The sequence below is a fragment of the Salinispora sp. CH2A1_6 genome, from assembly GCF_056820975.1.
Map to the genome: position 1 here is coordinate 346,030 of NZ_JBXEDG010000010.1, position 56,180 is coordinate 402,209.

The window sequence follows — 56,180 nt, forward strand, 5'->3', positions numbered from 1 at the left end:
GAGGAGAACCGCTTCCTCGAGGTCACCTACGCCAACGGCGACAAGGATGTCCTCTACTTCAAGGACTTCAACTCCGGCGCGATGATCCAGAACATCGTGGACCGGGGTAAGAAGATGGCCATCAAGGAGTTTCTCACCTCTGCCCGCAAGGGCCTGCGGCTGCAACACCTCCTCGACGCCTGCGTTGACGAGTTCCGGGAGAACGAGGACCTACCCAACACCACCAACCCCGACGACTGGGCGCGCATCTCCGGCAAGAAGGGCGAGCGGATCGTCTACATCCGCACGCTCGTCTCCGGCGGCAAGGGCGCCGATGCGGGCCGGTCCATCGAGACCGCCAGTAACACCGGCCAGTATCTCTGACGACGAAGGTCATGGGCCCGGGTCGGGTTTGGACCCGGGCCCATGACCTTCGCTGAGTAATTGCTTCGCACCGCCGCGTCACGTTCGGGTGCGGTGCCGACTACTCTCGACGAAGGGATCGGTCGGGGCGAGTGAAGCGGGTAGGTTTATGAGCGTTAGACGGATCATGGGTACCGAGGTCGAGTACGGCATCTCCGTGCCCAGCCAGGCCGGGGCGAACCCAATGGTCACCTCCTCGCAGGTGGTCAACGCCTACGGGGCGCGTCCCGAGCTCAACCGCGGGGGGCGCGCTCGCTGGGACTACGAGGAGGAGTCGCCGCTGCGCGACGCCCGTGGCTTCACCTATTCCGGCGCCGCGTACGACCCGGCGGAGGCCCTCGCCGACGAGGATCTCGGCCTGGCCAACGTGATTCTCACCAACGGCGCCCGGCTCTACGTGGACCATGCCCACCCGGAGTACTCCACTCCGGAGGTGACCACTCCGTGGGACCTGGTGCGCTGGGACAAGGCGGGGGAGCGGGTGATGGCAGAGGCGGCCCGACGTGCCGCCACCATCCCCGGTAGCCACCCCATACATCTGTACAAGAACAACACCGACAACAAGGGCGCGAGTTACGGCTCCCACGAGAACTACCTGATGCGGCGACAGACCCCCTTCGCCGACATCGTCACGTTTCTGACTCCGTTCTTTGTCACCCGACAGATCGTCGCTGGGGCCGGGCGGGTCGGCCTCGGCCAGGACGGTGGGCAGGCGGGCTTCCAGATCTCCCAGCGCGCCGACTTCTTCGAGGTTGAGGTGGGGCTGGAGACCACGCTCAAGCGGCCCATCATCAACACGCGCGACGAACCACACGCCGATGCCGACAAGTACCGCCGGCTGCACGTCATCATCGGCGATGCCAACCTGTCGGAGATCTCCACGTATCTCAAGGTCGGCACGACCGCGCTGATCCTCACCATGATCGAGGAGAAGGCGCTCGTCCCGGATCTCGGCATCGCGGACCCGGTCAGTGAGCTGCGTGCGGTCAGCCACGACCCCTCCCTCGGCCACCTCATGCGGCTGCGGGACGGGCGGCGGCTCACGGCGTTGGACGTCCAGTGGGCCTACTACGAGCGGGTGCGCTCGTTCGTGGACGACCGGTACGGCAGCGACGTTGACGAGCAGACCGCCGACGTGTTGGAACGGTGGGAGGGCGTGCTGGACCGGCTGGGCCGGGACGTCTTCCTCTGCGCTGACGAGCTCGACTGGGTGGCGAAGCTGCGGCTGCTGGAGGGCTACCGGGAGCGGGAGAAGCTCGGCTGGGGGTCATCCAAACTGCAACTGGTTGACCTGCAGTACTCCGATGTTCGGCCGGATAAGGGGCTCTACCACCGGTTGGTGTCGCGGGGCGCGATGCGGACACTGCTGCCGGCGGAGGCGGCCCAGGTCGCGATGACCGAGCCGCCGGAGGACACCCGGGCCTACTTCCGGGGCCGCTGCCTCGCCCAGTTCGCCTCCGAGGTGGTTGCGGCGAGTTGGGATTCGGTCATCTTCGACGTGGGCCGGGAGTCGCTGGTGCGGGTGCCGATGATGGAGCCGGAGCGGGGCACCCGCGCGCACGTCGGTGCCCTCTTCGACCGCTGTGAGAGCGCCAAGGATCTGCTGGAGACGCTCACCGGTGGTTGAGCCCTTCCACGTGGTGTCCCAGGAGCACGTGACTGGCGCGCGACGGGCCATTTCGTCGTCCGCGCGAGGTAAGTTCGTCGCAGACGATCGTGGAGGAGGCAGCCATGGCGAGCCGTGACAGCGGTGGGCAGTCGCAGACCGGCCGGTCCCCGCAGAACGAGGAGATCGAGGACGTCACGACGGAGGCGAGCGCGGAAGCCGCCGAGCGACACGCCGAGATCACCGAGGACGTGGACGACCTGCTCGACGAGATCGACTCCGTCCTTGAGGAGAACGCCGAGGAGTTCGTCCGGGGCTACGTGCAGAAGGGTGGGGAGTAGGAGTCGGGGCGGGATTCGCCACCACCTGGACACGATCACCGCGCCGGAAGGGTGCGGGATACCCTGCTTTAACCAACGGTGGTCCTGGCTGGTTCCGGAGAGGTCCGGGCAGACCGACCAGGACGATCACGTACCTGAGAGGAACCACGTGGCAGCGGCTTTCGACCCATCCGGGCGTCTTCCGGATCTGTTCACCAGCACGGGGACGTCCTCCTTCTCCGCGTTCCTGAGTAAGGCGGCGCCGGAGTTGCTGCCCGGACGACGGCCGCTGCCGCCCGGGATGGCCACGGACCTGACGCCGCACGCCACCACCATCGTCGCCATCGCCGCTGCCGGTGGGGTCGTGCTGGCGGGCGACCGTCGCGCCACCATGGGCAACCTGATCGCCCAGCGGGACATCGAGAAGGTGTATCCGGCGGATGCACACTCGCTGGTGGGCATGGCGGGTGCCGCCGGAATCGGGGTCGAGTTGATCCGACTCTTCCGGGTCGAGCTGGAGCACTACGAGAAGATCGAGGGTGCGATGCTCTCGCTCGACGGTAAGGCGAACCGGTTGGCCGCGATGGTTCGGGGCAATCTCGGCGCGGCGATGCAGGGGCTCGCGGTGGTCCCGCTCTTCGCCGGCTTCGACCTGGCCGCAACGGATCCGGCGAAGGCCGGTCGGATCTTCAGCTTCGACGTGACCGGCGGTCCCTACGAGGAGACCGGTTACGACGCGGTCGGCTCCGGCTCCTTGTTCGCCAAGGCGGCGCTGAAGAAGCGGTTCCGGGTCGGGCTCTCCGTTGACGACGCGGTGCGCCTGGCCGTGGAGGCCCTCTACGACGCGGCTGACGACGACACCGCGACCGGCGGACCGGACCTCACCCGGCGGATCTATCCGGTGGTGATGTCCGCTACGGCGGAGGGCACGTACCGCCTCACCGAGGCAGAGACGGCGGCGATCGCCGAAAGTGTGGTCGCCGGCCGGATGGAGAATCCCGGCGGCTGAGCCTCCCCCACCCGACCCAGTGACCAGCACAGCGCCGTAAGGAGAACTTCTGTCGTGGCCATGCAGTTCTACGCCTCGCCCGAGCAGATCATGCGCGACCGCTCCGAGCTGGCCCGCAAGGGCATTGCCCGGGGGCGCAGCGCGGTGGTCCTGAGCTACGCCGGCGGGGTGCTCTTCGTCGCGGAGAATCTCTCCAGCGCCCTGCACAAGGTTGGTGAGATCTACGACCGGATCGGCTTCGCCGCCGTGGGCCGATACAACGAGTTCGAGAACCTGCGACGTGCGGGTGTGCGGATGGCGGACCTGAACGGTCTGAGCTACGACCGGCGGGACGTGACCGGGCGGGCGCTCGCCAACGCGTTCGCGCAGACGCTCGGTGCGATCTTCACCGAGCAGTCCAAGCCGTTCGAGGTGGAGATCTGCGTCGCCCAGGTCGGCGCGACCGCGGCGGACGACGAGCTGTACCGGTTGACCTATGACGGGTCGGTCAACGATGAACCCGGCCGAATGGCGATGGGTGGTCAGGCCGAGGCGATCGCGGGAGTGCTGAAGTCGCACCACCGTCCGGACATGTCGCTGGGCGACGCGGTCAAGGTGGCGGTGCAGGCCCTGGGCAGCGTTGGCGGTGAGGGCGGGGCCGCTCGCACGATCGCAGCCGACCAGTTGGAGGTCGCCATCCTGGACCGTGGCCGGGTCGGCCGGACCTTCCGGCGGGTTACCGGCGCGGCGTTGGCCGCACTGCTCGACGATGGCGAGGCCACGGCAGCATCAGCGGAAGCCTCGACCGCGGCGGCCGACTCGACCGAGGCGGCGGAACGCCCCGACTCCTAGGCCCGGCAGGGCCACTGAAATTCAGGCCGGTCACGCCTTGATCAGCGGCTCCCACCAGGCCCGGTTCTCCCGGTACCAGGTGATGGTGGCGGCCAGACCCTGATCGAAGTCGACGGTGGGTTCCCAGCCGAGATCGCGCTTTGTTGCGGTGATGTCGAGGGCGTACCGGCGGTCGTGGCCCTTTCGGTCGGTTACCGGTGTCACCCGGTCCCAACCGACGTTGAACGCGGCGAGCAGCGCGCTGGTCAGTTCCCGGTTGGTCAGGGCAGTGCCCCCGCCGAGGTGGTACACCATCCCGGCCTGGCCGTCCCGCTGTGCCAGTGCGATGCCGCGGCAGTGGTCGTCCACGTGTAGCCAGTCCCGGATGTCACCGCCGTCACCGTACAGCGGCAGGGTGTGTCCATCGATAAGGTTGGTGGCGAAGCGCGGGATCAGCTTCTCGGGGTGCTGGTAGGGACCGTAGTTGTTGGCGCCTCGGGTGATGATCACGTCGAGCCCGTGGGTGCGGTGGTAGGAGAGGGCGAGCAGGTCGGCGGCGGCTTTACTGGCCGAGTACGGGGAGCTGGGGCTCAGTGGCGCAGAGGGGAGCCACGAGCCCTGGTCGATGGAGCCGTACACCTCGTCGGTGGAGACGTGGAGGAACCGTCCGGTGCGGTGCCGTAAGGCGGCGTCGAGCAGGACACCGGTGCCGCCCACGTTGGTGCTGATGAACGGGGCGGCGCTGTCGATCGAGCGGTCCACATGGGATTCGGCGGCGAAGTGGACGATGACATCGTGTCCCGCGACGGTGCTGTCCACCAGCTTCACGTCGCGTACGTCGCCGCGGACGACGTGCAGGCGGGGGTCGTCCCGGACGGGGGCGAGGCTGCCGCTGGTGCCGGCGTAGGTGAACGAGTCGAGCACGGTTACCCGGTCTGGCCGTGGAACCGGCTCGGTGCCGTGGAGTAGGCGGCGCACATAGGCCGAACCGATGAAGCCGGCCCCACCGGTGACGAGGATCCTCACGGCTTGCACCGTACCCGGGGCCGGTGCGGCGCGGGCCGCAGTCGGCCACGAGCCAGCTGGGACGGGTGTGGTGAGCACTGCCCAGATGTCGCCTTGTGCGGCTAGTGTCTCATCATGGAGCGGCGAATCTTCGGCCTCGAGACCGAGTACGGCGTCACCTGTACCTATCGTGGGCAGCGCCGGCTGTCCCCCGACGAGGTCGCGCGGTACCTGTTCCGGCGGGTGGTGTCGTGGGGCCGATCGAGCAATGTCTTCCTGCGCAACGGCGCCCGCCTATACCTGGATGTCGGCTCGCACCCGGAGTACGCGACGCCGGAGTGTGACTCGGTGGCCGATCTGGTGGCGCACGATCGCGCCGGCGAGCGGATTCTGGAGGGACTGCTCGTCGATGCGGAGAAGCGGCTGCACGACGAGGGCATCGCGGGTGAGATCTACCTGTTCAAGAACAACACCGATTCGGCCGGGAACTCGTACGGGTGCCACGAGAACTTTCTCGTCTCCCGGCACGGCGAGTTTGGCCGGTTGGCGGATGTGTTGATCCCGTTCCTGGTCACCCGGCAGTTGATCTGTGGCGCGGGGAAGGTGCTCCAGACGCCGCGGGGGGCTGTCTACTGCCTGTCGCAGCGGGCCGAGCACATCTGGGAGGGGGTCTCGTCGGCGACCACCCGGAGTCGGCCGATCATCAACACCCGGGACGAGCCGCATGCGGACGCGGAGCGGTACCGCCGACTGCACGTGATCGTCGGCGACTCGAACATGAACGAGGTCACCACCATGTTGAAGGTGGGCGCCGCGGACATTGTGCTCCGGATGATCGAGTCCGGGGTGGTGATGCGGGACCTGACGCTGGAGAACCCGATCCGCGCGATCCGAGAGGTGTCGCACGACATCACCGGACGGCGGAAGGTGCGGTTGGCTTCCGGAAAGGAGATCAGCGCGCTGGAGGTCCAGCAGGAGTATCTGGCGAAGGCCACGGAGTTCGTCGAGCGGCGCGGCGGCGATCAGACGGCGAAGCGGGTGGTGGAGCTCTGGGGTCGGGTGTTGCGGGCGGTGGAGACGGGTGATCTGGAGCCGGTGGCCCGGGAGATCGACTGGGTGACCAAGCTGCGTTTGATCGAGCGTTATCAACGCAAGCACGAGTTGCCGCTGTCGCATCCGCGGGTGGCGCAGATGGATCTCGCCTATCACGACCTCCGGCGCGGCCGGGGCCTGTATGGCTTGCTGGAGCGGCGGGGCCAGGTGGACCGGGCGGCGACCGACCCGGAGATCTTCGAGGCGAAGGAGACGCCGCCGCAGACCACTCGGGCGCGGCTGCGGGGCGAGTTCATCCGGCATGCCCAGGAGAAGCGGCGGGACTTCACCGTCGACTGGGTGCACTTGAAGCTCAACGACCAGGCGCAGCGCACCGTGTTGTGCAAGGACCCCTTCCGGGCGTACGACGAGCGGGTGGAGCGGCTGATCGCCAGCATGTGAGCGCGATGGGCGCGGGTCAGCCTCTCCGGCGGCCGCCGGGTAGGCTGATCACGCCATGATGTCAAGCCAACCGGGCGGTTCCGGCTCCGAGAAGCAGAGCTGGACCGAGCGCCGCCGCCAGAAGATTCGTGCCGAGATCGAGCGAAACCGCCGCGGCGAGTACACGGTGCCCACCTGGGTGCTGGCGCTCGCCCTGGCCGCGATCGTGTTGGGTTGGGCCGCACTGGTGATCTTGGCCTGAGCGGCGGTCAGCGGGCGAGCCGCGCGGCGTGCCGCCCCGCCGCCGCGGCGGCGAGGAAGTAGGCGTGGTCCGCATCCAGACCGCGACCCATCGTTGACAGCGGCACCGGGCTGGCCCGCAGTGCGGCGTCGAGGCCGGTTACCGGCACCCGGCGCACCTGGTGCCGGGCGGTGAGTGGGGCCAACGCCGTCTCAACCGCGGTGGCCAGCGCCGGGTCGAGGTGGTCCGGGACGACCAACTCGGCGGGGGCCAGGGCTACCCGGCCGTACGCGGTCAGGCTGTGGTGGGAGACGCCGTGGTGTCGGGGGCGGGGGTCCGCGGCAGAGATGCGTAGGGACCCGACCGGCCGCCCGCCCAGGGCGGCGATCGCGTTGACCGCCTCGCCGACCGCCACCCCGGAGAAGCCCCAGCGGGTGCCGGTACCGAGGTTGCCGGGCCCCTGGGCGACGACAGCCAGGTCGGCGTGGAGCACGTGCCGTGCGGCGAGCAGGCCGGAGTGCAGGGTGCTCGCCTCCAGGTCGCCGCCGAACGCCTGCCCCACGCTGATCGTGCCGGCGAGGTGTCCGTGGAGCCCGGCGAGGGTGCGGGAGAACCAGGCGGGCAGCGCGCCCCCATCGGTGAGCAGGTACGCCACCCGTGCGTCGGGTGCGTCAGCGCGGATCCCGGCGAGTACCGCCGGGAGCGCGGAGTGCAGGTCGGCGGTGACCACGGGCAGGCCGTCCAGGTCGTCGGCGTCGGCCAGGGCCGCCCGGTGCGGGGACGCCTCCTCGTCAACGCCGAGCAGGATCGGCTGCAACGGGGTGTAGCGGGCTTTGACCAGGTGGCCTCCGGCCCGATCGTCCGCCGGTGCGGGCGGATCCGGTGGCAGCCGGTCCGGCAGGGCCACGACCAGGGCGTAGCCGCCGGTGCCGAGGCCCATCAGCAGGGCGCCGACGTTGAGCAGTACCCGGTCGCCGACGCGTGGGTGACCCACCAACTCGGGGTAGGCGAGCGCGCGCATCGTCGAGTCGTCGGCGAGCGTGACGGCCAACTCGACCGCGCCGCTCCACTCCCGCCGGACCGCTGTTACCGTTCCCGACCGCCATCGCACCATGCGCGCGACGCTAGCGGTCGAGTCGGTTGGGGCCGGCGTCCGGGGTGCTGATGAGCGGCGCCGGGTCCGGCCGGACCGAGTCCCGGTGAAAGACCGGACCGAGACGCGCGGCGGGAGAGGTACATGTGTTCGTAGCGTCGGCTGCTAGCGTCGTACCGTGTCGCGGACCCGTACCGAACGCCTGGTCAACCTGGTGATCTGTCTCCTGTCCACGCGACGGTTCCTGACCGCCGTGCAGATCGCCGCGACCGTGCCCGGCTACGAGCATGATCCGCACGACGTGCGGGACCACGAGGCGTTCCAACGTAAGTTTGAGCGGGACAAGGCCGAGCTGCGCGAGCTCGGCGTCCCGCTGGAGACCGGGACGGCCAGCGCCTTCGACGTCGAGCCGGGCTATCGAATCGCCCGCCGGCAGTATGCGCTTCCCGAGATCCCGCTCGAGCCGGACGAGGCCGCGGCGGTTGGCATCGCCGCCCGGCTGTGGCAGCACGCGGGTCTGGCCGCCGCCGCGTCGTCCGGGTTGGCGAAGCTGCGCGCGGCCGGCGTTGACGTGGACCCACAGGCCACGCTCGGGCTGGAGCCGATGGTGACCGTCGATCCGGCCTTTGCGCCGCTGACCGCCGCGGCCCGGGACCGCCGCGAGGTGGCCTTCGACTACCGGGTCCCGGACCGGGACGCGCCCTCTGCCCGCCGACTGCAGCCGTGGGGGGTGGTCTGCTGGCGGGGCCGGTGGTATGTGGTCGGGCACGACCTGGATCGGGCCGCGGCCCGCTGCTTCCGCCTCTCCCGGGTGGTGGGGGCGGTTCGGACGGTGGGCCCGTCGGGGGCGTACGAGCCGCCGGCCGAGGTGGACCTGATCAGCTATGTCGCTCGCGCGTCCGGTCCGGTGGAGCCCGCCGGCCGTGCCCGGGTGCTCGTCGCGCCCAACCGGGCTGCCGGGCTGCGCCGGTGGGCGGTGGAGACGACCTGCGGCTCCACCGGGGACCAACTCGTTCTGCCGTACGCGGATCCGGAGGCGCTCGCCGGTCAGCTCGTCGGATACGGCCCGGACGTGCGGGTGCTCGACCCGCCGGAGGTACGGGAGGCGGTCATCCAGCGACTCAAGGAGACCGTCGCCCGTCATGACCTCGGTACCGGGGGTGCCCGGTGACGCGTGCTGTGCGGCCCGGGTCCCGTACCTCCGCGGACCGGTTGGCCCGGCTGCTCAACCTGGTCCCCTTCCTGTTGGCCCGGCCTGGTATCGAGATCGCCGAGGCGGCGGGTGACCTGGGGGTGACCGAGCGGCAGCTGCGGGAGGATCTGGAGCTGCTCTGGGTGTGCGGGCTGCCGGGCTACGGCCCGGGGGATCTGATCGACATGGCCTTTGACGGCGACCGCGTGACGATCACCTACGACGCCGGCATCGATCGGCCGCTGCGACTCACTCCCGACGAGGCCCTCGCGCTGGTCGTGGCGCTGCGCATGCTGGCGGAGACGCCGGGAGTGGCCAACCGGGAAGCGGTGGAGCGGGCCCTGGTCAAGATTGAAAATGCCGCGGGTGACCGGTGGGGTACGCCGGTCGCGGTGCGGCTGCCGGCGGACAACCATCGGGTGGCGGAGCTGCGGGCGGCGGTGGAGAGCGGCCGGGCGTTGCGGATCACCTACTACTCGGTGGCCCGGGACGAGACGATCGAGCGGACCGTTGACCCCCTGCGAATGCTCGTCATCGGCGGCCGGGCGTACGTGGAGGCCTGGTGCCGCCGGGCGGAGGGGATGCGGATGTTCCGGGTCGACCGGATCGACGCGGTGACCCGGTTGGCCGAGCCGGCGCGGGTGCCGGCGCAGGCGGTGCCGCACGACCTCACCGGCGGTGCGTTCCGGCCCACGACCGATCTGCCACTGGTCACCCTGCGCATCGGTCGGAGCGAACGGTGGATCACCGAGTACTACCCGTGTGAGCGGGTCGAACCAGGCGATGGCGAGTGGTTGGTCTCGCTCCGGGTTACCGACCTGGGCTGGGCCCGCCGCTTCGTGTTGGGCCTGGGCCCGGAGGTCACCGTCGTGGCGCCGGCGGAGCTCGCCGCGCAGGTGCAGGCCGCGGCGACCGCGGCCCTTGAGGCGTACGCCACGCCGCTGGCGGGCGTGGCGGGCGGGCCCGGCAGCGGCAACGCGGGGCCAGTAGGCTGACCGCCGTGGTGGGGTGGATCGTGGTCGCGCTGGTGGTGCTCCCGTTCGTGTTGTTCGGGCTGGCTGTGCGGCCGGTGCTGACCCGGCTGCGTCGGCTGCGGCGGGCGGCGGTGGCGTTGCAACGGCACGCGGATGAGGCCGCGGCGCTCCAGACCACCGCGGTGGCGCTGCAGGCGCGGGCCGAAGGGTTGCAGCAACAGCTGGCGACCGCCCAGCAGCAGATCGCCGCGGTGCGGCCCCGCCGCGGCGGGTAGCAATCGCCCCCGGGCGTCCCAATTCGGACGAAGCGGCCTGCCGGGGACATCCCCGGTTGGCCTAGACTTCACCCAGGCGGCATCGTCCCGTAGTGCCCAGCGGGTGGCAACGCCGCCGGACGCACGTACGATGGCTGCGACACCACCTGCCCGACACCGAGAGACCGGAGCTTCCCATGGGTGCCCTAAGGCCGTGGCACATCGCCGTACTCGTGGTCGTGCTGATTTTGCTCTTCGGCGCGAAGCGGCTCCCCGACGCGGCCCGCTCGCTGGGCCGTTCGCTGCGGATCATCAAGGCCGAGACGAAGAGCCTGCACGACGACGACCGTGACCTGGCCGGGAAGGCCGACGCCCAGGCTGGTCACCAGCCGCTGCCGCCGCAGGTGCAGCAGGGGCAGCCGTACCCCCAGCAGCCGTCCTACCCGGCCCCGCCGCAGCAGCAGCCGGTCGTGGACCCGGTGCAGCGCACCCGCGACAACTGATCGAGGGGCCCGACCACCGTGGCCTTCGCCCTGCGTAAACGCGGACCGAGTAGCTTCCAGCGGGCCTCGGAAGGCTCGATGACCCTGGTCGAGCACGTCCGCGAGCTACGTAACCGGCTGTTCAAGGCGTCGCTGGCGATCCTGATCGGCTTCGGTATCGGCCTCTGGCTCGCCGGGCCGGTGCGCGGCATCTTGCAGCGGCCCTACTGCGAGCTTCCCCAGGCGCAGACCACCGACGGCGCCTGCGACTTCGTGCAGCTCGGTCCTGCTGACCTGTTCCTGCTCAACCTCAAGATCGGTCTGTGGGTGGGGCTGATCCTCGCCGCGCCGGTGTGGCTGTACCAGCTGTGGGCCTTCATCGCCCCCGGCCTGCACAAGCACGAGCGGCGCTACGCCTACGTCTTTACCGCACTCGCCGCGCCGCTGTTCGCCGCCGGCGCGGTGCTGGCGTACTTCGTGACCTCCAAGGGCCTGGAGTTCCTGCTGCAGGTCTCTGGCCCCGAGATCAACACCACTCTCGATATCACCCGGTACATCTCGTTCGTCACCAACCTGATCCTGCTGTTCGGGGTGGCGTTCGAGTTCCCGCTGATCGTGTTGATGCTCAACTTCGTCGGCGTTGCCAGCGCGAAGCGGTTGCTGGGCTGGTGGCGGGTGGCGGTGTTCGTGTTCTTCGCCTTCGCGGCGGTGGTCACGCCGACGCCCGACCCGTTCGGTATGACCGCGCTGGCGCTGTGCCTGTGTGCCCTCTACTTCGCGGCCGTCGGTGTCGCGTTCCTCAACGACAAGCGTCGGGGCCGCGGTAAGGAGATCTACACCGGCCTCGCCGACGACGAGGCGTCGCCGCTGGCGGAGGGGAGTGACCCGATCGAGGCGAGCGACCCGGTGGGGGCGCCGGAGTCGATCGCGGAACCGGAGCCGGTCGCCAAGCCCGCGCCGGTCGAGCGCCGCTACGACGACATGACCTGACGCTGGTGCCCCTGCCCGGCGGGTCGGGTGGGGGTGCGCCCCCCGTCTCGTCCCGGTACGGTGCACGCCGTGACCGCAGTCGATTTTGCCGGTACCGGTCGTCCGGTCGCCGTCCTGGCCAACCCGAGCGCCGGCCGGGGGCGCCACCGCGCGCTGCTGCCCACTGTGGTGCACCGACTGGCGGCCGGCGGTCATCCGGTGCGGGTGCTTGCGGCGGGGACTCCGGCGCAGGCCGAGGCGGCCTGTCGCGCGGCGGTGGCCGACGGCGCGGCGGCGCTGGTCGCGGTCGGTGGTGACGGCACCGCGCACCTGGCGCTACAGGCGGTGGCGGACACTCCAGTGCCATTCGCGGTGGTGCCGGCGGGGACGGGGAACGACTTCGCCGGTGACACCGGCTTCCCGGCCGACCCCCTCGCCGCGGCCGACGTGATCGCCGCCGCGTTGTGGCACGGCCGCTCCCATCCGATCGACCTGGCCCGTACCACCGCGGCCGACGGCACCCAGCGGTGGTACGGGGCGGTGCTCGCCGCTGGCATCGACGCGATCATCAACGAGCGGGCCAACCGGTTGCGGTGGCCCCGTGGCCCGCGCCGCTACGACCTGGCGATTCTGGTGGAGCTGGCCCGGCTGCGGCCCCGCCGCTACACGTTGCGCCTGGATGGGGTGACCCACGAGCTGGACGCCGTCCTGGTGGCGGTCGGCAACTGCGCCCGCTACGGCGGTGGGATGCGGATCTGCCCCGCCGCCGACCCAACCGATGGGCTGCTCGACGTCGTGGTCGGCGGGCGGTTCAACCGGCGTACGCTGCTGCGGATAAAACGCCACATCTATCCGGGGACGCATGTTGACCACCCGCTGGTACGCAGCTTCCGGGCGCGGACGGTGGAGGTGGCCGCCGCGGGCATCACCGGTTACGCCGATGGGGAGCCGGTTGCCGAGCTGCCGGTGACGATCACCGCGGCCCCGGCGGCGGTGCGACTGCTGCGCTAACGCCGGTCAGCACGGCCAGGGCCAGCGCCGCGCCCGGTCAGCCCGGTACGGCCAGGTCCAGCACCGCGCCGAGCCCGTTCGGCCGGCCAGCCTCATTGGGCGGGAGCACCAACACCGCGCAGCCGGCCGCCACCGCGCCCGCGTCGGCGGGGGTGTCCCCGACCATGAGCACACGTTCCGGGTCAACGGCCAGCGTCGCGCAGGCGCGCAGGAAGATGCCCGGATCGGGCTTGCAGCGCCCCACCTCGTACGACAGCACGTACCCGTCCACCAGGTCGGTGAGCCCCCAGGCGGCGAAGAGCGGCCGGATGTCGAAGCCGATGTTGCTGACCACGCCCACCCGCACCCCGGCGGTACGCAGCGCGGCCAGGGTGGGGGCGGTATCCGGGTAGGGCACCCACCCCTCGGGCACCAGCAACCGCTCGTAGAGCGCGTCGGCGAGTCCATCGATCCCGGCGTCGATCGTCGCCGCGAGTCCGGTGTACGCGCCGCGATGCGCATGTGGGTACAGGTCCCGGTCGGCCCAGAGTTCGGCCAGCGCGGGCGGAACCCGTTGGGGCAGCGGCCCCCCGGCCCGTCCGGCGGTGAGCAGCCGGTCGGCGAGGGCGGTGGCGCGGATCCGGTCCAGCGTGGTTCCACAGGCGGCGGCCGCCGCGGTCACCCAGGCGGTGGCCTCCTCCACCTGCGCGAGCGTGCCGTGGAAGTCGAAGAGCACCGCTTCCACGGGCCGGCGGGATGCCGTCGGGGTAGCGGCGTGGCCCGGGGCGGTTGTCTGGGCGGGTTCGGTACTGTCCGGCACGCCGTGCACCCTACCGACCGCCCCGGGCGGCTGCGGCAGGGACGGCCTCGTGGGGCGTGCCGGCGCGGTACGCACTAATCTTGGTCCCATGTCGAGCCCCGCCGAGCGGTACGCCGCGGCACGCCGCCGGGCCGCACAGGCCCACCTGTCCCCGGCGTTGGACGAGTTCGCCCTCGACCTCGGCGTCGACCTCGACGATTTCCAGCGGGAGGCGTGCCAGGCGTTGGAGCGCGGCAGCGGGGTCCTGGTCTGCGCCCCCACCGGCGCCGGCAAGACGGTCGTCGGTGAGTTCGCCGTTCACCTGGCGCTGCGGGGTGGGACCTCGGCCGACGCGGGGCGCCGCAAGTGCTTCTACACCACCCCGATCAAGGCGTTGTCAAACCAGAAGTACCACGATCTCGTTGACCGGCACGGCGCCGACCAGGTCGGGCTACTCACCGGTGACAACGCCATCAACGGTGATGCGCCGGTGGTGGTGATGACCACCGAGGTACTGCGCAACATGCTCTACGCCGGCTCGGCGACGCTGCAGGGGCTGGCGTACGTGGTGATGGACGAGGTGCACTACCTCGCCGACCGGTTCCGCGGTGGTGTGTGGGAGGAGGTGATCATCCACCTGCCCGCCTCGGTCACGCTGGTGTCGCTGTCGGCGACGGTGTCCAACGCGGAGGAGTTCGCCGACTGGCTGATCACCGTGCGGGGGGAGACCGAGGTGGTGGTCAGCGAGCACCGGCCGGTGCCGTTGTGGCAACACATGCTGGTGGGCCGGCGGATGTTTGACCTGTTCCACGACGCCGACGCCGCGCGTAAGCACGATGTGCATCCGGAGTTGCTGCGCTACACCCGGGATACGCTGCGCCGCCTTGAGCTGGGGGAGGGGCGCGGTGGCGGCCCCGGAGGTCGGCGTGGGCCGCGCTGGCGGGGGCCGATGCGCCCGGACATCGTTGACCGGCTCGACCGGGAGGGGTTGCTGCCGGCGATCCTGTTCATCTTCAGCCGCGCCGGCTGCGACGCGGCGGTGCAGCAGTGTCTCGCCGCCGGGCTGCGGCTGACCGGTCCGGAGGAGCGGGCCGAGATCCGTCGGGTGGTGGAGAGCCGGATCACCACGATCCCTGGCGAGGACCTGTCGGTGCTCGGCTACTGGGACTGGCTGGACGGGTTGGAGCGGGGCCTCGCCGCACACCACGCCGGCATGCTGCCGGCGTTCAAGGAGGTCGTCGAGGAGCTGTTCGTCCGCGGGCTGGTGAAGGCGGTGTTCGCCACCGAGACCCTCGCGCTGGGCATCAACATGCCGGCCCGCTGCGTGGTGTTGGAACGCCTGGTCAAGTACAACGGCGAGGCGCACGTGGACCTGACGCCCGGCGAGTACACGCAGCTCACCGGCCGAGCTGGCCGACGCGGTATCGACGTGGAGGGGCACGCCGTGGTGGTCTGGTCCCCGGAGACCGACCCGCGGCACGTGGCCGGCCTGGCATCCACCCGTACGTACCCCCTGCGGTCGAGCTTCCGGCCGTCGTACAACATGGCCGTCAACCTGGTCGGCAGCGTGGGCGCGGAGCCGGCCCGGGCGTTGCTGGAATCCTCGTTCGCGCAGTTCCAGGCGGACCGGTCGGTGGTCGGGCTGGCGCGGCAGGTCCAGCGCAACACCGAGACCGTCCAGGCGTACGGCGTGGAGGCGGCCTGCCAGCACGGTGACTTCGACGCCTACTTCGGGATCCGGGTAGCGATCGCCGACCGGGAGCGGGAGCTGGCCCGGCAGGGGCAGAGCCAGCGAAAGGCAGCGGCGATCGTCTCGCTGGAGCGGCTGCGGGTCGGCGACGTGATCCGGGTGCCGTCCGGCCGGCGAGCCGGCCTTGCGGTGGTGCTGGACCCGGCGGCCGCCGGCTTCGGAGAGCCCCGTCCCTTGGTGCTGACCCAGGACCGCTGGGCGGGCCGGGTGGGACCGGGTGACTTCACCACTCCGGCGGAGGTGCTCACCCGGATTCGGGTGCCCAAACACTTCAACCACCGCTCCCCGGCCGCGCGCCGGGACCTGGCCGCCGCGGTCAGCGGCACCGGGCTGAACCGGCACGGCAGCCGGCGGGGAGGCCGGTCGCGGCGCGGTGGTGGGGAGGACGATCGGCTCGTGCAGCTCCGCGCCGAGCTGCGCCGTCACCCGTGCCACGCCTGCCCGCAACGGGAGGAGCATGCCCGCTGGGCGGAGCGCCGCCGCCGGCTGGAGAAGGACACCGAGGAGCTGCGGCAGCGGGTGACTGGCCGGACCGGTTCCCTGGCCCGCACCTTCGACCGGATCGTGGCGCTGTTGACAGCCCGCGGCTACCTGGCCGCCGACGGGGGCGTCACCGACGCCGGTCGGATGTTGAGCCGGATCTGGACGGAGGCGGACCTGCTGGTCGCCGAGTGCCTGCGTCGTGGCGTGTGGAATGGGCTCAGCCCGGCCGAGTTGGCGGCGGCGGTGTCGGTGGTGGTCTTCGAGGCCCGCCGGGACGTCGACGAGCGCGCGTCGCTGCCGCGGGGTGCGGTGGCGACGGCGGTTGACGAGACGTTGAAGCTGTGGGGGGAGATCGAGGCCGACGAGGCGGCGCAGGGGCTGACCGTGACCCGGGAGCCGGATCTCGGCTTTGCCTGGCCCGTCTACCGCTGGGCCCGCGGGGAGCCACTCGCGAAGGTCCTCGTCAGCGGCCACATCGACGGCGAGATGCCGGCCGGTGACTTCGTCCGTTGGGCTCGGCAGGTGGTGGACCTGCTCGGCCAGTTGGCCGATTCCGGCGGTGCCTCGGCCGAACTGCGCAGCACCGCGCGGCAGGCCATCGTCGCCGTGAATCGCGGGGTGCTCTCCTACCAGGCCACCGCCTGACGACGTACGTCTCGTCCGCCCAGCGGCGTCGCCAGCACCGCGTGCGGCGCCGCTGGGCGGCGGTCGGGCGGTCAGTCGACCCGGGTGGCCAGGGCGTCCACCAGGCGCCGGACGGCGCCGGCGAGGTTCCACCGCTCGGCGAGGTCGAGCAGCCGATCGGGGTCCGCTGGTGCGGCGGGCAGGTCGGTGGGCAGGGCGGGTAGCGGCACATCGAGGGCGACCCGGACCACCGCCGGGGCGACGGCCAGGTACTCCCGCGCGGCGGTGAGCTTCGCCCGTAGCCCGGGCGCGAAACCGGCGTCCGGATCGTCCAGGGCGGCGAGCACACCGGCGATGTCGCCGTGTCGGTCAACGAGCCGGGCCGCGGTCTTCTCGCCGACGCCGGGAACCCCCGGCAGGCCGTCGCTGGGGTCACCGCGCAGCGCGGCGAAGTCGGCGTAGCGGGCGGCGGGCACTCCGTATCGGGCCTGGACCGCAGCGTCGTCGCAGTCTGCCAGCTTCGCCACCCCCCGCCCGATGTAGAGCAGCCGTACCCGGCGGACGTCATCGACCAGCTGAAACAGGTCGCGGTCACCACTAACCACCTCGACGGGGCCCGGCTGGGTGACCGAGAGGGTGCCGAGCACGTCGTCGGCCTCGTAGCCGGCGGCGCCGACGCTGGTGATGCCGAGCGCGTCGAGCACGTCGAGGATCACCGGGACCTGTGGACTCAGCGTGTCGGGAACCACCTCACCCCCCTCCGGCGCCACCCGGTGGGCCTTGTACGAGGGCAGGAGGGCCACCCGCCACTGGGGTCGCCAGTCGTGGTCCATCGCGCACACCATCCGGCCGGGCCGACGGGTGCGGACCAGGCTCGCCAACATGTCGAGGAAGCCGCGGACCGCGTTGACCGGTTGGCCGTCGGGCCCGACAGCGGCGGACTCCGGAATGCCGAAGTATGCCCGGAAGTAGAGGCTGGGCGCGTCCACGAGCATGAGCGGGGCTGGCATGCCCGAAAGCCTGACACACCGCACCGACATCGGCGTGGATGCTGGCAGTGGGGATCGCCGACCGGGCCCGCCGGGCGTTCCGGTGCCGCGGCGGTGGGGCGAGCCGAACGACCGTTAAGCTGGTGGGTGCGACGGCTCAACCCCACCCCCACGGAGCTCATCAACCCATGACTGTCGACCGGATCCTCCCCACCGACGAGGCCCACGACCTGCTGGACCTGGCCACCGAACTCGCCGACCGGGAACTCGCGCCGAAGGCCGCCGACCACGAGGAGCGTGCCGACTTCCCCCGGGAGGTGCTGCGTACCCTGGGCCGGTCGGGCCTGCTCGGCCTGCCGTACCCGGAGGAGTACGGGGGCGCCGCCCAGCCGTACGAGGTGTACCTGCAGGTGTTGGAGATCCTGGCCAGCCGCTGGCTCGCGGTCGCCGAGGCGATCAGCGTCCACACCCTGTCCTGCTTCCCGCTCGCCGAGTACGGCACGGCGCAGCAGCGGAAGCTGTTGCCCGAGCTGGTCGGTGGGGAACTGCTGGGCGCGTACTGCCTCTCCGAGCCGCAGGGTGGTTCGGATGCCGCCAGTCTGACCACCCGGGCCGTCCTCGACGGCGAGGAGTACGTCGTCTCCGGAACGAAGGCGTGGATCACGCACGCCCACGTGGCGGACTTCTACAACATCTTCTGCCGTACCGGCGGTGCCGGGGCATCGGGCATCTCCTGCCTGCTCGCGGACCGGAACCTGCCCGGGATCGAGCCGCAGCTGCCGGAGCGCACGATGGGGCTGCACGCTTCCCCGGTGGCGCAGGTCGTCTTCGATGGGACGCGGGTGCCGGCGGAGCGGCTGATCGGCGGGGAGGGCAAGGGCTTCGGCATCGCGATGTCCGCGCTGGACTCGGGCCGACTGGGGATCGCGGCCTGCGCGGTTGGCCTGGCCCAGGCGGCGCTGGACTACGCGGTCGGCTATGCCCGGGAGCGGCAGCAGTTCGGCCGGGCGATCGTCGACTTCCAGGGGCTGGGATTCCTGCTCGCCGACGCCGCCACCCAGATCTCGGCGGCTCGGGCGCTGATGTTGGCGGCGGCGCGGCTGCGCGACGCCGGCCGGCCGTACTCGATCGAGGCGGCTAAGGCGAAGCTGTTCGCCACCGATGTGGCGATGCGGGTGACCACCGACGCGGTACAGGTGCTGGGCGGCGCAGGCTACGTCGCTGATCACCCGGTGGAGCGGTACATGCGCGAAGCGAAGGTGCTTCAGATCGTTGAGGGGACCAACCAGATCCAGCGTCTGGTGATCTCCCGAGCGTTGGCGAAGGGCTGACGGGGGGGCGGGCCCGGGTCCGCGGCCGCGACGCCGTTCCGGCGACCCAGCGTCGCGTGACGGGCCCTTTACCGGTAGGTTGCTCGCCGTGGAGGAGATCGACCGGGCTATCGTCGCGGAGCTGGCCGTGGATGGCCGGCTGTCATATACCGACCTCGCGGAGCGGGTGGGGTTGTCGGTCTCTGCGGTGCATCAGCGGGTCCGCCGGCTGGAGCAGCGCGGGGTCATCGGCGGGTACGCGGCCCGGGTTTCCTTCGAGGCGCTGGATCTTCCGCTGACGGCATTTGTGGCGATTCGTCCGTTTGATCCCTCGCAGCCGGATGATGCGCCGGAGCGGCTGGCTCACCTACCGGAGATCGACTCGTGTTACTCGGTCGCGGGGGAGGATTTCTACCTGCTGTTGCTGCGGGTGGCCGGGCCGACCGATCTGGAGCGGGTGCTACAGGAGATCCGGATGGCGGCGAGTGTGACCACGCGGACCACGGTGGTGCTGTCAACGCCGTACGAGGGCCGGCCACCGAAGCTCAGTGCCGGGGTGTCTGGGCGGTTGCGGCCGCGGGGGCCGGGGGAGCCGGCTGGTTCCACCGAAGGATGACCGGCCGGCGGTGTTCGTGGCCGAGCACGCTGACGGTCGCGGTCTCCAGCCGGAACAGCGCCCCGGCGGAGGGTGCCAGGCCGAGCCATCGGGCGGTGAGTACCCGGAGGCTGTGGGCGTGTCCAACCACGGCGACGGTTCCGTGCTCGAGGACACTACCCAGTCGGTTGAGGAGTCGGTCGAGCCGCGCACCGACCTCGTCGGGAGATTCGCCGCCGGGGCAGCCGTCAGTCCAGAGGTTCCAATCGGGGTCTTCTTCGTGGACCTCGGCGGTCGTGCGGCCCTCGATGTCGCCGTAGTTCCACTCGACCAGGTCGTTGTCCGTCCCGGTCGGGGTGAGGCCGGCGAGCCGCGCGGTGCGCACCGCGCGGGCACACGGGCTGGTCAGGACTGTGGCGAAGCGCCGGCCGGTGAGCATCGGCCCGAGCGCGCGGGCTTGCCGTTCGCCGTCGGGGGTCAACGCGAGGTCGGTGTACGAGGTGTGTCGCCGACGGGCGCTCCACGTGGTCTCACCGTGTCTGATCAGGAGGAGCTCACCCACGCCTTCAGTCAACCACTGGAGTCGCCACTTTTCCTGGCTAGCATCCTAGGATGCACTACGCGACGTGTCCCGGCACACCAACCCAGACGAATAGTTACCACCACCATGGGAAACCGATGTCGATGGCCGAAAACGCCACGAGGGGAGAGCGGAGATGAGCTTCGCCACCAGGACGAAGAACATGGTGGACGAGCTGACCGGCGCCACCAAGGAACGGGTGGGCGATGTCTGCGGCGACGAGCGGCTGCGGGTCGAAGGGGTCCGGCAGCGGGACGACGCCCGTGCTCGCCAGGCTAGGGAGGAGCGGGCTGAGCAGTCGGATCGTGAGTTGGATCGAACTGGGGCGCGGTGACGTGACCGCTTGACGACGACGGGCCCGCAAGCAGGTGCTTGCGGGCCCGTCGTCGTTCCGGCTGGCGTTGGTTACGGCCGGATTGTCGACATGCGGTGCCGCCCACGAGTGGCGGTCACGGGCGGTGGAGCGAGTGGTTCAGTCGTCGCGGTGGGCCGCCCACCAGGCCTGACCGGTTTCGGGCAGGGTGTCGATCGGGTCGTAGTACGCGTAGCGCTTGTTGAGCGCCTCCAGGTCGGCGGACTCGATGGAGGTGCGGTAGTTCTTGGTCCAGTATGAGATGCCCCGCTCCTGGTCGTACTCGGTGAGCATGTGCACCCAGCGCTTGCCGACGAAGGGAACATCGCAGACGATTCGCGGGGTGGCGTAGCCGGGTAGGTAGCCCATGATGTCGTGTTGGAGCTGTTGGGCGTGCCCGACCGGGACCCGCCAGTGCTCGGCGTTGGGGATCATGTCGCACAGGTAGAAGTAGTACGGCAGGATGCCGGCTTCGCCCTGCAACGCGAAGCAGAGGTCTAGTAGGTCGGGCGTGGTGGCGTTGACGCCACGCATGAGCACGCCCTGGTTGCGGACGTCTCGAACCCCGACGTTCAGGGCGGTCTGGGCGGCTTTGGCGACCAGCGGGGTGAGGGATTGGGCGTGGTTGACGTGGGTGTGGATCGCGAGGTTGACGCCCCGGCGGGCGGCGGTACGGGCGACCCGCTCGAGGCCTTCGACGACATCGGCGCGGAGCCAGTGCTGGGGCAGGCCCATCAGGGCCTTGGTGGCGAGCCGGATGTCGCGCACGGTCTCGATGTCGAGCAGGCGCATCAGATACGACTCGAGGTTCTTCCACGGCACGTTGGCCACGTCACCGCCGGAGACGACGACGTCGCGGACGCCGGGGTGGGCCCGGAGATAGGTGATGTGGGCGTCGTAGCGGTCGACGGGTTTGAGGATGAGTTTGAGCTTGTCGATGGCGGGGGTGGAGTTGCCGACCAGGTCCATCCGGGTGCAGTGCCCACAGTACTGCGGGCAGGTGGAGAGGAGTTCGGCGAGGACCTTCGTGGGGTAGCGGTGGGTAAGGCCCTCGGCGACCCACATGTCGTGTTCGTGTAGGGAGTCGCGGCTGGCGTATGGGTGTGAGGGCCAGTCGGTGCGTCGGTCGGAGGCGACGGGGACCATGTAGCGCCGGATCGGGTCGGCGTAGAGGGCGTCGGTGGTCATCGCCTCGAAGGGCACCATGGTGTTGAGCATCTGGGGCGGCACCAGCATGGACATGGTGGCCAGGGCCTTCTGGTCGGCTTCCAGGTCGGCGTAGAAGGTCTCGCCGACGAGGTCGCCGAGGACGGCGCGGAGTTGCTTGATGTTCTTGATGCAGTTGGTGCGCTGCCACTGGGCGGACTCCCACTGGTCGCGGCTGATGTGGCGCCAGCCGGGGAAGCGGGTCCAGTCGGGTTCGACGAGGGGGGCTCGTCGGTATTCGTAGGGTTGGCCCGTGGTGGGGGCGGTAGGTGCAGGCTGGGCTGCGGAGATGGTTTCCGCGGGGTGGGTCTGGGTCACGGCCCCCTCCTTGTGGTTGGTGGTGTGGATGATCAGTGGCTCCGTAGGTACTGGAAATTATCCGGTGAAGTAATTATTCTGCCGGAAGTTTTCCCGCTTTGCGAGTCGTGGTCGGGGCTTCAGGCGGCTGGACAGGGAGGTCGTCGTGATATCACCGGTGGGTTTGCACCGCGTTCTGGAGCCCGCGGGGGTGCTGCCGCAGGCAGCTTGGCGACTGGACGCGAGCCCGGCGATCGGACCGAACGAGGTGCGGATCCGGGTGGAGCGGTTGAACCTGGACGCGGCGAGCTTCCGGCAGCTGCGGGAGAAGCACGGCGGGGACGGCGCGCGGATCCGTGCCGAGGTGCTGGAGATCATCGCTGCGCGGGGCAAGATGCAGAACCCGGTGACCGGCTCCGGCGGCATGTTGATCGGCACGGTTGAGGAGGCCGGTCGACGGTCGCCGCTGGGGCTGCGGGTGGGCGACCGGGTAGCGACTCTGGTGTCGCTCACGCTGACGCCGTTGGCCGTCGCGGATGGGCTGGCCCGCTGGGATGGGCGCGGTGAGCAGGTCCCGTGTGATGGTCATGCGATCCTGTTTGCTCGCTCTATCGCGGCGGTGCTGCCGGCGGATCTGCATCCGGAGTTGTCGCTCGCCGCGCTGGACGTGTGTGGGGCTCCGGCGTTGACCGGGCGGGTGGTGCAGCGGTATGTGGCCGACCGGGCGCGGGATGGGGACGCGCGGCCGGTCAGCGTCGCGGTGGTCGGCGGGGCGGGCAAGAGCGGGTCGCTGTCGCTGGCTGCGGCGCGGCGGGCGGGCGCGGTGCGGACCGTCGGGGTGGTGCCGGTGGCGGGGGAGCGGGACGCGCTGGCCGCGGCGGGGTTGGCGGATGCGGTGGTGCTGGCCGATGCGCGGGATCCGGTGGCGCTGTCGACGGCGGTGACGTCGGCGCTGGGGGTGCCGGCGGATGTGACGGTGGTGTGCGTGGATGCGCCGGGTTGTGAGCATGGTGCGGTGTTGGCCACGGCGGACGGTGGCACGGTGGTGTTTTTCTCGATGGCGACGAGCTTCGCGGCGGCGGCGTTGGGTGCGGAGGGCCTGGCGGCGGATGTGACGATGCTGGTGGGTAACGGGTTTGTGCCGGGGCACGCGGAGTTCGCGTTGGATCTGTTGCGGGGCGAACCGGGGGTGCGTCGTCTCTTCGAGGCGCGGCTGGCGGCAGACTGAGTGCCATGACGAACCCCTCGACGCTGTACCGCGGCGGTGTGCTGCATTGTCCTGCTGATCCGGGTGCGACTGCCTTGTTGGTTTCCGACGGCCGGATTGCCTGGTTGGGGTCGGACGTTGATGCGCCGGTTGCCGATCAGGTGGTGGATTTGGATGGTGCGCTGGTGACGCCGGCGTTCGTTGACGCGCATGTGCACACGACGGACACCGGGTTGGGGTTGTCGGGGCTGGACCTGTCGGGTGTGCGGTCGGGGCCGGAGTTGGTGGCGGCGGTGTCGGCGTTTGCTGAGGGGTTGCCGCCTGATGGTGTGGTGCTGGGGCATGGCTGGGATGAGTCGACCTGGCCGGTGCCGGTGCCTCCGGAGGCGGCGGAGTTGGGTCGGGCGGCGGCGGGGCGGCGGGTGTATCTGTCGCAGGCGTCGATGCATTCGGCGTTGGTGTCGACGGCGTTGCTGGCTGCGTGTCCGGGGGTGGTTGCCGCGGTTGGTTTCGACGAGTCGGGGTGGTTGCGGCGGGATGCGCACCATGTGGTGCGGGCAGCGGCTTTTGACTCGGTTGGGTCGGTGCAGCGGGCGGCGGCGCAGCGGGCGGCGTTGGCGCATGCGGCGTCGTTGGGGGTCGCTGCGGTGCATGAGTGTGGTGGGCCGGAGATTTCCGGCGAGGAGGATTTTACGCGGTTGTTGGGGATCTCCGGGGTGGGGGTGCCGGAGGTGTACGGGTATTGGGGTGAGTTGGGTGGTGCGCAGCGGGCTCGGGAGTTGGGTGCGGTGGGTGCTGGTGGGGATGTCTTCGCTGATGGGGCGTTGGGGGCGCAGACGGCTCAGTTGACGGTGCCGTATGCGGATGCGGGTGGGTGCGGGCATGGGTATGTGTCGGCCGAGCAGGTACGGGATCACTTGTTGGGGTGCGCGAGGTACGGGCTGCAGGGCGGGTTTCACGCGATCGGGGATGCGGCGATCGCGACGGTGTTGGCGGGGTTCGCGGCGGTGGCGGCGCGGCTGGGCACGGATCGGGTGCGGGCGGCTCGGCATCGGGTGGAGCATGCGGAGCTCATGGACAAGCGGACGATTGCCGGGTTTGTGGAGTATGGCGTGGTGGCGTCGGTGCAGCCGGCGTTTGACCGGTTGTGGGGTGGCGCGGGTCGGATGTATGAGTCGCGGTTGGGGCTGGATCGGTCGTTGGCCGCTAATCCGTTGGGGGCGATGCATTCGGTGGGGGTGTCGTTGGCGTTCGGGTCGGATTCGCCGGTGACTCCGGTGGATCCGTGGGGGTCGGTGCGGGCGGCGGTGGCGCATCACAATCCGGCGCAGCGGATGAGTGTGCGGGCGGCTTTCGCGGCGCATTCGCGGGGTGGCTGGCGTGCGGTGCGGCGGGATGGTGATGGCGTGTTGGCGTTGGGGGCGCCGGCGACGTTCGCGGTGTGGGATTCCCCGGCGGGGGTGGAGCGGGGGTTGCCGGTGTTGCAGGCGGAGGATCCGGAGGCGCGGGGTGTTTCGGACCCGACGCCGTTGCCGGTGTGTCGACGTACGGTGCTGCGTGGTTCGGTGATCTATGGGGAGGGCGGATTGTGACCGGGAAGCTCGATCTGGATCCGGTGTTGGTGGCGCGGGCGCGGGAGTTGGCTGCTCGGGCTGGGGCGCCGGTGGTGGAGTTGGCGCGTAGCCATACGACGGTGTCGGTGGAGCGGGCGGTGCTGCGGCTGGCCGGGGTGCAGGGGGCGGATCCGGATGGGATTCCGTGGGTGAACCGGTTGGTGGATGCGGTGGCCGCGGATGTGGGCTTGGGGCATGGGGTGGCTGTTCCGGTTTTCGATGCCTTGGCGCGGGAGCAGTTGGTGGATGTGACGCTGTTGGCGCAGAAGGCGGCGGCTGGGTCGGTGCGGTTTGAGGTTCCGGTGGGGCGGGCGGCGACGGCGGCGCGGCGGGGGGCGCGGCGGGCGGTCGCGGCGGGGGTGCGGCGTATTGATCGGCGGCGGGCCGAGCGGGAGCGGTTGGTGCGGCGGTTCGGGGATCCGCCGCAGCGGCCGTGGATTTATCTGATCGTGGCGACGGGGGATATTTACGAGGATATTCCGCAGGCGCAGGCGGCGGCTCGGGCGGGGGCGGATGCGATCGCGGTGATCCGGTCGACGGGGCAGTCGTTGTTGGACTATGTGCCGGAGGGGGCGACTCGGGAGGGCTTTGCCGGTACGTATGCGACGCAGGAGAATTTCCGGCTGATGCGGGCGGCGTTGGACGAGTCGTCGCGGGAGTTGGGCCGGTATGTGCGGTTGACGAATTACGCGTCGGGGTTGTGCATGCCGGAGATGGCGGCGTTGGCGGGCCTTGAGCGGCTGGACATGATGTTGAACGATTCGATGTACGGCATCTTGTTTCGGGATATCAATCCGATTCGCACCTTCGTCGATCAGCGCTTCTCGCGGCAGGTCCATGCCCGGGCGGGGATCATCATCAACACTGGTGAGGACAATTACCTGACGACTGCCGATGCGGTGGACGAGGCGCACACGGTGACGGTGTCGCAGTTGCTCAACGAGTACTTCGCGCATGAGGCGGGGTTGGCGGACTGGCAGTTGGGGTTGGGGCACGCGTTTGAGATCAACCCGGATGTGCCGGAGTCGTTGCGGTTGGAGTTGGCGCATGCGCTGTTGGCGCGGGAGTTGTTCCCGGATGCGCCGTTGAAGTGGATGCCGCCGACGAAGCACATGACCGGGGATGTGTTTCGGGGCAACCTGCTGGACGGTTTTTTCAACCTGGTGGGGGCGCTGACCGGGCAGGGGATTCTGCTGGTGGGGATGATGACCGAGGCGGTGGTGACGCCGTGGCTGTCGGATCGGGATATCGCCTTGCAGAACGTCCGGTATGTACTGGGTGCCGCGGGTGGGCTGCGCGAGGATTTCGTGCCGGCACCGGGCGGCTTCATTCAGCAGCGGGCGCACCAGGTGTTGCGTTCGGCGGTGGAGTTGTTGGAGCGGGTCGGGGAGCGGTCGTTGCTGACGGCGATCGGCGAGGGCACGTTCGGGATCATGAAGCGGCCGGCGGACCGGGGTAGGGGGTTGGACGGGGTGGCGCGGCACGAGGGCGACTACTACAACCCGGCGGTGCAGATCCTGGAAGGGGCGGGGTCGTGACGGTCGTGCCGGAGAGGGCGGAGAAGGCGGTCGTGTCGGAGAAGCAGATCGTGCGGCCGTATGGGGACACTACCGGTGACGGCATGGTGCAGGTGTCGTTTACCTTGCCGCTGCCGCACGACAAGCGAGCTGAGGGTGCGGCGATTCAGCTGGCCGGGAAGATGGGCATCGACCCGGCGATGCTGGTGCATGCCCGACCGATGGGGGACGGGTTCACCTTCTTCGTGGTGTATGGGCGGGTGAACCATCTGGTGGACACCTCGGCGGTGCAGGTGGTGGAGCGGGACTTTCCGTTGCTGTCGGCGAAGGAGGTCAACGCGGTGGTCAAGCGGCAGCTACGGCGGAAGCTGTCGGTGGTGGGGGCGTGTATCGGCACCGACGCGCACACCGTGGGGATTGACGCGATCCTCAACGTCAAGGGCATCGCTGGGGAGAAGGGGCTGGAGTACTACCGGGAGTTACGGGTCAGCAATCTGGGCGCGCAGGTAAGTGTGCCGGATCTGGTGGCGGCGGCTCGGGCGGAGCGGGCGGATGCGGTGTTGGTGTCGCAGGTGGTCACGCAGCGGGACGCACATCTGCACAATACGCGGGAGATGTCGGCGGCGGTTCGGGAGGCGTGGCCGGCGGGGAAGCGACCGTTGCTGATTGTCGGCGGTCCGCGTTTCGACGAGGCGATGACCGCCGAGTTGGGGGTGGACCGGATCTTCGCCCGTGGCACCACTCCGGGCGAGGTGGCCTCCTACCTGGTCCATGCGTTGATTACGAGCCGGAAGGCGGCGACGGTATGAGTGACCCGAGGGTCGGGGTGACGGTGGCGCACCGGCGGTATGTGCCGTACTCGCATGCGCACTATGCGGGCAGTCTGGTTGACGGGGCGTACGCGTTGGGTTTGTTCGGAGATGTCGCCACGGAGGTCTGTATCCGTACCGACGGGGACGAGGGGTTGTTCGCCGGCTACGCGGACGTGCGGTTCCTGGCGCCGGTGCGCGCCGGTGACGTGGTGGAGGTGACCGGTCGGGTCACCCGGGCGGGTAGGCGTAGCCGCACGCTGGAGTTGAGCTGTGTGGTGGTGTGTCGGGGCCGTCCGGATCAGGGGGAGTCCGCGGCGCAGGTGTGTGATCCGCCGATCGTGGCGGTCACCGCGACGGGCACGGTGGTCGTGCCGCCGGTGGCGTGAACGTCGCGATCTGCGCGGATGTCGGCTCCACGTACACGAAGGTGGCGGTGGTCGATCTCGACGGCGCGGGTCTGGTGGCGACGGCGGCGGTGCCCACCACGGTGGGCAGTGATGTGTTGCGGGGGTTGGACGCGGCGGTCGCGGCGGCGACCGCCGGTCTGCCGGTGGGGGACGCGCCGTGGTATGTGTGTTCGTCTGCTGGGGGCGGGCTGCGGTTGGCGGTGGTCGGCTACGAACAGTTGGTGACCGCGCAGGCGGGCCGTCGGGTGGGTCTGTCGGCGGGGGCGAACGTGGTGCATGTGGCCGCGGGTCGGCTTGGCGCGGCGGAGCTGGCGGCGGTGCGGGCGTGCCGCCCGGATGTGCTGCTGCTGGTCGGCGGCACCGACGGCGGTGACGCGGAGACGTTGACGCATAACGCGACCCGGTTGGCGCGGGCCCGCTGGCGGGTTCCGGTGGTCCTCGCCGGTAACGCCGAGGTCCGCGACGATCTGGTGTCGATGCTGGTGTCGGCGCGGGTGCCGGTGACGGTGGCGGAGAATGTGCTGCCCCGGATCGGGGTGCTGGCGCCGGCTGGGGCGCGGGCGGCGATCCGAGAGGTGTTCCTGCGGCATGTGATCGGCGGCAAGCGGTTGTCGCGGGGGCCGCGGTTCCCGCGGCTGGTGCGGGCGGCCACCCCGGATGCGGTGCTGACCGGCGTGGAGTTGCTCGCGGACACGCTCGGCGGTGATCTGGCGGTGGTGGATGTCGGTGGGGCGACCACCGACGTGTATTCGGTGCTGACGCCGGATGAGCGGGAGAGCGGGCCGGGCCGGGAGGTGGCGGGTAGCCTGTGGCGGGCCCGCACCGTCGAGGGGGATCTGGGGGTGCGGTGGAGCGCCCCGGGGGTGGTGCGGGCAGCGGTGGAGGAGCGGCTGCTCGACGTGGCCGACGCCGAGGTGCTGGCCGTGGCGGCGCAGCAGCGGGCGGATGACCCGGCGTATCTTCCGGTGGGCGGGGCGCAGCGGGCGACCGACGCGCGGTTGGCGGCCCTGGCGGCCACGGTGGCGTTGCGGCGGCACGCCCGTGGGGCGGCCACCGGTGAACGCGCGGGGCGGGATCTGCGGGATGTTCGGCTGCTGGTCGGTTCGGGTGGGGTGCTCCGGCACGCCGCGGCTGCGGATGCGGTGGGGGTGCTCGCGGGGGTACTCGCCGACTATGCCGGTGGGTGGCCGTTGCCGCGTGCCGCCCGGGCCGTGGTTGACGTGGACTATGTGTTGGCCGCCGTCGGGTTGCTGGGTGTCGAGCAACCGGCCGCGGCGCGCGCGCTGACTGACCGGCTGCGGGCAGGGGGTTGGGGCGTGTCCCGGTAGCCCGAGGGCGGGTGCGCGGTGCGGGCTGGCCGGCGCGGATGGCGCGACACGCCGCGTGGTGGCGACGACTCGTCGGGGCCGGGTTGACAGGGCCCCGGGGGGAGCACGTACCGTCTTTGAGTCCTACTACGGGAAGCGGCTGTTGTTCGCTTCGTCCCTTCGTCCGCTGGCCGAGCGACACGAGTGTGTGGTCGCGGCGGCCAGGTCCAGCGGGCGGGGGTCGGCGGGGCGGCGCGAACCGGCCGCGGTTACCGGTGTACGGGCAGGGTGAGAGGCACGGCCAGTAGACAACGGCCAGGCGGGGGCAGCCAGTCTGCCGTCCGGTCGGTCCGAAGGTCGGCGCGTCCCATTCTCGCCCCACCGGCCGGGAAGGGCCTGGGAGCATCGGGGTGCGGCAGTTGCCGCGCCCCGATTTCCGTTTTTGCCCGGGTGCCATGGTCGACGTGGGGTCGCTGTGGTCTGCGCTGCCGGGGCGGCGCGGATCGGGCCGGGTACCCTTCGGCAGGTGATCGTGGACATGCCGGCGAGGGCTGTGGGAGTGATGCGGGAACGTCCGTTGGCGTTGGCGTTGCCGTTGCCGGTGGCGTTGGTGGCGGCGGTTGGTGGGGGCGTGGCGATGCTGCTGGCGTTCCCGCCGTACGGGGTGTGGCCGCTGGCAGCGGTCGGGGTCGCTCTGTTGGCTGGCGCAACCCACCGTCGGCGTCCGCGGGCCGGCGCCGGCCTCGGGTTCCTGACCGGGGTGGCGTTCTTCGCTCCGCTGTTGGGCTGGACCAACCTGCACACCGGCTCCTTGCCGTGGGTGCTCCTGTCGTTGTTGCAGGCCGGCTATCTGGCGCTGCTTGGCGCGGCCACCGCGTGGGTTTCTCCGCTGGTGGACCGGTTCCGGTGGGGGTGGCCGGCGTTGACCGGGGTGCTGTGGGTGGCGCAGGAGGCGCTGCGGGATCGGACTCCGTTCGGTGGTTTCCCGTGGGGTCGGCTGGCGTTCAGCCAGGATGGGTCGCCGTTGCTGCGGTTTGCTGCCCTGGGCGGGGCGCCGTTGGTGACCTTCGTGGTCGCGGTGATCGGTGGGCTGCTGGTGGCTGCGGCCTGGGCGGGCTGGTCGGCGTATCGCCACCCGGGCCGGCGGTGGATGCCGGTGGCGGGGGCGGTGCTGGCGGTGTTGGCGGTGCCGGCTGTCGGGCTGCTCGTGCCGGTCCGCGCCGACGGTGGTGGGAAGCCGGTGACGGTGGCGATTGTGCAGGGCAACGTGCCGCGGCTGGGGCTGGATTTCAACGCCCAACGGCAGGCGGTGCTAAACAATCACGTCGAGGCCACCGTCGAACTGGCCGACCAGGTAGCCGCCGGGGCCCGGCCCCGCCCCGACCTGGTGGTCTGGCCGGAAAACTCCAGCGATATCGATCCGCTGCAGGATGCTTCCGCCGGTGACCGGATCCAGTCTGCCGCCGACGCGGTGGGTGTGCCGATCCTGATCGGGGCGGTGCTGCGCGGCCCGGGGGAGGGGCAGGTACGCAACGCGGGGCTGCTGTGGCGGCCGGGGACCGGCCCGGATCTCGACCAGCTGTACACGAAGCGGCATCCGGTGCCCTTCGCCGAGTATGTGCCGTTTCGTGACGTGGCCCGACTGGTCAGCAAGCAGGTTGACCGGGTGCGGTCTGATTTCGTGCCGGGTAGCACCCCGGGCGTGCTGACTGCCGGTCCGGCGGTGCTGGGTGATGTGATCTGCTTCGAGGTCGCCTACGACGAGGTGGTCCGGGACACGGTTACCGGTGGGGCGCAGCTGCTGGTGGTGCAGACCAACAACGCCACCTTCGATGTGGCTGAGGCCCGGCAGCAGCTGGCCATGGTGCGGCTGCGGGCGGTTGAGCACGGTCGCCCGGCACTGATGGCCTCGACGGTGGGCGTTTCCGGGTTCGTTTCCCCGGATGGGCGGGTAAGTGATGCCACCGAGTTCAATACCCGCGCGATCGTGGTGCGGCAGCTACACCTCGCCGACGACGAAACCTTCGCGACCCGCGTCGGGTTGTGGCCGGAGGTGGCGCTGACGGTCCTGGCCGTGGCGGCCCTCGCCGCAGCCGGGGTGCGGCGACGCGCCCGGGGTGCGGCGACGGCCGGTACGCCGGCGAGAGGGAGGCAGGACGGTGCGTGACGAGACCGGTCATCCCGAGGTGGGGCGGGTGCTCGTGGTCATCCCGACCTACAACGAGGCCGACAACCTGACCTGGATTGTGGAACGGGTGCGTCGGGCGGTGCCGTCGGTGGACATTCTGGTTGCCGATGACAACAGCCCAGATGGCACCGGCGAGGTGGCGGAGGCCCTCGCCGGGCAGGACCGGCGGGTGCACGTGCTGCACCGGGAGGGCAAGCAGGGGCTCGGCGCTGCCTATCTGGCCGGGTTTGGGTGGGCGCGGCAACGCGGCTACGACGCGGTGGTGGAGATGGACGCCGACGGCTCCCACGCCCCGGAGGATCTGCCGGCGATGCTGGCCGCGGCCCGCGACGCGGACGTGGTGATCGGGTCCCGCTGGACCCGGGGAGCGCAGGTGCTCAACTGGCCGCTGCGGCGGCTGCTGTTGTCGCGCTGCGGAAACCTGTACGCGCGGCTGGCCCTGGGGATGCCGGTCTCCGACGCCACCGGCGGCTACCGGGTGTATCGACTCAGCGCCCTGGACGCGTTGGACCTGGCGTCGGTGTGCTCGCAGGGGTATTCGTTCCAGGTGGAGTTGTCCCGGCTGGCGCACCGGGCCGGGGTGCGGATCGTGGAGGTGCCGATCACCTTCGCCGAGCGCGAACGGGGCAACAGCAAGATGAGCCCGCTCATCGTCGCCGAGGCGTTGTGGCGGATCACCGGGTGGGCGGTGGCGGACCGGCGGCTGGCCTTCCGCCGAGGGCTACACGGCACACCCACGGGGCAGGTCCGGTGGCCGTAGCGCCGCCCCGGTCCCCGTCGCCGCCCGCTGGTGGCGGCGACGGTGTCTGCGCCGCTGGTGGCGGGGGCCGGCGGCGGCGCGGCCGTGTCATGCTGGACGGGCGGGACGACGTACTCCACCACCGGCGAATCGGGCGGTGGGGGCGTGGCGGGCGGGTGGTGAGGTGAGGATGCGCCGGGGACTGAGGTTCGTACCGTTGGCGTTGTTGCTGGCGGCGTTGGTGGAGCTGGCGGTGTTCGTGGCCGTGGGCCGGGCCGTCGGGTTCGGGATCGCGGTGCTGGCCGTGTTCGCGGCGTCGCTGCTGGGCATGGCGCTGCTGCGCCGGGAGGGGATGCGCGCGTGGCGGGGCTTCCAAACCGCGGCCCGGGCTGGTCAACCGCCGGGCACGCAGGTTACCGATGGTCTGGTGGGGTTGCTCGGCGCACTGTTGTTGGCCACTCCGGGTCTACTCAGTGGGGCGCTGGGGCTGGTGCTGCTGGTGCCACCGGTGCGCCGGCTGGCCCGCGTGGGGGCACGGCGTACCGCGGAGCGACGGGTGTCGTCGATGGTCGCCGGTGACCTGTTTGGGCCGCGTCGGGTGCGGGTGCACCGGGGCACCCCGCAGCAGCCGCCGGCGGCGGCGGCGGAGCCGACCGTGGTTGACGGCGGCCAGCCCATTGAGGGCGAGATCGTCGAGCCCCGGCAGGGCTGAAGGGGCGCTCGGCGCCCGTACCCGCCGGCCTCGACCGACCGGCCACCCAAACGCGACGCCGACCGCCCACTGCGGCTCTCGCGTTGACCGGCGCACCCCGGCGCGGCGCACCGGTATTCGCGGGTCTGACGCGGCGCGAGCTCGGTGCCACGGCCGGATTCCCGGACTGATGTGAAACGACGGCACCCGCCCCGGGTCCATCCGGGGCGGGTGCCGTGTGTGGTAGTTCAGGCGCGCCCGCGGCGGGTGCGGACTTCCTTGAGCCGTTCGGCGAGAATGTCCTCAAGTTCGGCGATCGATCGCCGCTCCAACAGCATGTCCCAGTGGGTGCGCGGCGGCTTCGCCTTCTTCTGCTCCGGTTCGTTGCCGTCGACCAGCCGGGCGACGCTGCCGTCGAACTTGCATTCCCAGGTCATCGGGACCTCGGCGTCAACGGCGAACGGCACCTCGAACTGGTGACCCTTGGCGCACAGGTATTCGCGGGTCTGACGCGGCGCGAGCTCGGTGTTACGGTCGGATTCGTAGCTGACCGCGCCCAGACGGCTTCCGCGCAGCATGCGCTCGCCCATGATCGTCTTCCCCTCGTTCGTGGTGCTGGTCTGTTTCGGTGTAACAGTCGGTGTCTGTGGGGCCATTCCCGCCGGGTGGCATGTGACGGCCGGCAACAAGGGTAGCCGGCGGGCAGCCCGGCCCGGCGGGGGTCGCCCCGACCTGGCCGAAATTTCGCCTGGTGGCCGAACCGAGATGGTGTCGCCCCGCGTCAGCGCGCGGGCGTGGACGCCTGGCGGTGCGCCAGGGCGGCCGCCAGTTGGGCGACCTGATCGGCGAGCTGGGCGACTCGCCGATGCGCCTCGTCCCGGTCACTCTCGGCGGCCCGCAGCCGCGCCGTCAGCTCCGCCAGCTGGCCCTGCGCGGTGGTCACCTCCTGCTGGGCGGCGGTCAGTTGCCCGCGTAGTGATTCGCGGTGCTCGGCGAGTGTCGTCGCGTCCGCGTGCGCCCGCTTCGCGTCGCCCACCGCCTGCTGACGGTGCGCTTCGGCCCGGTCCCGCTCGGCCACCGCCCGGTCCCGTTCCTGCGTCGCCGCCGCGGCCTGCGCCTGAGCCCGTTGCGCGTCCTGGCGGGCCTGTTGCGCGTCGGCGCGGTGTCCGAGGGCCTGCTCTGTCGCCGTGGCCTGCGCCTGCGCGGCCTGGTGGGCGTCGGCGCGGGCGGCGTCGCGTTCCGCGACCAGAGCCGCGGCGTGCTGCCGCTGGGCGGTGAGTTCGGCATCGGTGCTGCGTAGCTGCGTACGGGCGGCGTCGCGGTCCTGCTGGGCCTGCCCCAGTAGCGCCTGTGCCGCGCTCGCCTCCTGGCGGGCCTGGTCCTGAGCCTTACGAGCCTGCTCGGCGCGGTCCGCCGCGGCGGTGGCCTGCGCCACGGCGTGCGCCGCTTCGGCGCGGGCGCTGTCCTGCTCGGCGGTGGCGTTGCGGGCCTGCTCTCGGGCCTGAACAGTGGCGGCGGCGGCGTCCTCTGCGGCGCGGCGGGCCTCGTCCCGATCGGTCTGCGCCGCGGCCACCTGGTTGGCCGCGTCGGCACGCGCCTGGGCCAGCTGCTGCTCCACCCCGACCGGGGACAGCTGTGCGTGTAGCGTCTCGGTGAGCGACGCCACGATCTGGTCGAGCCGGTCCACGGCCTCCCACGTGCGGGCGACCTGTCCGGGTAGCCCGGGGGCGCTACGGTGTCGCATCCGGCTGGTCCGGGCGGCCTGTTGACAGGCGCCGTCGTTGTCCCGGCAGTAGCGGAACGGGCGGCCCGCTCCGGCGCGCTGCGGCACCGGTTGTCCGCAGTGGGCACAGGGGCGGGGGTCGGCGGGGGTGGCCTGCTCGTCCATCGGACGCCGAGTCTAGAGGCCGTCGCCGTGGCCGCCCGGCGCGGTGGGCTATCCGCTGGCGCCAGCCGCCGCCTTACCGGCCCGAAGTGAGAAGAACAGCGGCAACTCACCCAGCCCGCCAGGGGGGAGGGTCCAGCCCAGCCCTTCCTGCTTGTGCAGGAACGGCCATGGCCGATCCAGCCACGGGAACTCGTGGAAGAACTCGATCACGAGCCCGGCCCGCGCGACAGCGGTGATCAGTTCCGCGACGCTGTGCGGCCACAGGTACTCCACCTCGGTAGCGACCCGGGCGTCCCGGTCGGCGTAGCTGCCCTGCACCGGGTAGCCAACCGGTTCGGCTCTGGGGAAGTAGGGTCGACTGACTCGAAGCTCGGCCGCGGAAGGGTCCAGGACCTCCGCGATCGGGTGGATGTCGGTCACGTAGAAGGCACCACCGGGCGCCAGGAAGTGCGCCGCCACCTGCGCCCACCGGGTCAGGTCCGGCAGCCAGCCCAGCACCCCACGCGAGGTGTAGACGATGTCGAAGGTTCCGGTCAGGGCGGCAGGCAGGGTCAGGACGTCGCTGCAGACGAAGCGGGCCTCGATTCCGGTGTCGGCGGCGAGCTGGCGGGCGACAGCGACGGCTCGGGGCGAGAAGTCCACCCCGGTGACCGTCGCGCCCCGCCGCGCCCACGAGACCGTGTCGGTGCCGAGTTGGCACTGAAGGTGCAGCAGGCTCCGGCCGTCCACCTCGCCCACCTCGTCGATCTCGTACGACCGCAGCTTGCAGGTGCCCCGCCGCACCGACTCCAGGTCGTACCACGTCGAGTGGGCGTGGATGTCCGCCCACTCGTCCCACAGTCCCCGATTCGACTCGAGGAATCGGTGCACATCCCTGTTGCTCACCGGACTTCACGCCTCTCAACCGGCCGCACGCCCTGGCCGGAACACTGCGGTGTGAGCAGGCCCTCCTGATCGGTTTCCGAGATCGCTGTCAGGCCGTGAGTGTCAGCGTGGCACAGGCGGGCCGACCACGTCTTCGGAAGCACGGCGATCGGGATGGGCCCGGTAGCGGATGCCGCCCCCGCGGTCGTGCCACCACCCTGCGCCGGCGGGCTCGAGCCTCACGCGCGCGCCCGCTGTCGTCGCGGCGGCGCGCCGTCCTGGTGCACGGCGACACCGGCGACCACGAGACCGACCCCGACGATCTCCGGTGCGGTGGGGACCTGGGCCAGTACGACGACCCCGATCACGGTCGCGGTCGCCGGGAACAGGCAGACCAGGAGGGCGTAGGTGGCCCGGGGCAGCCGGGCCATGGCGAGTTGGTCGGTGACGTACGGGATGACCGACGAGGTGACACCGACACCGACCCCGGCCGCCAGGGCGACCACGTCCAAGGCGGCGGGTGCGGCGTCAACGATGCCGACCGGTAGCGCGAGGACGGCGGCGATCAGCATGGACAGCGCGAGACCGTCGATGCCGGACAGCTGTTGACCCCGGGCGACGCGGTGCCCGAGCACAATGTAGGCGGCGAACAGCACGGCGTTGGCCGCGGCGAAGGCGATTCCGAGCGGTTCAGCGACCAGGCGGACGTCGGTGAGCAGATACACCCCGGCAACCGCGCAGATCAACGCGAGCAGGTTTCGGCGGGTTCTGGCCGCGTAGGCCGCCAACACGATGACCGGCAGGAATTCGACTGCGGCGACCGTGCCCAACGGCAGCCGCTCCAGCGCCAGGTAGAAGACGCTGTTCATGGCCGCCAGGACGGCGGCCCACCCGATCAGCAGCCGGCGGGTGAGCCGGTCCAGGTGCCGCCAGCGCCGCCACGGCCGTCGCCACAACGCGAACACCGCGGCCGCGGCGGCGATGCGCAGCCACGCCACGCCCAGGGCGTCCACGCGGACGAAGAGCAGTACCGCGAAGGCTGGACCGAGATAGTGGAACACCGCACCGACGACGACGTAGGCGTGGGGTGGTATCCGCGGTGCGGCCGCCGCCGACGTCCGGGTGTCCGAGCGCAGAACTGATCGTGGCATTCCCCTATCGTCGAAGGTGACAGCACCTAGCACCATGCACAATCGAAGGCTAGAGGAGCATGACGATGACGTATCGTGAGCCCAGACCCCCGACGGGCCTTCCAGATAGCAATTCGTTGCTCGACGACACCAATCGCCGCCTGCTCCGCGTACTGCGGCACGACCCGCGCGCCAGCGCCGCCGAGTTGGCCCGCCAGGTCGGCATGTCCGCGCCGGCGGTGCGGGAGCGGCTGCACCGGCTCGAGAACGCCGGCGTCATCCGCGGCTACCGCGTCGATATCGACCCCGCGGCCCTGGGCCTCCCCGTCGCCGCCTGGGTGCGGATCCAACCCGGTCCAGGCCAGCTGTCAAAGATCACAGAGCTGGCCGACCGCGTTCCGGAGGTCAGTGAATGCCACCGGATCTCCGGCGAGGACTGCTTCCTCCTCAAGGTGCACGTACCCGCCGTCGACGCCCTGGCGGCGGTCCTCGACCAGTTCCTGCTCCACGGCCACACCACCAGTTCCTTCATCGTCTCCACCCCGGTGGCACCCCGTACCCCCGGACGAAGCTAGCTCCCGTCCGACGCGCCCGACCCCGAGGGCCGTACCGGTGTCCGGGTCGGGTGCTCGTCGCCATCGCGGTGCGGTGGCGTCAGCGCCTGCCGTGCCGCCCGCACCGCGTTACGGAACACCATCGCCACCGTCGTCGGGCCGACCCCGCCGACCCGGGGAGTCATCGCCCCCGCCACCGTCGCGCATGCCTCGTCCACGTCTGGCAGCAGCCGCCGCCCCGCGTACCGCACCCCACCACCGACGACAACCGCCCCCGGGCGCAGGTGCTCGGGGCGTACGAGACCCGGCACCCCCGCCGCCGCCACCAGAATCTCGGCCCGGCGGGTGTACCGCGGCCAGTCCGTCACGCCGGTGTGCACCACCGTCACCGCGGCGTTCGCCGTCGGCCGCTTCTGCGCCAGCACCATCGCCAGCGGACGCCCCAACGTGGCCCCCCGACCCAGCACCACCACCTCCCGGCCGGCCACCGGCACCCCGTGGTACGCCAGCAACGCCTCGATTCCCGCCGGCGTACACGGTGCCGGGCCCGGCAGCCCCAACGCCAACCGGCCCAGGTTCACCGGGTGCATCCCGTCCACGTCTTTCTCCGGATCCAGCGCCTGCATCGCCCGGTCGAAGTCCAGGTGCCGGGGAACGGGGTGCTGCACCAACACCCCGTGCACCGCCGTGTCCGCGCTCAACTGTGTCACCACCGCCTGCAGGTCCGCCTGCGACGCCGACTCCGGCAGCTGCACGTGTGGGGAGGCGAACCCCAACTGCTCGGCTTGGCGCTGCTTGATCCGGATGTATCCGACGCTCGCGTCGTCGTCGCCGACCAGCACCGTGGCCAGGGCCGGGGTCATCCCGGCCGCCCGTAACCGGGTGACCTCCTGCGCCACCTCGGTCAGGATCTGCTCGGCTACCGGTCCACCCGGCAGTGACCGGGCGACCGACATCGACATCGACGTGGACATGGTTCACCTCGCCCCCGCGGAAGGCCCAGGCGGTCGACCCTCCGCGACGAGCTCCCCGATGGTCATCCCATCCTCGGTGCCGCCAGTCGCGTCGACCTCAGCCTGCCACAGCCCCACCAGGTGGGGAAAGCCCTTGCCCAGCGCAGCTGCCACCGCCGATCGGATCGGCTGCGTGCGCTGGCCGTTGCCGGCCCGCGGCAGGGCGTGGAAGGCGGCACACGGGCCGTTGGACCGTATCCGAGACAATGACCGACGTGGACGTTCGATATGACGAGGTTCTCGACCCGCTGCGGCAGGCGTATGACACTCGCGCGGCCTGGCGTGACGGGCTGACCAAGCAACCGTGGAAGGTGGCACAGCGTCAGGCGTTCCGGGACCGGCTGGCATCGGGAGCGCGACTGCTGGAGGTCGGCGCGGGCACCGGGCAGGACAGCGCGTTCTTTCAGCAGGAGGGGCTTGTCGTCGTCGCGGCCGACCTGTCGCCGGTGATGGTCGAGCACTGCCGGGCCAAGGGCATCGACGCCCACGTGATGGACTTCCTGCACCTGGACTTTCCGGCCGGCTCCTTCGACGCGGTGTTCGCGATGAACTGCCTGCTGCACGTGCCCAACCACGACCTGCCTGCGGTCCTGACAGCAATCCGGGCCGTCCTGAGCCCCGGCGGCCTCTGCTTCGTCGGGGTGTACGGCGGCGACGAGAGCACCGAGGGTCCCATCGACGGTGACGAGCACGTGCCGCCGCGCTTCTTCTCGTGGCGCACCGACGAACAGCTGCTCGGCTTTGCCACCGCCGCGCAGTTCGACGTGGTGGACTTCCACCTGGTCGATACCGGTTATGGCTACTGCTTCCAGTCGTTGACCCTGCGTCGTCCAGACCGCGACTGAGGATCCGGCAGCAGCGGACCCGTGGGGTCACGGTGCGTCGCGGGTTGGCGGTGGCGGTCTTCGCCGCCGCCGGTCCTGGCACTTCGTCGCCGGGGCACTACGCTGACGAGTGTGAACATCCGTCCCACCCCCTTGGCCGGTGCGATCGTGATGCGTCTGCTGGAGGAGTCCGATGCGGGGCCGCTGAGCGAGGCGTACCTTCTCAATCGTGAGTACCTCCAGCCGTGGGAGCCACGGCGGGCGGATGCCTTCTTCACGTTAGCGGGGCAGCGGAGTCGGGTGCAGGATCAGCTCCGGCTCCTGGAATCAGGCCAGACTCTGCCCTGGGTGTTGGACGAGGGGGGTCGGGTTGTGGGGACGTTGACGCTGTCCAACGTCGCACTCGGACCGTTCCGCAGCGCCAACATCGGCTACTGGATCGACCATGGGTATGCCGGGCGGGGGCTCGCCACCCAGGCTGTCGCGCATGCCTGCCGGCTTGCCGACGAGGTGGCCGACCTTCACCGGCTTGAGGCCGGCACCCACGTGCGCAACACCGGAAGTCAGCGCGTTCTCACCAAAGCGGGGTTCACGCGGATCGGCACCGCGCCCCACTATCTGCACGTCGACGGGGCCTGGCAGGACCATCTGATTTTTCAGCGAATCCTGAACGAACGTCCTCCGCGATGCGGCCGCGTCCAGGAAAGTCAGACCGTCGGGGGGCCGTCGGCCCGGTCGGACGGGTCAGGGCGGGTGTAGCGGAGAAACAGGTTGCCCTGCTCGTCGAGGAGGGACCGGTGGAGCTGCCACTGCCCGCCCGCGGGCTGCCCCGCCGGACCGGCGGTGATCCGCGGGCCGGCCACCGCCAGCAGCTGCGGCGTGATCGTCAGGCAGAGCTCGTCGAGCAGGTCGGCCTGGGCCAGCTGGCCGGCCAGTGCGGGGCCACCTTCGCAGACGATGCGTCGGTGCCCCCGCTGTCGAAGCAGCTGGATCGCCTGGTTGAGGTCGACGTTGTAGTCGCCGGCGACCAGGAGTTCGGCGGCTTCGGCTACCGCCGTGCTGGCCTCGGCCGCCGCAGCGGCGGGGACGATCAGGATCGGCCGTGGCTGGCAGTGACCTCCGATGCCGCGCTGAAACAACGGGCCACTGAGGTCGAGGTCGAGACTGCGGGTGACAACCGCGATGGCCGGATAGGGCGGTAGGCCGTTGGCCCGTCGACGGGCGATCTCGGGAGCCGACAGGGCGGTCTGCCCGTACTGCTCGGCGCGGACCGTGCCCGCCCCCAACAGCAGCAGGTCGGCGTCTCGTTTGATCAGGCGATAGACCCGCTGGTCGCCGCTGCTGGTCAGAGCGGCGCTGGCGCCGTTCACCGCGGCAAGACCGTCGATACTCGACACCGTGACGAGGCGTACGTGCCTTCCGGTGGGGGAGGGCAGTGCGTAGCGTTCGTGAAGTTCGTCCTCGTCCAGGTCGATCAGCCCGGTGGTGGGCCACATGTCGCGGATCCGAGAACCGGCGGCGGGCGGCGGTGGGCCCGCCAGTCGCCACACCAACTCGGCGAGCCGCTCGGTGAGAAGACCCGCAAGGCCGGTGCGGGCCGCGACGTCCGTGCCGCTGGTGCGGCGCCGTTCGAGGGTGTGTCGATGGCCCCGCACCAGGTACTCCAGGCCGTTGCGGTCCATGGCGTAGCACATGTGCTGGCCGTCGATCTCACCCGAGACGGCGACCGCGTCGACACCGAGGTCCCGCTGCGTGTTGGCGATGCCGCGATGGCGGCGACACTGGTCGATCCAGTGCGCCAGGAGGTCGAGCGGGGTGTGCCCACCGACACCGCTGGCGAGGATGGCGGGCACGGCGGGCTTCGGCGGCCGATGGCTGATCGTGAGCAGCGTCGGTGGGCCTCCCCAGCGCCAGGTGGCGTGGAGTTCCTCCAGCACCGACAAGATCGAACTGTTCGTGTCCGGGTGAGCTGATGTCATGCCTGACCGTTTCGCGCTGGTGGTGGTGTGCTGGTCTGGCCCGACCAGCACCGGAACTGCCCGGGTTGACGACTCACCCGGTGGGACCCGCCGCGTCGGCGGTGCGGCGCGGTTCCTGCCGGGGAAACACCGTGTGCGCGAGTGGCCAGAAAACGAGCCAGATCGCCATCGCCAGGCTGAGCCGCCCGATCCACCCCCAGAGCTGCTGGGTCCGCTCGGCGTCGCCGACAAAGGCGATACCAGCGAGCAACAGAGCGCAGGCAACAGCCCAGCCGAGCAGGCCCCGACGCCATTCGCGCCACTCGTGCCGGGTGCGCTCCGGCCCGTACCGTGGGGCCCGAGGCGGCGGGGGCCCGCCCGCGAAACGGTGCGCGAAGCGTACGTCGGCCCAGCGGACCATACGGTGACCGAACGCCACGGAGAAACCGAGGTACGCCGCGGCGAGGCCGTGCGCGGCGGTGGCGGTCCCGCCGCGACGTAGGTCGATCGTCGTGACGGCGAGCAGGACAAGGTCGACCGCCGGGACCGCCAGGAGCAGGGCGGCGCCGACGCGGGGCAGGCGCAGCGGGTATCGGGCCAGCAGTCCGGCCGCGAGTAGCAGCCAGAAGGCCACCTCGCAGGCGACGATTACCGCGACAAGCACCCCGGGACCCCCTTTTTAGTACGCTGTACGATCACAGTAGCAGGGATGTCATCGACTGCCGGAGGAGCCGTGCCGAAGATCGTCGACCACGACGCGCGCCGCGCCGAGCTGGCCGAGGCGATGTGGCGCGTCGTCTACCGCGATGGCGTCGCCGCGGCCACGGTGCGAAGCATCGCTGCCGAGGCCGGCTGGTCTCCCAGCGCGCTGCGGCACTACTTCGCCACCCAGGCCGACTTGTTGATCTTCGCTATGGAGCATGTGATAGCACAGGCGGCCGAACGCTTCGCCGCGGAGAGCTGGACCGGGCCACCCCGCGAGACCGCCCAGCGGGTGCTGGAGGAGTTCCTGCCGCTGGATCGGCAGCGCCGCAGAGCGGCTGAGGTGTGGCTGTGGCTGACCTTGCACGCCCAGGTTGACCCGGCCGCGCAGGCCCGACTCAGCGAGGCCGACGACGGTGTCCGGCGCGTGGTCGACCTCGCCGTTGACGCACTCGCGGCGGCTGGGCTGGTAACTCGGGGTGCTGACCTCGGCGTGGAGAAGGCTCGACTGCACGCCCTGCTCGACGGGCTCACCCTCCACGCGTTGGTGCGTACCGAGCTCATGCCGCCGGGCCGCCTCCGCGTGCTGCTCGCCGAACATCTCGACAGCCTGGCGAACGCCCGGGATGATGCTCGTGTCGTCCGGTCAGCGATCGAATCGGGGCGATAACGCCACCCCTGCTGGCTGTTGACCTTCAGGTTGGTGGAAGGCTCAGGATGGTCGGCGTGGCAGAACAAGACGATCGGATGACGATCGGGGTCCTCGCGCGGGCCGCGAAGGTCAGTACCAGTGCCCTGCGCTTCTACGATGACTGCGGGCTCGTGCGCCCCCGTGCGGTTGACCCGATCACCGGCTACCGGTACTACTCGCCGGAGCAACTCGATGAGGTCACGCTGATCCGCCAACTGCGGAAGGTGGGGCTGCCGCTGGGAGAGGTACGGCAGGTGCTTGCGGGCCCCGCCGGGGTGGCCGAGCAGCTGTTGGCGGCTCACCTGAGTTCGATGGAGCGTGCCGTCGAGGACGCCCGGGTCGCCCTCACCGCCGCGTTGACTCTGATCCGAGACCGAGAAGACGCCGCGCTGGTCCGGTCCGGGCAGTTACTCGCCGAGGCGATCGGGCAGGTGGTGGCGGCCGCCGACCCCAGCGCCGGCATCCCCGCGCTCGCCGGTGTCCTGATCGAGGCGACCCCGGATGAGCTGCGATTGGTGGCGACCGACCGGTATCGGTTGGCGGTCCGGTCGCTGCCGACCGACCGGCGGCAGGCACCGGGGGTGGCTGTTGTTGACGCGGTCCAGCTGGACCGGGCACGACAGTGGATCGGCGACCAGGAGTACCTGCAACTCGGATACGGCGACTCGTGCGTCCAGCTCACCGGGCCCGGTGGTCAACGGCGACTACCGACAATCGCGGGAGCCTTCCCCGCGTACCGGATCGTCCTCGACGGACTGCCCGAGGTGCGGACCCAGGTGGTCGCGCCGCGGGACCTGCTGCTGGCCGCGATCGCCGATGTTCCACAGGTACGCCTCGGCTGTGTGGTGAACACCGACCTGACCGTGACGCCGTCGGCACGTCGGGGGGCTCCGAGAGTGGTTCCCGCCGACATCACCGGAGCGCCGGTGGCGATCAACTTCCGCGTCGCCACGCTGTACCCGGCGCTGGCAGCGGCCAGCATCGGGCCGGACGTGATGCTGCAGATCAGCCAACCCCACCTGCCCGCTGTCGTTCGCTGCGCCGATGACGGCGATATCACCACTGTGGTGATGCCGGTAGCGGCCAGTCCACAATCCGAAGCCTGAGGAGAACGGTGGAACAGTCGCGAATCACGCCCGACGAGACGATGGCGAGCATCGCCAGCGCGGTGGAGCTCGGCCGATCCGGGCAGCGGGTCCAGGCCCGTGCCGCTCTTGCCGCGCTCTGGGCGCAGATCGGCGCCACCGGCGATGCGCTACACCGGTGCACCCTGGCCCACTACCTGGCCGACTTGCAGGACACCGGCCAGGCTGAACTGGAATGGGACGAGCGTGCCCTGGCCGCCGCGCACGCCCTTACCGACGAACGGGCACAGCGGTACGACCACGCGTGGCAGGTGCGGCTGCTCCTGCCCTCGCTGCACCTCAACCTCGCGGATGACCATCGGCGCTTGGGCAATCCCACTCGGGCGCGGAAGCACCTGGCCCAGGCCCGGAGTCTGGTGACGGACCTCCCCGACGACCAGTACGGCGGCGTGATCCGCAGCGGCGTCCAGCACGTTTCTGAAGCCTTGGCGGCCGGTTCGACCCAGCGCCTCGACTCCCACCCGTCAACACCGTAGTCCGGCAGAACCAGGTCACGTTTGTTATAGACAGGTCACGATACAGTTAAGTAGATTAACAAAACGTGCCACGTGGAGTCCCTGTCCCGACACAGCCACGGCCGAGCTGATCGGGCGATGTCTCTAGGAGGACCGATGAAGCTGGGCATGAGGACTGTGGCCCTGGCCGGCGTCGTCGCGGTCGTGGCCGCGGGGGCCATGGTGGCCACCGCCACCGCCACCGCCACCGCCGCGGCCGTGCCGACCGCGACGTTCGTCAAGGTCTCCGACTGGGGTGGCGGTTGGGAAGGCCGATACACCATCACCAACGGGGGAAGCAGCACTCTGCACTCCTGGCAGGTCGACTTCGACCTACCGGCGGGCGCCAGCATCGGCACGTACTGGAATGCGCTGATGGATCGCGACGGGCAGCGTTACCGTTTCACCAACCAGCACTGGAACGGCACGATCGCACCGGGCGCCTCCGCGACGTTCGGCGTCCTCGGCTCCGGCTCCGGTAGTCCGGCCGGCTGCCGGCTCAACGGCCAGCCGTGTCAACCGACAGCTCCTCCGACGACCAGTCCACCCCCACCGCCACCGACCACCGCACCTCCCGGTAGCACGCCGGTTGCGGCGAACGGACAGCTGCGGGTCTGCGGTGAACAGCTCTGTAACGACAACGGCAAGGCCATCCAACTGCGGGGCATGAGCACGCACGGTCTGCAGTGGTACGCCAACTGCGCGACCAACGCCTCCCTTGATGTCCTCGCCCAGCAGTGGGGCGCCGACGTCCTGCGGATCTCGATGTACATCCAGGAAGGCGGCTACGAGACCGACCCGCGTGGCTTCACCGACCTGGTCCACGACTACATCGAGATGGCCACCGCTCGCGGCCTTTACGCGATCGTTGACTGGCACATGCTCACGCCGGGAGACCCCCACCACAACCTGTCGCGCGCGCAGACCTTCTTCGCCGAGATCGCCGACCGGCACCGGGACAAGGTGAACGTCCTCTACGAGATCGCGAACGAGCCGAACGGGGTCAGCTGGGGCGCGGTCAAGAGCTACGCCGACCAGGTCATCCCGGTCATCCGGGAGCGGGACCCGGAAGCTGTGGTGCTTGTCGGCACCCCCGACTGGTCGTCACTCGGGGTCTCCGGCAGTGGCGGCGGAGTGGACGCCATCACCGCCAACCCGGTGGCGGCCAGCAACCTGATGTACGTCTTCCACTTCTACGCGGCCTCGCACGGCGACCTGTACTACAACACCCTGGCGGCGGCGGCCGACCAAATCCCGATCTTCGTGACCGAGTTTGGCACCCAGCAGTACACCGGCGACGGTCCGAACGACTTCGCCATGTCCCAGCGTTACCTTGACCTGATGGCGAGCAAGAAGATCAGTTGGGTCAACTGGAACTACTCCGACGACTTCCGCTCCGGTGCGGTTTTCACCACGGGAACGTGTGCCAGTGGTGACTTCGGTGGCACCGGTCCACTCAAGCCGGCCGGCAGTTGGATCCGTGACCGCATGCGTACCGCTGACGACTTCTGACCGCCCCTTAACCCGGATCACGAACCGCCGCTCCGGTCGCTCAGCTGCCGTGGTGGCGGTTTTCCGGGTGCGGTGGGTGCGGGGAAAGCCACCTCCTGGTCTGTCCGTTCACGTGCTCCAGGCCCCGTGCCGTAGCCGCTGGCGTCGCGGGCCACAGCGGTGGGCGGACAGTCGACATGCGGATGCGTCCCGGGCGTGCGTCGTACCGCGTTGCTCCGCCCCACCGTGCGCCACCACCCCGACGACTGCGCCGCCACGCTGGCGCTGGTCGCCGCTGGCCCAGGCGTCGGGCTGGTGCCCCAACTCGCCTCTTTTACATGCGGACGGCCTGCGACTGGTAGGGCTCTTCGAGATATTCAAGCTGTTTCTCGGTCAGCGTAACGTCTACCGCCGCGACAGCATCATCAATGTGTCGTTCCTTCGTAGCCCCGACGATGGGGGCGGTCACTCCAGACTTACTCAGCAGCCAGGCGAGGCCGATCTGTGCTGGTGGGAGGGCGCACTCCTTGGCGACCTGGGCCACCCGTTGGAGGATCCGTTCGTCGCCGCGCCCGTACAACGCCTCCCTGCGACCGGCGTCGCCGCTGGACTCGCGAGCGGTGGCCGCTGCCGCGGTCGTTCCAGCGCGGGCGACCAGTCCACGGGCCAGCGGGCTCCACGGGATCACGCCGACTCCCTGGTCGCGGCAGAGCGGGATCATCTCCCGTTCTTCTTCCCGGTAGAGCAGGTTGTAGTGATTCTGCATGGAAACGAACCGGGTCCACCCGGACATCTCAGCAGCGTGCTGCGCCTTGGCGAACTGCCAGGCGGCCATGCTGGAGGCACCGATGTACCGGGCCTTTCCGGCGCGCACCACCTCGTGCAAGGCCTCCATCGTTTCCTCGATCGGTGTCTGGTCGTCCCAGCGGTGGATCTGGTAAAGGTCCACATGGTCGGTGCCGAGCCGGCGCAGCGACTCGTCGATCGCAGTGTGGATGTGCTTGCGGGACAACCCACCGTCGTTGGGTCCACTGCCCATCGGAAAGAAGACCTTGGTGGCAAGTACGTAGTCGTCCCGCCGCGGGAAGATCTTGCCGAGCAGACGGCCGGTGACCTCCTCACTCGTTCCGGACGAGTACATATCGGCGGTGTCGAAGAAGGTGACTCCGGCATCCACCGCCCGTCGGACGAGAGGTTCGGCGGCGTCCTCGGTGAGCACCCACCCGTCGCTCTTGCCGCGATCGCCGTAGCTCATCATGCCCAGGCAGATCCGCGATACCTTCAGCCCTGTCCTGCCCAAACGTAGGTACTGCACTCGGCTGGCCCCCCATTCGACAACCAGATCACCGTGACCCTACGGGCAGGTGTGTGGTGGCACGCAGTACCTGAGACCTCCGTCACCTGAAGCTTGCTCGGTGTGGCGTCTTCGCGGTGTCCCCGCTCGGCTACGGGTGTGGCCGGGGTGGTGCCGGAGATGTCCAGCGCCCGGCACCGCGTCGCACGGCTGACGGCGACCGACCATGCGGCACGTCGGCAAACCCACCGCACCTACCCCGGTATGGCCACCGGTTGGCCTCGTCCCGCACCACCGCTGACAGATCCGGTATCCGGTGCGCTACGGATCGGGATCAGACCGCGCGTGGGGTGGCTGTCACTGTCGCGTGGCGGTGGGAGTGTCGTACCCCCTTCCTAGTCTGGGATCCGTCAACCGTTGTGACCCCGGCCCGGTTTTCGGCGGCCGGTTCCCTAAAGGAGTTACGGTGCTCAACCACATTGGCATTCATGTGCGCGACTTCGACGCCAGTCGTGTCTTCTACGATGCTGTCCTGGCCACACTTGGGGGGCGTCGCCTGTTGGAGTCCCCGACTCAGGTCGGCTATGGCACCAGCACTCCTGACTTCTGGCTCTATCCGCTACGCGGCGCGGACGAGGGAACCGAGGTGCACATCGCCTTGACCGCAGCGGACCGGGCTACCGTGCGGGCGTTCCACGACGCCGCGGTGGCGGCCGGGGCGGAGGTGCTGCATGCACCCAGAATCTGGCCGGAATATCACCCGAACTACTTCGGTGCTTTCGTCCGCGATCCGGATGGCAACAACGTCGAGGCGGTCTGCCACGAGCCGGAGTGATCGCCTCCCGGCTACGCCTGGCACACGCGGGGACCGGTGACAGGGTCGTCCTGCGGCATTCCTCGGCGTGCGATCGGCGGGTGTGGGACCCCGGTGGCAGTCGCTGTTGGACGCCGGGTACCGCGTGGTGCGCTGCGACTTCCGGGGTTACGGGCAGACACCGGTGCCGGACGCGCCGAACAACGATGCGGACGATGTACGCGAACTGCTGGACGCACTGGGCATCGCGCAGACGGCCGTCGTCGGCTCCTCCTACGGCGGCCGGGTGGCCCTGGAGTTCGCCCCGCCGAACCGGGTGAGCGCGCTGGCACTGCGCTGCGCCGGCTCACCCCACCAGGGGCCCACCGAGGAGCTGGAGACACCTTCGACGCCGAAGCGAGACGCCGAAGCGGCGGCTCTGGTCGACGCCACCGACCTCGCCGATCGCCACTCCGACGCCCGGCACGTACCACTGCCGTGGGGCAGACACCTCCCGAGCCTTTGCACGCCCCGCCGAGACCGCGACGTTCCTCAAGGTCTTCCTGAACGCGGCCTCCTGCCCCGCCCCTCGCCGACCCCCGGCACCGCGGCGAAATCGAGGGGTGGCCCGCATCTGACAGCCCTGACGCCAAGGGGCCGCCGGAGGCCGCGAACGCGCCGAAGCTCAGCCGATCGGCGGCTCGTCGGCGCCTGCGGTCTTGGCCGCGTCGGCCTCCTCCTTGGTGCGGTGCACCGCCTGGTCGGCGTGCTGCGGCGGGCTGTAGATCGTATAGAGCACCAACGGGTTCTGCCCGGTGTTGACGAAGTTGTGCCGGGTGCCCGCCGGTACCACGACCTGACTGCTCCGAACGATTTCGCGCTTCTCGCCGGCGACCCGCGCTTCACCGGCGCCGCTGACGAAGGTCAGAATCTGGTCCGCATCCTCGTGCACCTCGTCGCCGATCTCCCCTCCGGGCGGGATCGTCATGACCACCAGTTGGAGGTGCTTACCGGTCCACAGCACCCTTCGGAAGTCCGGATTCTTCTCAGCCACCGTCACGATCGTGTTATCAATCATGCCCTTCCCATACCCGTTACGGCCGAACACCATGCCGCTACCGCCACGGTGCGCCTGCGGCGGTAGCGGCCTCGGGTCAGAGTGGCGCCCCAAGGGGTCCGTACTGTTCGGCCAGGTTTTCGGCCCAGTGGGCGGCGAAGTCCGGTTGGCTGCCGTCGGCGTCGGTGAACCCGTACTCCCGGTAGAGGCCCCAGGTGGCCAGGGCGCGGCCGGTCTTGGCCAGGATCTTGGGGTCCGCGGCCAGCGCGGCGACAGCCCGACCGAGGTAGGCCGGGGTTTCGGAGTGGGCGAAGTTCGGGTCCTGGGCCACCCCGTCGTGCCAGTTGGCCTCGGTGACACCGAAGTGTTCCAGCATGGCCTCCGAACGGAGAAAACCCGGTGTGATGGCTACGGCTGCCACGCCGTGGGGCTTGAGCTCGGCCGCCTGGGCGACGGCGAGGCGGATGACCGCAGATTTCGCCAGATCGTAGAAGAGACTGCCGCGGTAGCGGGCGGTGTTGCCGTCGGTCACCTCCACCACCAGGCCGCTGCGGCGGGCGACCAGGAGGGGCAGCGCGTACCGGCTGGTGATGATGTGGGTCTCCACCGCCTGCCGCAGCAGCCGCAGACCGGTGTCCAGATCCTGTTCCCACAGTGGATGTTCCCAGTCGGTGAGCGGATCGCCGCCCCACACCGAATTGACCATGATGTCGAGCTGGCCGTCCTGCTCGACGGCGATCTGGTGGATGAGCGCCTGGACCTCGTCGGGACGGCTGTGGTCGGTCCGCACCGAAATACCCAGTCCGCCGGCGGCGGTGACTCGCTCGGCGGTCTGCTCGATGGTCTCCGGGCGGGCCAGGTCGGAGCGTTCACCGGCGCTGCTTCGTCCGGTGACGTACACCGTCGCGCCGGCGGCGCCGAGCTCGATGGCGATGCCCCGTCCGCCGCCGCGGGTGCCGCCGGCGACCAGGGCGACCTTTCCGGCCAGCGGGCGTTCGTCCGTCGTCATGACTCCTCCAGATCAGGGTTGGCGTGCGGCGGCAGGTGGGGTGCCAGCACGGCGTCGAGTTCCTGCCGGAGCCACTGCTCGAGGCCGCCTTCGCGCTCCAGCGCCCACGTCAGACCGGCGCCGGCGGTGACCGCCTGCACCGTGCGCGCCAGTGCTGCCGGGCTACGGTTGGTGCGGAGCTCGCCGGTGCCCGCTGCCTCCGTGAGTAGCTGCTCGATCATTCGTTGCTGAGTGTGGTGAATGGCCAGGGCGCGGTCGTAGAGCTGCGGATCACCAAGATCCATGCACAGGAACGCCAGGTGATTGGCGTAGCTCTCCGGGGTGTTCAGCGCCGCCACGGACCGCACCATCAGCGTCGCCAGGGCCCCGAGCGCCGAGTCGTGCGTGCGACGCACGTGCCCAACCAGCTCGCTGATGTCCTTCTCCGCCTGATCGGCGAGGGCGAGGAGTAGGCCATGTTTGGAGCCGAATCGTTGCACCAGGGTCGCCGGGGCCAGTCCGACCTCGCGCGCGACGGCGGCCAACGTGAGACCCGCCGGACCCACCTGACCCATGACCTGTGTCGTCGCACGAAGGATCACCGCATCGTCAACTCCGCGCGGGCGTCCCACCAGCACCACCCCAACATTAATAAATGACCGTTCATTCATTAAAGCAGGTGGAGTCGTCCCGGGCAAATCTCGCCGCTGCCGGTAGCCACGTCCGCTGGTCAGGGCCGACTTACCCGCACCGCTGCCGTAGTTCCCGGCTGGCCAAGCCGTAGCCGAACGCCGCCAACAGCGCTGCCGCCGTGGCGAGGAAGATCGCCGTGCTGCCATAGGCTTCGGCCACCAGACCAGCGACGATCGTGGAGAGCGGAAACAGACTCAACGCAGCGAAGACGATCGCGCTCATCACCCGGCCGAGTAGGTGCGGCGCGGTACTCTGCTGCACGATCGTGATCACCAGTACGTTCGTGACGGTGCTGGCGAGGCCGGCCACCGAAAGCGCCACCACAGCGCCGAGATAGCCGGCTAAGGGCACCAACGCGACAGCCCCACCCAACACCAGGCCCGAGACCATCGCCGTCGATCCGCGTCGGGGCAACCCCGCCAACCCGGCAGAGCAGAGCCCACCCACCAGCGAGCCGGCCGTGAAGGCGGCGAGCAGACCGCCCAGCCCGCCCGCGCCGGCGGCGAAGTCGTCGTTGTTCAGCGACGGTAGACCGACCCGGACCATTCCGCCGACGGTAAGGTTGGCGGTCGCGGTGACCAACAGCACGGTACGCAACAGTGCCGACTCACGAAGTAGCTGCCAGAACCCGATCTCGGGACCAGCCAGCGGCGGAGTCCCATCGGCCGGCTCCAGCGGCGGCGATGCGCCGCCACCTTTAGCGGCCGCCACCGGCATCGCCGCAGCGCGCCCCACACCGCCGATCATCGCCAGGCAGGCCGCCGAAACGGCGAAGGTCACCGCGTCCACACCGAACGCCACCGCTGGCGAAAGGGCGATCACCACGAGCCCGGCCGCCCCCGGACCGATCATTCCGGCCGCGAAGGTAGCAGTGCTGTGTAACCCGTTGCCGGCCTGCAACTGATCGGCGGGCAGTAACCGCGGGGTGATCGCGTAGGCAGCGGGCTGGAACAGCCCGGCGCCCAGCCCGGTGCCCGCCACCAACACCGCTGCGGCGAACATGCCGCCAGCCCCGGTCACGGCGACCACGACGATGCCGGCGGTGAAGAGAACCCGAATCAGATCAGAGATCAGCATCACCGGCCACGGGCCGATCCGGTCGGAGAAGATCCCGCCCAGCGGCGTCGTCGCCAGCCGGCACAGCCCGTAGCCGGCCACCAGTAGGCCGAGATCGCGCGCGCCGCCGCCGAGCTGGTAGACCAGGAACGGAAGCGCCACCGTGTGAAAGGCATCGCCAAAGACAGAGATCAGTTCGGCCGCGAACAGCAGCCGGTAGCCGCGGGTGCGCAGGGGAGCGAAGCTGAGCTGCGGCCGGAACCGGCGAGTGATGGAGGTGACCGCCGTAGCCTCAGCCATGGAGGGATACCGGAAGTGACTCCAGTCCACGCAACATGATCGTGTCTCGCCATTGGAGCTGACGTACCTCGGCGGCGAGCGCCAGCTTCGGGTGCCGCCGCAGCAAGGCGCCGAGAGCCACCTCACCTTCGAGTTTGCCGAGAAACGCGCCGAGGCAACGGTGCAGGCCGTGGCCGAAGGCGAGATGTCCGGTGTCGCGCCGATCGAGGATCAACCGGTCGGCGGCCGGAAAACGGTCGGGGTCCCGGTTGGCGCCGCCGAGCGACACCAGCACCAGCTCACCGGCGGGAATCACGACATCGTCAACAGTGACCGGCGTGGTGGTGAACCGTAGCGTTGCCATGGCGACCGGGGACTCGTAGCGGAGGAATTCGTCTATCGCCTCCGGCAGTGCGTGCTGGTTCGCCAACAGCCACCGGTGCTGGTCGGGATCGCGCAACAGGGCGAGGGTGGCGGTGCCGAGCAGGTTGACGGTCGTCTCGTGCCCACCGATCAGGAGCAGGAAGACCATGCCGACGATTTCGTCGTCGGTGAGCTGGCCCGCGTCACGCGCGGTCAACAACTCCGTCAGCAGGTCGTCGCCGGGCCGGGAGCGTCGTAAACGTAGCTGAACCGCGATGTAGTCGGTCATTTCCCGCAGCGCCGTGGCGAAGACGGCAGGATCGTCGTCGTGCGTCAGGATCGCGGTTGACCAGGACCGGTAGGCGTTTCGCTCCTCGGCTGGGAAGCCGAGCAGCTCACAGATGACCAACATTGGCAGCGGGAAGGCGAGGTCCTGCACCAGGTCCACCGTCTTTCGACCGGCGAGTCCGTCCAGCAACGAGGTGGTGATCCGTTCCACCAGTGGCCGCATCGCCGCCACCCGCCGAGCAGTGAACGCGCCCTGAACGTGGCGCCGCAACCGGGTGTGGTCCGGTGGGTCGCTGTTGAGCATGTGGACGATGTCACCGCCGAGGGTAACCCCGGCCACCCGGTTGTCGGCCAGGGCCTGGGCGCGGCGGGCGTCCTGCCCGAATCGTGGGTCGGCCAGCGCCGCCCGCACCTCCCGGTAGCGGGCGATGACCCACATCGGAACGCCTTCGTCGCTGTGCAGGATCGATACCGGGCCGTTGGCGCGGATGCGGGCCAACGTCGGGTACGGATCGGCGATATACGGCACCGGTGGCGGGGCCGACGTGCCGGTCACGGTCTCCACGGCTCTCCTAGCGGTCGGGGGTGGTGGTCGGCGAGAGAAGGGCCTGCCTACACGCTCAGGGCAGGAGAGGGCCACCGGTATGCCCGGGTCGGCAGCCACCACAGATACCCGGACTGCTCGACGATCAGCCGTGCCTCGGTCAGCTCCCGGCGTACGGGAACGGGTAGCTGACCGGCCGGGACACCCTCCGCCAACTCGGTGATCGCCGTCAGGTGCGCTGGTTCGTCGATGGTGTACATCTCCAGGGTGCCGAGCCGCCGGTCGCGTACCTCGGTGAACCCCGGGCCACGCCGGGACACGCACATCCCCAGAAAGAACGACGTCTGCCAGCCCCGAACCGCCGCGTCGTCGCCGACACCATCCACTCGAGCCGGCGGATACAGATGGTTGAACAATCCTCGACCCGCGCAGCCGTCGTGACAACGGGCGACCCATTCGACCGAGATCGCGTAGGCGGTCAGCTCCCGGAGCAACACCAGGGTGCGGGCGGCGACGACGCCCGCGTCCGGACACAGGTCGACCGGGTCGGCGAGCCGGACCCGCCGGACGCCGAGGTGGTAGAACTCCGCGACGAGGGGTTCCCACGCGCCAGTGATCTGTCGGGTACCGAGAGACATTCCCGGGACTCGGGCGGTGGTGGGCTCGTAGTCGCGGGACAATTCGATCTCGACCCTGCTCGCGCTCCACTCGGTCATCTCGGCGAGCTCAGGCGACGACGGTGGCACGCGATTCCTCCTCGAGTCGCCGGGCGACAGCTCGGCGGTGATCGATCCGAGTCAGTACCTGATTGTGGGACTCCACAGCGAGGTGCACCTGGTAGCCACCGTCGTGAAACAGCAGGCCCAGCGCCGTCCACCGGGACAGCAGCGGCTCGACGGCCGCCGCCCCGCCGGGTACCTTCGCGACGAGGGTCGCGACCGTACGGGGCTGGCTCAGGAGCCGAAACAGTTCGATCTCGGCGGGTGTGGTCAGCTCCAGCACCGTCCAGTCATAGCTGGCGCGTCGGCTGACCAACACGATCCGGTCGGCAAGCTCCTGGTAGGTGAGCCGGCTGATCGGATACTGCGCCTGCCAGCTGCCGAGTGCCGCGTCGAGGTCGGCAGCCTGGGCCCCGTCGATGCCGTTCGGCGCCGACGTGAAGACGTACGCCAGGTCGGCGAGTTCGGTCTCGGGCAGCTGGTAGATCTCGGTGTACTGGGGTGCCGGCCGCAGGGTCGCGAACCCCAGTTCCGGGCGGTCGAAGTAGGGGCTGTACCGCTCGATGGCGATCCGGGTGGAGCTGATCGGCGGCTCAAGATGGTGCAGGGCCGGCAGCTGCGCGACAATGCTGGTGTAGTCGTGCGCCGTCTCACCGGGGAACCCGTACAGGTAGTTCCAGCTCGCAGTAACCCCGGCACTCTGCGCGTCGCGCAACGCTCGTACGTTCTGGCAACCGGTGACACCCTTGTCCATCAGCCGCAGCACGTTGCTGCTGAGGTTTTCCACCCCGGGCTGTACCTGCACCGCACCGCCGTCGCTCAGCTGCTGGAAGTGGTGCCGGCGCAGGTTGGCCTTGACTTCGAAGTGAAGGCGCAGATCGTAGTCCGATTCGGCCAGCCACCGCAGCACCGTGTCGAAATAGGCCATGTCCAGGATGTTGTCCACGACGATGAAGTCGAGCAGTTGGTGGCGGCGTGCCAGGTCGAGAAGTTCGTCGAGGAACCGGGCCGGGCTCTTGCTCCGAAACTGCATGAACGACCCGTTGAGTCCGCAGAACGTACAGTGGTGCTTCTCGCCCCACCAGCACCCGCGGGAGCCTTCGACGACCAGCTTGGGCGCTACCCAGTCCGCCGCCGCCGACGCGTCCAGTCGCTCAAGGTAGCCGGTGTAGTCGGGCGCGACGATGTGGGTTGGCGGCAGGGGAGTGGACGACATCGGGTTGGCCCGTCCCGTCCCGTCCCGGTCCCGCCAGCACAGGCCGGCGATTCTTGCCAGCTCCGTCCGGTCGGGTGCGGCGGTCAGCGGATCGAGCGCGTCCAGTAGGTGCGGGAAGGCGACCTCGCCCTCACCCCGCACGACGTAGTCGACGTAGGGGAAGTTGCGGTGCAGTGCCGCCCCCTGCGGCCCGTCGCAGTTGGCGCCGCCGAACACGATCCGGGTCTGCGGCCGTAGTTGCTTCAGCAGCCGGGCGACGGCAAGGCTGGCGGCATTCTGCTGGAAGGTGGTGGTGAAACCGACGACATCGGGCGTCATCGCCGCCAGTTCGGTCGTGAGCCCCCGGATGAATTCGGGCACCACCCGGTGCATCGACCCGGTCCGGGCGATCTCGGCGTCGGCCGTGCCGTTGCCGGCCAGCAGCCGGGCGTAGGAGTCGAACGACCGGTCTGCGTCGTCGAGCAGGCCGGAGAAGACCCAGTCGCCGGCGCCGAGGAAGTAGGAGGATTCCGAGAAGTACTGATAGTCGGCCAACGTGAGGTTGGTGACTCGGGCCGCCCAGTCCACGAAGTCGAGGTTCGCGTAGCGGACCTCGACTTCGTGGCCACCCCGGCTGGCTGCCGTACGCAGGATGCCCAGCGCCAGCGACGGAACGTCGATCGAACCCCACGGCATGCTGACCAGGACGACCTTCATCGCGGATCCTTCCGTTGGTGGGCTTCGTTCCGGAGCGGGCTGCTCCGGAACGAAGCCGTCGAACTCGCGGTCACCACCTGGGGGCTAGTCGCTGACCGCCACCTTGTCGGCCGCTGGATCGGTCCCGCCGCTCCGTTCGGCCGCGACCGCCCGGTCCATGTCGAGGAACATCTTCACCACGACCGCCCCGCGCTCCCGCTCGTTGGTGGCGATCGGGTCATGCCGTACGCTGCGTCGCTTCATGTGATTCACCTCCCTCCCTGGCTGGTTGGCTGATACGGACGGCCGTCCGCTGCGGCCGCCCGGGTTCGGTCCGGTCCCAGTGCCTGGCCGGCGTACCGGAGCAACTCATCGAACGCGCGGGTCTGGCTGGCGGCGTCGCCGAGGTGACCGCCGGACATCCAGTGCAGGTGGTGCGGCACCCGACGGTGGCGTAGCGCAGCGACGTAGCGCCGCACCTGGCCCGGCGGGCAGCGGTCATCGTCCCTGGCGGCAGCGATGAACAGGGGGCCACGTACCTGGTCCAGGTAGGTCATCGGATTGGCCGCACGGTATCGCTGCGGTACGTCGTCGGGCCCGCCGCCGAAGAGTTCGTCGTCGACCTCGCGCAGCGCCGCCGTGGTGCCGCGGTAGGCGGCCGGGTAGTCGGCGATGGGGGCGACGGCGAGGCCGACCGACCAGTCGGCCGGTGCGACTCCCATCGCGAGAAGAACCAGGTACCCGCCCCACGAGTATCCGCACAGGCCGACCCGACCCGGTTCGGCGACGTCGTGGTGGAGCAGGTGTTGGCGTACCGAGGCGAGGTCGTCCAGCTGCGCCAGCCCGACTCGTTGGTCGAATCCCCGTTGCCACTGCGGCCCGTACCCGGTCGATCCCCGGTAGTTGGTACGCACCACCGCGTACCCGGCGCGTACCAGCAGTTCAACCCGAGGGTCGTAGGCGTCGCGGTCGTGCAGGGACGGCCCACCGTGGACCAGGAACAGGGTCGGCCACGGCCCGGCACCGGGCGGGGTGGCGAGGAAACTGTGGATCCGACCGTAGGGCTGAGTGGTCCACAGTTCGCTGCGCCGGGTCGTTCCGGTCGGTTGCGCCGGGCCAGCCGCTCGCGGTGACCCCCGGGCTGCGGTGCCGGGCCCGACGACCCGGCGCTGGGG

At 70.2% G+C, this 56,180-nt stretch carries 57 protein-coding genes, 1 pseudogene and 1 riboswitch (2 of these 59 only partly in view); of the genes and pseudogenes, 35 read left to right on the forward strand and 23 right to left on the reverse strand.

Features of this window, described 5'->3' with window-relative positions; all coding sequences use genetic code 11:
• The 5 genes from arc to prcA form a co-directional block, all read left to right on the forward strand.
• A protein-coding gene (gene arc / locus AC1UKG_RS15000; protein ID WP_018742561.1) for a proteasome ATPase crosses the window boundary here: on the forward strand, positions 1–363 show its final stretch. The gene continues 1,419 nt to the left of window position 1, outside the view; only the last 363 of its 1,782 coding nucleotides appear in the window; the start codon falls outside the window, past its left edge; the stop codon is at positions 361–363.
• 148 nt (positions 364–511) lie between these two features.
• On the forward strand, positions 512–2,029 hold the full coding sequence (dop, locus tag AC1UKG_RS15005; RefSeq protein WP_033662564.1) for a depupylase/deamidase Dop: 1,518 nt from the start codon (positions 512–514) through the stop codon (positions 2,027–2,029).
• Positions 2,030–2,133: 104 nt separating this feature from the next.
• A complete protein-coding gene (locus tag AC1UKG_RS15010; protein WP_018813509.1) occupies positions 2,134–2,349 on the forward strand; it encodes a ubiquitin-like protein Pup in 216 nt (71 codons plus the stop codon).
• 148 nt (positions 2,350–2,497) lie between these two features.
• On the forward strand, positions 2,498–3,337 hold the full coding sequence (prcB, locus tag AC1UKG_RS15015; protein WP_018742558.1) for a proteasome subunit beta: 840 nt from the start codon (positions 2,498–2,500) through the stop codon (positions 3,335–3,337).
• A gap of 54 nt (positions 3,338–3,391) precedes the next feature.
• A complete protein-coding gene (gene prcA, locus AC1UKG_RS15020) occupies positions 3,392–4,168 on the forward strand; it encodes a proteasome subunit alpha (protein ID WP_018742557.1) in 777 nt (258 codons plus the stop codon).
• Between the two features lie 30 nt (positions 4,169–4,198).
• Here the strand turns inward: prcA and rfbB are convergent, their stop codons facing one another.
• Entirely contained in the window at positions 4,199–5,173 is a 975-nt protein-coding gene (gene rfbB / locus AC1UKG_RS15025) for a dTDP-glucose 4,6-dehydratase (RefSeq protein ID WP_475888892.1), read from the reverse strand.
• A gap of 114 nt (positions 5,174–5,287) precedes the next feature.
• On the opposite strand from rfbB, the gene pafA reads away from it, so the two are divergent.
• On the forward strand, positions 5,288–6,646 hold the full coding sequence (gene pafA, locus AC1UKG_RS15030; protein ID WP_018742555.1) for a Pup--protein ligase: 1,359 nt from the start codon (positions 5,288–5,290) through the stop codon (positions 6,644–6,646).
• A gap of 55 nt (positions 6,647–6,701) precedes the next feature.
• A complete protein-coding gene (locus AC1UKG_RS15035; protein WP_018742554.1) occupies positions 6,702–6,887 on the forward strand; it encodes a hypothetical protein in 186 nt (61 codons plus the stop codon).
• Positions 6,888–6,894: 7 nt separating this feature from the next.
• Here the strand turns inward: AC1UKG_RS15035 and AC1UKG_RS15040 are convergent, their stop codons facing one another.
• Positions 6,895–7,980: a DUF3866 family protein gene (locus tag AC1UKG_RS15040; RefSeq protein ID WP_018742553.1), complete on the reverse strand. Its 1,086-nt coding sequence runs from the start codon at positions 7,978–7,980 to the stop codon at positions 6,895–6,897.
• A gap of 157 nt (positions 7,981–8,137) precedes the next feature.
• Between AC1UKG_RS15040 and AC1UKG_RS15045 the strand changes: the two genes are divergently transcribed.
• The 6 genes from AC1UKG_RS15045 to AC1UKG_RS15070 all read left to right on the forward strand — a co-directional run bounded on the left by AC1UKG_RS15045 (position 8,138) and on the right by AC1UKG_RS15070 (position 12,841).
• Complete coding sequence (locus AC1UKG_RS15045; RefSeq protein WP_018742551.1) at positions 8,138–9,130, forward strand: WYL domain-containing protein; 993 nt, start codon at positions 8,138–8,140, stop codon at positions 9,128–9,130.
• Positions 9,127–10,146: a WYL domain-containing protein gene (locus tag AC1UKG_RS15050; RefSeq protein WP_026271173.1), complete on the forward strand. Its 1,020-nt coding sequence runs from the start codon at positions 9,127–9,129 to the stop codon at positions 10,144–10,146. Before AC1UKG_RS15045 ends, AC1UKG_RS15050 begins: the two co-directional genes overlap by 4 nt.
• Before the next feature lie 5 nt (positions 10,147–10,151).
• The gene (locus tag AC1UKG_RS15055; protein ID WP_018742549.1) at positions 10,152–10,400 is read left to right on the forward strand and encodes a hypothetical protein; all 249 of its coding nucleotides are present in this window, start codon (positions 10,152–10,154) and stop codon (positions 10,398–10,400) included.
• A 176-nt stretch (positions 10,401–10,576) separates the two neighbouring features.
• Positions 10,577–10,882 carry a Sec-independent protein translocase subunit TatA gene (tatA, locus tag AC1UKG_RS15060; protein WP_018742548.1) on the forward strand — a complete coding sequence of 102 codons (306 nt, stop codon included), beginning with the start codon at positions 10,577–10,579 and terminating at the stop codon, positions 10,880–10,882.
• A gap of 18 nt (positions 10,883–10,900) precedes the next feature.
• Positions 10,901–11,851, forward strand: a complete 951-nt coding sequence (tatC, locus tag AC1UKG_RS15065) for a twin-arginine translocase subunit TatC (RefSeq protein ID WP_018742547.1) — start codon at positions 10,901–10,903, stop codon at positions 11,849–11,851.
• 69 nt (positions 11,852–11,920) lie between these two features.
• On the forward strand, positions 11,921–12,841 hold the full coding sequence (locus AC1UKG_RS15070; RefSeq protein ID WP_018813513.1) for a diacylglycerol kinase family protein: 921 nt from the start codon (positions 11,921–11,923) through the stop codon (positions 12,839–12,841).
• A gap of 37 nt (positions 12,842–12,878) precedes the next feature.
• On the opposite strand, the gene AC1UKG_RS15075 is transcribed toward AC1UKG_RS15070, so the two are convergent.
• Positions 12,879–13,640 carry an HAD-IA family hydrolase gene (locus tag AC1UKG_RS15075; RefSeq protein WP_026271174.1) on the reverse strand — a complete coding sequence of 254 codons (762 nt, stop codon included), beginning with the start codon at positions 13,638–13,640 and terminating at the stop codon, positions 12,879–12,881.
• An 88-nt stretch (positions 13,641–13,728) separates the two neighbouring features.
• Here AC1UKG_RS15075 and AC1UKG_RS15080 point away from each other — a divergent pair, with 88 nt between their 5' ends.
• Positions 13,729–16,497: a DEAD/DEAH box helicase gene (locus AC1UKG_RS15080; protein ID WP_018742544.1), complete on the forward strand. Its 2,769-nt coding sequence runs from the start codon at positions 13,729–13,731 to the stop codon at positions 16,495–16,497.
• Positions 16,498–16,568: 71 nt separating this feature from the next.
• Here AC1UKG_RS15080 and AC1UKG_RS15085 read toward each other — a convergent pair whose 3' ends face one another.
• Positions 16,569–17,486, reverse strand: a complete 918-nt coding sequence (locus AC1UKG_RS15085; RefSeq protein WP_018742543.1) for a 5'-3' exonuclease — start codon at positions 17,484–17,486, stop codon at positions 16,569–16,571.
• Positions 17,487–17,653: 167 nt separating this feature from the next.
• Between AC1UKG_RS15085 and AC1UKG_RS15090 the strand changes: the two genes are divergently transcribed.
• Positions 17,654–18,796 carry an acyl-CoA dehydrogenase family protein gene (locus AC1UKG_RS15090; RefSeq protein ID WP_018742542.1) on the forward strand — a complete coding sequence of 381 codons (1,143 nt, stop codon included), beginning with the start codon at positions 17,654–17,656 and terminating at the stop codon, positions 18,794–18,796.
• A gap of 88 nt (positions 18,797–18,884) precedes the next feature.
• A complete protein-coding gene (locus AC1UKG_RS15095) occupies positions 18,885–19,391 on the forward strand; it encodes an Lrp/AsnC family transcriptional regulator (protein ID WP_018742541.1) in 507 nt (168 codons plus the stop codon).
• Here the strand turns inward: AC1UKG_RS15095 and AC1UKG_RS15100 are convergent.
• A complete protein-coding gene (locus AC1UKG_RS15100; RefSeq protein WP_018742540.1) occupies positions 19,321–19,932 on the reverse strand; it encodes a histidine phosphatase family protein in 612 nt (203 codons plus the stop codon). The genes AC1UKG_RS15095 and AC1UKG_RS15100 overlap by 71 nt on opposite strands.
• Before the next feature lie 154 nt (positions 19,933–20,086).
• Here AC1UKG_RS15100 and AC1UKG_RS15105 point away from each other — a divergent pair, with 154 nt between their 5' ends.
• Positions 20,087–20,284: a CsbD family protein gene (locus AC1UKG_RS15105; protein WP_018742539.1), complete on the forward strand. Its 198-nt coding sequence runs from the start codon at positions 20,087–20,089 to the stop codon at positions 20,282–20,284.
• 138 nt (positions 20,285–20,422) lie between these two features.
• Here AC1UKG_RS15105 and AC1UKG_RS15110 read toward each other — a convergent pair whose 3' ends face one another.
• Entirely contained in the window at positions 20,423–21,826 is a 1,404-nt protein-coding gene (locus AC1UKG_RS15110) for a KamA family radical SAM protein (RefSeq protein WP_482642526.1), read from the reverse strand.
• A 148-nt stretch (positions 21,827–21,974) separates the two neighbouring features.
• Between AC1UKG_RS15110 and kdd the strand changes: the two genes are divergently transcribed.
• From kdd to AC1UKG_RS15155, 9 genes are all read left to right on the forward strand, one after another.
• Positions 21,975–23,033 carry an L-erythro-3,5-diaminohexanoate dehydrogenase gene (kdd, locus tag AC1UKG_RS15115; protein WP_026271175.1) on the forward strand — a complete coding sequence of 353 codons (1,059 nt, stop codon included), beginning with the start codon at positions 21,975–21,977 and terminating at the stop codon, positions 23,031–23,033.
• Between the two features lie 5 nt (positions 23,034–23,038).
• Positions 23,039–24,604 (forward strand): amidohydrolase, encoded by a 1,566-nt coding sequence (locus tag AC1UKG_RS15120; RefSeq protein WP_482642527.1) that lies wholly within the window; start codon positions 23,039–23,041, stop codon positions 24,602–24,604.
• Complete coding sequence (gene kamD / locus AC1UKG_RS15125) at positions 24,601–26,163, forward strand: lysine 5,6-aminomutase subunit alpha (protein ID WP_018742535.1); 1,563 nt, start codon at positions 24,601–24,603, stop codon at positions 26,161–26,163. Before AC1UKG_RS15120 ends, kamD begins: the two co-directional genes overlap by 4 nt.
• The gene (gene kamE / locus AC1UKG_RS15130; protein ID WP_018742534.1) at positions 26,160–26,951 is read left to right on the forward strand and encodes a lysine 5,6-aminomutase subunit beta; all 792 of its coding nucleotides are present in this window, start codon (positions 26,160–26,162) and stop codon (positions 26,949–26,951) included. Before kamD ends, kamE begins: the two co-directional genes overlap by 4 nt.
• Complete coding sequence (gene kal / locus AC1UKG_RS15135) at positions 26,948–27,340, forward strand: 3-aminobutyryl-CoA ammonia lyase (protein WP_018742533.1); 393 nt, start codon at positions 26,948–26,950, stop codon at positions 27,338–27,340. Before kamE ends, kal begins: the two co-directional genes overlap by 4 nt.
• Positions 27,337–28,689: a glutamate mutase L gene (locus tag AC1UKG_RS15140; protein ID WP_029122946.1), complete on the forward strand. Its 1,353-nt coding sequence runs from the start codon at positions 27,337–27,339 to the stop codon at positions 28,687–28,689. Before kal ends, AC1UKG_RS15140 begins: the two co-directional genes overlap by 4 nt.
• Positions 28,690–29,206: 517 nt before the next feature.
• Positions 29,207–30,835 carry an apolipoprotein N-acyltransferase gene (gene lnt, locus AC1UKG_RS15145; RefSeq protein WP_482642546.1) on the forward strand — a complete coding sequence of 543 codons (1,629 nt, stop codon included), beginning with the start codon at positions 29,207–29,209 and terminating at the stop codon, positions 30,833–30,835.
• A complete protein-coding gene (locus tag AC1UKG_RS15150) occupies positions 30,828–31,616 on the forward strand; it encodes a polyprenol monophosphomannose synthase (protein WP_018742530.1) in 789 nt (262 codons plus the stop codon). Before lnt ends, AC1UKG_RS15150 begins: the two co-directional genes overlap by 8 nt.
• A gap of 169 nt (positions 31,617–31,785) precedes the next feature.
• Positions 31,786–32,307 carry an FxsA family protein gene (locus tag AC1UKG_RS15155; protein ID WP_482642528.1) on the forward strand — a complete coding sequence of 174 codons (522 nt, stop codon included), beginning with the start codon at positions 31,786–31,788 and terminating at the stop codon, positions 32,305–32,307.
• A 227-nt stretch (positions 32,308–32,534) separates the two neighbouring features.
• Here AC1UKG_RS15155 and AC1UKG_RS15160 read toward each other — a convergent pair whose 3' ends face one another.
• The 4 genes from AC1UKG_RS15160 to AC1UKG_RS15175 form a co-directional block, all read right to left on the reverse strand.
• Complete coding sequence (locus tag AC1UKG_RS15160) at positions 32,535–32,876, reverse strand: RNA polymerase-binding protein RbpA (protein WP_012013503.1); 342 nt, start codon at positions 32,874–32,876, stop codon at positions 32,535–32,537.
• 191 nt (positions 32,877–33,067) lie between these two features.
• On the reverse strand, positions 33,068–34,174 hold the full coding sequence (locus AC1UKG_RS15165; protein WP_026271178.1) for a hypothetical protein: 1,107 nt from the start codon (positions 34,172–34,174) through the stop codon (positions 33,068–33,070).
• Between the two features lie 48 nt (positions 34,175–34,222).
• Complete coding sequence (locus AC1UKG_RS15170; RefSeq protein WP_018742527.1) at positions 34,223–35,044, reverse strand: class I SAM-dependent methyltransferase; 822 nt, start codon at positions 35,042–35,044, stop codon at positions 34,223–34,225.
• Between the two features lie 233 nt (positions 35,045–35,277).
• Positions 35,278–36,189, reverse strand: coding sequence for an EamA family transporter (locus AC1UKG_RS15175; RefSeq protein ID WP_018742526.1), 912 nt, complete (start codon positions 36,187–36,189; stop codon positions 35,278–35,280).
• Between the two features lie 65 nt (positions 36,190–36,254).
• Here AC1UKG_RS15175 and AC1UKG_RS15180 point away from each other — a divergent pair, with 65 nt between their 5' ends.
• Positions 36,255–36,743, forward strand: a complete 489-nt coding sequence (locus tag AC1UKG_RS15180) for an Lrp/AsnC family transcriptional regulator (protein WP_026271179.1) — start codon at positions 36,255–36,257, stop codon at positions 36,741–36,743.
• Here AC1UKG_RS15180 and AC1UKG_RS15185 read toward each other — a convergent pair.
• Positions 36,740–37,696, reverse strand: a complete 957-nt coding sequence (locus AC1UKG_RS15185) for a bifunctional 5,10-methylene-tetrahydrofolate dehydrogenase/5,10-methylene-tetrahydrofolate cyclohydrolase (RefSeq protein WP_018742524.1) — start codon at positions 37,694–37,696, stop codon at positions 36,740–36,742. The genes AC1UKG_RS15180 and AC1UKG_RS15185 overlap by 4 nt on opposite strands.
• Before the next feature lie 16 nt (positions 37,697–37,712).
• Positions 37,713–37,796: riboswitch (ZMP/ZTP riboswitch) on the reverse strand.
• 145 nt (positions 37,797–37,941) lie between these two features.
• On the opposite strand from AC1UKG_RS15185, the gene AC1UKG_RS15190 reads away from it, so the two are divergent.
• Together AC1UKG_RS15190 and AC1UKG_RS15195 are read left to right on the forward strand one after the other, a co-directional pair.
• A complete protein-coding gene (locus tag AC1UKG_RS15190; protein WP_482642529.1) occupies positions 37,942–38,580 on the forward strand; it encodes a class I SAM-dependent methyltransferase in 639 nt (212 codons plus the stop codon).
• Positions 38,581–38,691: 111 nt separating this feature from the next.
• A complete protein-coding gene (locus tag AC1UKG_RS15195) occupies positions 38,692–39,318 on the forward strand; it encodes a GNAT family N-acetyltransferase (protein WP_018813523.1) in 627 nt (208 codons plus the stop codon).
• On the opposite strand, the gene AC1UKG_RS15200 is transcribed toward AC1UKG_RS15195, so the two are convergent.
• Complete coding sequence (locus tag AC1UKG_RS15200; protein WP_050565249.1) at positions 39,267–40,538, reverse strand: dihydrofolate reductase family protein; 1,272 nt, start codon at positions 40,536–40,538, stop codon at positions 39,267–39,269. The two genes, AC1UKG_RS15195 and AC1UKG_RS15200, sit on opposite strands and share 52 nt — an antisense overlap.
• 73 nt (positions 40,539–40,611) lie before the next feature.
• Positions 40,612–41,181 (reverse strand): hypothetical protein, encoded by a 570-nt coding sequence (locus AC1UKG_RS15205; RefSeq protein ID WP_018742519.1) that lies wholly within the window; start codon positions 41,179–41,181, stop codon positions 40,612–40,614.
• A 69-nt stretch (positions 41,182–41,250) separates the two neighbouring features.
• On the opposite strand from AC1UKG_RS15205, the gene AC1UKG_RS15210 reads away from it, so the two are divergent.
• The 4 genes from AC1UKG_RS15210 (at position 41,251) to AC1UKG_RS15225 (ending at position 45,061) form a co-directional block, all read left to right on the forward strand.
• Entirely contained in the window at positions 41,251–41,889 is a 639-nt protein-coding gene (locus AC1UKG_RS15210) for a TetR/AcrR family transcriptional regulator (protein WP_018742518.1), read from the forward strand.
• A gap of 47 nt (positions 41,890–41,936) precedes the next feature.
• Positions 41,937–43,016, forward strand: coding sequence for a DNA polymerase III subunit beta family protein (locus tag AC1UKG_RS15215; RefSeq protein WP_482642530.1), 1,080 nt, complete (start codon positions 41,937–41,939; stop codon positions 43,014–43,016).
• A gap of 8 nt (positions 43,017–43,024) precedes the next feature.
• Positions 43,025–43,531, forward strand: coding sequence for a hypothetical protein (locus tag AC1UKG_RS15220; RefSeq protein WP_482642531.1), 507 nt, complete (start codon positions 43,025–43,027; stop codon positions 43,529–43,531).
• A 135-nt stretch (positions 43,532–43,666) separates the two neighbouring features.
• Positions 43,667–45,061: a cellulase family glycosylhydrolase gene (locus AC1UKG_RS15225; RefSeq protein ID WP_482642532.1), complete on the forward strand. Its 1,395-nt coding sequence runs from the start codon at positions 43,667–43,669 to the stop codon at positions 45,059–45,061.
• A gap of 313 nt (positions 45,062–45,374) precedes the next feature.
• Here the strand turns inward: AC1UKG_RS15225 and AC1UKG_RS15230 are convergent, their stop codons facing one another.
• Positions 45,375–46,298, reverse strand: coding sequence for an aldo/keto reductase (locus AC1UKG_RS15230; RefSeq protein ID WP_018742514.1), 924 nt, complete (start codon positions 46,296–46,298; stop codon positions 45,375–45,377).
• A gap of 502 nt (positions 46,299–46,800) precedes the next feature.
• Here AC1UKG_RS15230 and AC1UKG_RS15235 point away from each other — a divergent pair.
• Both AC1UKG_RS15235 and AC1UKG_RS15240 read left to right on the forward strand, forming a co-directional pair.
• A complete protein-coding gene (locus AC1UKG_RS15235) occupies positions 46,801–47,169 on the forward strand; it encodes a VOC family protein (protein WP_018742513.1) in 369 nt (122 codons plus the stop codon).
• A gap of 127 nt (positions 47,170–47,296) precedes the next feature.
• Positions 47,297–47,908: pseudogene (locus AC1UKG_RS15240) on the forward strand (alpha/beta fold hydrolase); the annotation flags it as partial.
• Here AC1UKG_RS15240 and AC1UKG_RS15245 read toward each other — a convergent pair.
• The 9 genes from AC1UKG_RS15245 to AC1UKG_RS15285 all read right to left on the reverse strand — a co-directional run.
• Positions 47,813–48,238: a cupin domain-containing protein gene (locus tag AC1UKG_RS15245; RefSeq protein WP_018813528.1), complete on the reverse strand. Its 426-nt coding sequence runs from the start codon at positions 48,236–48,238 to the stop codon at positions 47,813–47,815. The pseudogene AC1UKG_RS15240 and the gene AC1UKG_RS15245 overlap by 96 nt on opposite strands.
• A gap of 43 nt (positions 48,239–48,281) precedes the next feature.
• The gene (locus AC1UKG_RS15250; RefSeq protein WP_018742511.1) at positions 48,282–49,193 is read right to left on the reverse strand and encodes an SDR family oxidoreductase; all 912 of its coding nucleotides are present in this window, start codon (positions 49,191–49,193) and stop codon (positions 48,282–48,284) included.
• Entirely contained in the window at positions 49,190–49,813 is a 624-nt protein-coding gene (locus tag AC1UKG_RS15255) for a TetR/AcrR family transcriptional regulator (protein ID WP_482642547.1), read from the reverse strand. The genes AC1UKG_RS15250 and AC1UKG_RS15255 overlap by 4 nt, the downstream gene beginning before the upstream one ends.
• 100 nt (positions 49,814–49,913) lie before the next feature.
• On the reverse strand, positions 49,914–51,221 hold the full coding sequence (locus tag AC1UKG_RS15260; protein ID WP_482642533.1) for an MFS transporter: 1,308 nt from the start codon (positions 51,219–51,221) through the stop codon (positions 49,914–49,916).
• A complete protein-coding gene (locus AC1UKG_RS15265) occupies positions 51,214–52,416 on the reverse strand; it encodes a cytochrome P450 family protein (RefSeq protein WP_482642534.1) in 1,203 nt (400 codons plus the stop codon). The genes AC1UKG_RS15260 and AC1UKG_RS15265 overlap by 8 nt, the downstream gene beginning before the upstream one ends.
• Positions 52,417–52,463: 47 nt before the next feature.
• Positions 52,464–53,141, reverse strand: coding sequence for a DUF5825 family protein (locus AC1UKG_RS15270; RefSeq protein WP_018742507.1), 678 nt, complete (start codon positions 53,139–53,141; stop codon positions 52,464–52,466).
• A complete protein-coding gene (locus tag AC1UKG_RS15275) occupies positions 53,122–55,026 on the reverse strand; it encodes a RiPP maturation radical SAM C-methyltransferase (protein ID WP_482642535.1) in 1,905 nt (634 codons plus the stop codon). The genes AC1UKG_RS15270 and AC1UKG_RS15275 overlap by 20 nt, the downstream gene beginning before the upstream one ends.
• 84 nt (positions 55,027–55,110) lie before the next feature.
• Positions 55,111–55,269, reverse strand: coding sequence for a hypothetical protein (locus tag AC1UKG_RS15280; protein WP_018742505.1), 159 nt, complete (start codon positions 55,267–55,269; stop codon positions 55,111–55,113).
• Between the two features lie 5 nt (positions 55,270–55,274).
• Positions 55,275–56,180: the 3' portion of an alpha/beta hydrolase family protein gene (locus AC1UKG_RS15285; protein WP_482642536.1), read on the reverse strand. 819 nt of this gene lie beyond the right edge of the window; only the last 906 of its 1,725 coding nucleotides appear in the window; its start codon lies off the right edge, out of view; its stop codon occupies positions 55,275–55,277.

What these genes read in the sequence shown, in the direction of transcription:
- dop (WP_033662564.1), top strand. Translation starts at nt 512, where the DNA reads ATGAGCGTTAGACGGATCATGGGTACCGAGGTCGAGTACGGCATCTCC.
- AC1UKG_RS15010 (WP_018813509.1), top strand. Translation starts at nt 2,134, where the DNA reads ATGGCGAGCCGTGACAGCGGTGGGCAGTCGCAGACCGGCCGGTCCCCG.
- pafA (WP_018742555.1), top strand. Translation starts at nt 5,288, where the DNA reads ATGGAGCGGCGAATCTTCGGCCTCGAGACCGAGTACGGCGTCACCTGT.
- AC1UKG_RS15035 (WP_018742554.1), top strand. Translation starts at nt 6,702, where the DNA reads ATGATGTCAAGCCAACCGGGCGGTTCCGGCTCCGAGAAGCAGAGCTGG.
- AC1UKG_RS15040 (WP_018742553.1), bottom strand. Translation starts at nt 7,980, where the DNA reads ATGGTGCGATGGCGGTCGGGAACGGTAACAGCGGTCCGGCGGGAGTGG.
- tatA (WP_018742548.1), top strand. Translation starts at nt 10,577, where the DNA reads ATGGGTGCCCTAAGGCCGTGGCACATCGCCGTACTCGTGGTCGTGCTG.
- AC1UKG_RS15080 (WP_018742544.1), top strand. Translation starts at nt 13,729, where the DNA reads ATGTCGAGCCCCGCCGAGCGGTACGCCGCGGCACGCCGCCGGGCCGCA.
- AC1UKG_RS15085 (WP_018742543.1), bottom strand. Translation starts at nt 17,486, where the DNA reads ATGCCAGCCCCGCTCATGCTCGTGGACGCGCCCAGCCTCTACTTCCGG.
- AC1UKG_RS15090 (WP_018742542.1), top strand. Translation starts at nt 17,654, where the DNA reads ATGACTGTCGACCGGATCCTCCCCACCGACGAGGCCCACGACCTGCTG.
- AC1UKG_RS15105 (WP_018742539.1), top strand. Translation starts at nt 20,087, where the DNA reads ATGAGCTTCGCCACCAGGACGAAGAACATGGTGGACGAGCTGACCGGC.
- AC1UKG_RS15120 (WP_482642527.1), top strand. Translation starts at nt 23,039, where the DNA reads ATGACGAACCCCTCGACGCTGTACCGCGGCGGTGTGCTGCATTGTCCT.
- kal (WP_018742533.1), top strand. Translation starts at nt 26,948, where the DNA reads ATGAGTGACCCGAGGGTCGGGGTGACGGTGGCGCACCGGCGGTATGTG.
- lnt (WP_482642546.1), top strand. Translation starts at nt 29,207, where the DNA reads ATGCCGGCGAGGGCTGTGGGAGTGATGCGGGAACGTCCGTTGGCGTTG.
- AC1UKG_RS15155 (WP_482642528.1), top strand. Translation starts at nt 31,786, where the DNA reads ATGCGCCGGGGACTGAGGTTCGTACCGTTGGCGTTGTTGCTGGCGGCG.
- AC1UKG_RS15160 (WP_012013503.1), bottom strand. Translation starts at nt 32,876, where the DNA reads ATGGGCGAGCGCATGCTGCGCGGAAGCCGTCTGGGCGCGGTCAGCTAC.
- AC1UKG_RS15165 (WP_026271178.1), bottom strand. Translation starts at nt 34,174, where the DNA reads ATGGACGAGCAGGCCACCCCCGCCGACCCCCGCCCCTGTGCCCACTGC.
- AC1UKG_RS15175 (WP_018742526.1), bottom strand. Translation starts at nt 36,189, where the DNA reads ATGCCACGATCAGTTCTGCGCTCGGACACCCGGACGTCGGCGGCGGCC.
- AC1UKG_RS15180 (WP_026271179.1), top strand. Translation starts at nt 36,255, where the DNA reads ATGACGTATCGTGAGCCCAGACCCCCGACGGGCCTTCCAGATAGCAAT.
- AC1UKG_RS15185 (WP_018742524.1), bottom strand. Translation starts at nt 37,696, where the DNA reads ATGTCCACGTCGATGTCGATGTCGGTCGCCCGGTCACTGCCGGGTGGA.
- AC1UKG_RS15190 (WP_482642529.1), top strand. Translation starts at nt 37,942, where the DNA reads ATGACCGACGTGGACGTTCGATATGACGAGGTTCTCGACCCGCTGCGG.
- AC1UKG_RS15200 (WP_050565249.1), bottom strand. Translation starts at nt 40,538, where the DNA reads ATGACATCAGCTCACCCGGACACGAACAGTTCGATCTTGTCGGTGCTG.
- AC1UKG_RS15215 (WP_482642530.1), top strand. Translation starts at nt 41,937, where the DNA reads ATGGTCGGCGTGGCAGAACAAGACGATCGGATGACGATCGGGGTCCTC.
- AC1UKG_RS15225 (WP_482642532.1), top strand. Translation starts at nt 43,667, where the DNA reads ATGAAGCTGGGCATGAGGACTGTGGCCCTGGCCGGCGTCGTCGCGGTC.
- AC1UKG_RS15230 (WP_018742514.1), bottom strand. Translation starts at nt 46,298, where the DNA reads ATGATGAGCTACGGCGATCGCGGCAAGAGCGACGGGTGGGTGCTCACC.
- AC1UKG_RS15245 (WP_018813528.1), bottom strand. Translation starts at nt 48,238, where the DNA reads ATGGTGTTCGGCCGTAACGGGTATGGGAAGGGCATGATTGATAACACG.
- AC1UKG_RS15250 (WP_018742511.1), bottom strand. Translation starts at nt 49,193, where the DNA reads ATGACGACGGACGAACGCCCGCTGGCCGGAAAGGTCGCCCTGGTCGCC.
- AC1UKG_RS15260 (WP_482642533.1), bottom strand. Translation starts at nt 51,221, where the DNA reads ATGGCTGAGGCTACGGCGGTCACCTCCATCACTCGCCGGTTCCGGCCG.
- AC1UKG_RS15275 (WP_482642535.1), bottom strand. Translation starts at nt 55,026, where the DNA reads ATGAAGGTCGTCCTGGTCAGCATGCCGTGGGGTTCGATCGACGTTCCG.
- AC1UKG_RS15280 (WP_018742505.1), bottom strand. Translation starts at nt 55,269, where the DNA reads ATGAAGCGACGCAGCGTACGGCATGACCCGATCGCCACCAACGAGCGG.